General features: G+C 33.0%; 26 protein-coding genes (1 of these 26 cut by a window edge). 2 read left to right on the top strand and 24 right to left on the bottom strand.

Going from position 1 to position 57,671, the window contains the following annotated elements; genetic code table 11:
• Positions 1–753, bottom strand: the start of a protein-coding gene (locus tag BUE22_RS21165) for an alpha-L-fucosidase (RefSeq protein ID WP_073397983.1). 894 nt of this gene lie to the left of the window's left edge; only the first 753 of its 1,647 coding nucleotides appear in the window; it begins with the start codon at positions 751–753; its stop codon lies off the left edge, out of view.
• Positions 754–984: 231 nt separating this feature from the next.
• On the opposite strand from BUE22_RS21165, the gene BUE22_RS21160 reads away from it, so the two are divergent.
• Complete coding sequence (locus BUE22_RS21160) at positions 985–1,866, top strand: helix-turn-helix domain-containing protein (protein ID WP_073397982.1); 882 nt, start codon at positions 985–987, stop codon at positions 1,864–1,866.
• A gap of 566 nt (positions 1,867–2,432) precedes the next feature.
• On the opposite strand, the gene BUE22_RS21155 is transcribed toward BUE22_RS21160, so the two are convergent.
• The 9 genes from BUE22_RS21155 to BUE22_RS21115 form a co-directional block, all read right to left on the bottom strand.
• The gene (locus BUE22_RS21155) at positions 2,433–2,624 is read right to left on the bottom strand and encodes a cold-shock protein (protein WP_042562756.1); all 192 of its coding nucleotides are present in this window, start codon (positions 2,622–2,624) and stop codon (positions 2,433–2,435) included.
• Positions 2,625–2,976: 352 nt separating this feature from the next.
• Positions 2,977–5,793: a M16 family metallopeptidase gene (locus BUE22_RS21150; RefSeq protein ID WP_073397981.1), complete on the bottom strand. Its 2,817-nt coding sequence runs from the start codon at positions 5,791–5,793 to the stop codon at positions 2,977–2,979.
• A gap of 148 nt (positions 5,794–5,941) precedes the next feature.
• Entirely contained in the window at positions 5,942–8,539 is a 2,598-nt protein-coding gene (locus tag BUE22_RS21145) for an alpha/beta hydrolase family protein (protein WP_073397980.1), read from the bottom strand.
• A 24-nt stretch (positions 8,540–8,563) separates the two neighbouring features.
• The gene (locus tag BUE22_RS21140) at positions 8,564–10,543 is read right to left on the bottom strand and encodes a TlpA family protein disulfide reductase (protein WP_073397979.1); all 1,980 of its coding nucleotides are present in this window, start codon (positions 10,541–10,543) and stop codon (positions 8,564–8,566) included.
• 11 nt (positions 10,544–10,554) lie between these two features.
• A complete protein-coding gene (locus BUE22_RS21135) occupies positions 10,555–11,910 on the bottom strand; it encodes a RagB/SusD family nutrient uptake outer membrane protein (RefSeq protein WP_073397978.1) in 1,356 nt (451 codons plus the stop codon).
• An 18-nt stretch (positions 11,911–11,928) separates the two neighbouring features.
• On the bottom strand, positions 11,929–15,492 hold the full coding sequence (locus BUE22_RS21130; protein WP_073397977.1) for a SusC/RagA family TonB-linked outer membrane protein: 3,564 nt from the start codon (positions 15,490–15,492) through the stop codon (positions 11,929–11,931).
• Between the two features lie 161 nt (positions 15,493–15,653).
• On the bottom strand, positions 15,654–16,712 hold the full coding sequence (locus BUE22_RS21125) for a FecR family protein (RefSeq protein ID WP_073397976.1): 1,059 nt from the start codon (positions 16,710–16,712) through the stop codon (positions 15,654–15,656).
• An 88-nt stretch (positions 16,713–16,800) separates the two neighbouring features.
• Positions 16,801–17,343, bottom strand: coding sequence for an RNA polymerase sigma factor (locus BUE22_RS21120; protein ID WP_073397975.1), 543 nt, complete (start codon positions 17,341–17,343; stop codon positions 16,801–16,803).
• Between the two features lie 267 nt (positions 17,344–17,610).
• Positions 17,611–19,542: an RICIN domain-containing protein gene (locus BUE22_RS21115; RefSeq protein ID WP_073397974.1), complete on the bottom strand. Its 1,932-nt coding sequence runs from the start codon at positions 19,540–19,542 to the stop codon at positions 17,611–17,613.
• 296 nt (positions 19,543–19,838) lie between these two features.
• Here BUE22_RS21115 and BUE22_RS21110 point away from each other — a divergent pair, with 296 nt between their 5' ends.
• Positions 19,839–20,297, top strand: a complete 459-nt coding sequence (locus BUE22_RS21110) for a hypothetical protein (protein WP_073397973.1) — start codon at positions 19,839–19,841, stop codon at positions 20,295–20,297.
• Between the two features lie 207 nt (positions 20,298–20,504).
• Here BUE22_RS21110 and BUE22_RS21105 read toward each other — a convergent pair whose 3' ends face one another.
• The 14 genes from BUE22_RS21105 to BUE22_RS21040 form a co-directional block, all read right to left on the bottom strand.
• A complete protein-coding gene (locus BUE22_RS21105; RefSeq protein WP_073397972.1) occupies positions 20,505–21,878 on the bottom strand; it encodes a hypothetical protein in 1,374 nt (457 codons plus the stop codon).
• 142 nt (positions 21,879–22,020) lie between these two features.
• Positions 22,021–22,992: a glycosyltransferase family 2 protein gene (locus tag BUE22_RS21100; RefSeq protein ID WP_073397971.1), complete on the bottom strand. Its 972-nt coding sequence runs from the start codon at positions 22,990–22,992 to the stop codon at positions 22,021–22,023.
• A gap of 147 nt (positions 22,993–23,139) precedes the next feature.
• Positions 23,140–23,829, bottom strand: coding sequence for a thioesterase II family protein (locus BUE22_RS21095; protein WP_084540306.1), 690 nt, complete (start codon positions 23,827–23,829; stop codon positions 23,140–23,142).
• 15 nt (positions 23,830–23,844) lie between these two features.
• A complete protein-coding gene (locus BUE22_RS21090; RefSeq protein ID WP_073397969.1) occupies positions 23,845–24,678 on the bottom strand; it encodes a carboxylesterase family protein in 834 nt (277 codons plus the stop codon).
• Positions 24,679–24,680: 2 nt separating this feature from the next.
• Positions 24,681–28,661, bottom strand: coding sequence for a non-ribosomal peptide synthetase (locus BUE22_RS21085; RefSeq protein ID WP_073397968.1), 3,981 nt, complete (start codon positions 28,659–28,661; stop codon positions 24,681–24,683).
• Positions 28,662–28,664: 3 nt separating this feature from the next.
• Positions 28,665–33,020, bottom strand: coding sequence for a type I polyketide synthase (locus BUE22_RS21080; RefSeq protein ID WP_073397967.1), 4,356 nt, complete (start codon positions 33,018–33,020; stop codon positions 28,665–28,667).
• 1 nt (position 33,021) lies between these two features.
• Positions 33,022–35,715, bottom strand: coding sequence for an AMP-binding protein (locus tag BUE22_RS21075; protein ID WP_073397966.1), 2,694 nt, complete (start codon positions 35,713–35,715; stop codon positions 33,022–33,024).
• 14 nt (positions 35,716–35,729) lie between these two features.
• On the bottom strand, positions 35,730–40,136 hold the full coding sequence (locus BUE22_RS21070; RefSeq protein WP_073397965.1) for a non-ribosomal peptide synthetase: 4,407 nt from the start codon (positions 40,134–40,136) through the stop codon (positions 35,730–35,732).
• Positions 40,133–41,998 (bottom strand): class II aldolase/adducin family protein, encoded by a 1,866-nt coding sequence (locus BUE22_RS21065; protein ID WP_073397964.1) that lies wholly within the window; start codon positions 41,996–41,998, stop codon positions 40,133–40,135. The genes BUE22_RS21070 and BUE22_RS21065 overlap by 4 nt, the downstream gene beginning before the upstream one ends.
• A 99-nt stretch (positions 41,999–42,097) precedes the next feature.
• Entirely contained in the window at positions 42,098–43,075 is a 978-nt protein-coding gene (locus BUE22_RS21060; RefSeq protein WP_073397963.1) for an aminoglycoside 6-adenylyltransferase, read from the bottom strand.
• A 6-nt stretch (positions 43,076–43,081) separates the two neighbouring features.
• A complete protein-coding gene (locus tag BUE22_RS21055; RefSeq protein ID WP_073397962.1) occupies positions 43,082–45,469 on the bottom strand; it encodes an outer membrane beta-barrel family protein in 2,388 nt (795 codons plus the stop codon).
• Between the two features lie 17 nt (positions 45,470–45,486).
• Positions 45,487–49,935 carry a non-ribosomal peptide synthetase gene (locus BUE22_RS21050; RefSeq protein ID WP_073397961.1) on the bottom strand — a complete coding sequence of 1,483 codons (4,449 nt, stop codon included), beginning with the start codon at positions 49,933–49,935 and terminating at the stop codon, positions 45,487–45,489.
• Positions 49,923–51,542 (bottom strand): cyclic peptide export ABC transporter, encoded by a 1,620-nt coding sequence (locus tag BUE22_RS21045; RefSeq protein WP_073397960.1) that lies wholly within the window; start codon positions 51,540–51,542, stop codon positions 49,923–49,925. Before BUE22_RS21045 ends, BUE22_RS21050 begins: the two co-directional genes overlap by 13 nt.
• Before the next feature lie 158 nt (positions 51,543–51,700).
• Positions 51,701–57,655 (bottom strand): non-ribosomal peptide synthetase, encoded by a 5,955-nt coding sequence (locus tag BUE22_RS21040; RefSeq protein ID WP_262489615.1) that lies wholly within the window; start codon positions 57,653–57,655, stop codon positions 51,701–51,703.
• Positions 57,656–57,671 lie beyond the last annotated feature (16 nt).

Raw genomic sequence — 57,671 nt, 5'->3', positions numbered from 1 at the left:
GCCGTGTATCGCACCATTATCGGAGCTTCTTTCGCTTAATGGATGATTTTGAGCATATAATTCCTGAGGATCTAAACCTTCCCACCAAGTTCCTTTTCCATCGGCTTTAGTCAATTTTCCATCATACGGCACTCCTGCTAAAGATCCGTTTTTATCAGAACGCTGAGCAGTTTCAAACCAACTCCAGGCATGTGCTGCGTGAACACTAACAGCAAAAGGAAGGCCTGCTTTGCGAGCGGCTTTTTCCCATCCTGCTATTATATCTTTTTTTGGACCTACTTTTGTCGAATTCCAATTCGGTTGATATTTACTATCATACAAATCCAAATTATCATGGTGATTCGCCATTGCCATAAAATATTTGGCACCCGAATCCTTATATAAATTAACCAGCTCTTCTGGATTCCAGTTATCTGCTTTCCAGACATTGATCACATCTTTAAAACCAAATTTTGAAGGATGACCGTATTTTTCAACATGATATTTATATTGCCAGGAATCTTCCTGATACATTCCTCTTGCGTACCAATCACCTGCTTCTGGCTCACATTGAGGGCCCCAATGCGCCCACATTCCAAATTTAGCATCACGAAACCAATCAGGCACTTGGTATTTTTCAAGCGAATCCCAAGTAGGTTCGAAAGGTCCTTTGAATGCAGAATTGTTAAAAATATTAATTTGTCCTAATAAAGGTGACAGGTAGAGTCCAGCCAGGGCTGTTGTGCCCAATTTTAAAGCATTTCGTCTGTTCATATTTTTATGATTTTATAATATTTTATATATTTCCGACTTCACCAATCATTAAAACAAGCTCATAATTTAATATTATGACATATATTTAATATATAAATTTTATTATTAGTTTTTTTTATTATTAATTTTAAAACAATTAACAACAAATATATTAATCTATTTATATATAAATTTTATTCAAAAACGACCTTTTATTATTCAAAAGCGGTATTTTTTAATTATAATGTTATTATGTCCAACAATACTTTTAAATATTCTTTTTCATTATTACATATTGATTATGTAAAACTTAATCATAATTGGAATTATAATAGTGTGATTAGTCCCTATTATCGAATTTATTATATAGATGAAGGAAATGGATTTATTTCTGACAGTTCAACCCGTTGGGCTTTAGAGCCAGGTTACCTGTATCTTGTTCCCAGTTTTACAATTTGTAATCTGAGCTGTGATGTCTTTTTGAGTCAGTATTTTATTCAGTTTTTCGAAGAATCTCCTGATGGAATTTCTTTGTTCAACAATAATAGAAAAGTAATAAAATTAGCTAGTACAGAACTTGATGTAGCACTCATAAAAAAAATGCTGCATAATAATCCTGGAAGAGGAATCAATAGATCAGACAATCCTAAAATATATGAAAAAGAAGCTTTTTATAAAGAATACCGCTCGCTAAATGATACAATGAAAACACATCTAAAGTTTGAAAACCATGGTATTCTTCTTCAATTAATTTCCAGATTTTTAAGCACAAAAGACTTTAGAACATTCAAACCCCAGATTACATCTCCTAAAATATTAGATACGATGAGTTATGTACAGCTTAACATAAGCGAAAATATTACGGTTTCTCAGTTAGCCCGAAGAGTAAATCAGAATCAGGATTATTTTTCCAAACAATTTCTGACTCATACAGGACAAAGACCCATGAAATATATCCATGAAAAAAAAATTGAAAGAGCGCAATACCTCATCGCAACCAGTGATAAAACATTTTTGGAAATCGCTTTAGACACCGGATTCTCGAACTTGCCTCACTTTTCAAAAATATTCAAACAAATAGTGAGCCTGACTCCGGGAGAATATCGCCATCAGAATAATAAACCTTCTATGTAATTCTCTCCATATACATTCTATAAGGTCTTTTTTATTTTGTAAGTTGCTATTCTAGCAAAAAGATATTATTCACAATTAGACGAATCACATTATTTTAGTGATTGCCACAGTGGTATTTTAAAAAACAAAAAAGCTAGTATTAATAAAAACCGTCGAATTTAGATTTGAATATCTCTTTGATGTGGGAAACAGTTCCAGCATCAAACGTGTCTTATTTTATTTGTATTTGATAGAAATGTTTAAGATTCCGACGACTGATTTATTGGAAAAAAAACAGTAAAACCAAATCCGGCTCCTTTTACGGATTTAGCAAGGATGGTTCCCAAATGTTTTTCAACAATTCTTTTGCAAAAAGCCATACCAATACTAATCTTATTAAACTGTTCTGACCTTTGCAGGATCTGAAATACCCTGAAGGAATCAGTAAGAAAACCTTCTCCATTATCCAGATAGGTTATTCAATTTTAGAAACGCGAAAAAAACGTATCATGCAGCTTTGCATCTATGTTTATAAAAAAAAAGCATCTGCTTAATACAGATGCTTCTTTTATACATTTTGCAGGATATTAAAGCACAACTACATTTACTGCGTTAGGCCCTTTTTTTCCTTCTGTTACTTCGTAACGCACTTCATCGTTTTCACGAATACTTTCTGAAAGACCTGAAGCGTGAACAAAAATTTCACTTCCGCCATTTTTTGGTGTTATAAATCCAAAACCTTTTTCTTCATTGAAGAATTTTACTGTACCTTCTTGCATATTAAATTATTTATAAAAGGATAAATCTAAGCATTTTAATTGTGTACAACTAAAAAGATACCAGATAATATTTAAGATATTGAAATTATATAATAATTTCAATAAATTATGTAAATTGCAAATCAAACAAAATATAATTCTGGTTCAGGACTTAAAGTCCTAATCCTGTTCAATCTTACTAAAAACGGAAGAAAAAAATTACTCACTCATAATACAAAAGAGCCGTCCGGCAAGACAGCTCTTTTTAGTCTACAAATTCTATAACTAATTCAAATTTAAAGAAACATAAGATTTTCTTTTAGAGACTATTAAAATCAAAGTGAAGAATTGCCGTTCTTATAGTGCTAAAATGCTATTTTGAAGCATTCTGATCTGTTTTAGGCTGCATAACGACTTCGACTTTATCGGCATTTGGCAATACTTCAGCTGCGTATTTTTTAATGTCTTTTATCGAAATAGATTTGATCAATTTCTCATATTCATTACTGCTTACGAATTTATCATTGGTTTTTAACTGATCAACGATCGTGTTCATCCAATAAGAATTTGACTTAATATTCTGCTGATTGCTTTTTATCAAATCTTCTTTTATGTCTGATAAATCTTTATCCGAAACGTCATTTTTTGTAATAACATCCAGTTCGTCATATACAATTTGAAGCAGTTTGCTGTCTTTTTCAGGATTACAGTCAAAGCTTACGCGAAGTAAAAAAACCGGAGATGGATTTTTAGATAATGAACTCTGCGTTTGTACACCATAACTTCCGCCCTCGTCTTCTCTAATTTTATCTAAATAACGTTTGTCTAACAATTGAGAAAGCATGTAAGCCATAATTTGGTTTTTCTCTGAAAATGCTGCATTCCTATTTTCCAGATGTACATAAATACTCGTTTTAGGAACGCTCATTTCTCTGATCAGTTTTTCTTTTACAAACCCTTTTGCTGTTCCAATTTTATGATCTATAAATTTTTCCTGAGTGTGATTTCCTGCTACATTTCCTAAATATTTATTGATTACTTCAAGGTCTTTTTCAGCTATATTTCCAACAAAAACAAAAGTAAAATCAGAAGCATTTGAAATACGCTCTTTATAAATTTTAGAAGCCTCATCAAATTTCAGTTCTCCAAGATTTTCTTTGCTTAAAAGAAATGTTCGTTTGCTGCGATTAGTGTCTAACAAAGCAATCGTATCACCAAATATTTTACTATTGTTTTCCGTTACATTTTCAAGTGCATCGCCATAATAATCAATGATTCGTTTGTATGCCGTAGTTTCAAATCTTGGATTTTTAAAGTATAAATAAGTCAGTTCTAAAAGTGTTTCCAGATCTTTTTTAACGGCGCTTCCGCTGAATCCTTCGTAATGTTCACCAATAAACGGACTCACTTTAACTGTTTTTCCTGAAAGCTGTTTTTGTAAATCAGTCACTTTAAAATCACCCAAGCCAGAGTTTTTGGCTAAAACCGTCGCAATCTGTGAAGACGGCAAATCTTTTTCGGGCAATAAAGAAATTCCACCGGGACTAAAAGCTGAAAAAAGAATCTGATCCTGCGCCAAAGTTGTTGGGTAAATAATTACTTTGGCTCCATTATCTAAAATATATCCTTTTGCTTCTTTGATTCCTTTAATTTCAAATCTCTTAGCGATTGGTTTATCTGTAAGTTTATCCGTTACCAAAGCAGCATTTGCAACTGTTTCGGTATAAGGTTCTAACTTTTGCCCTTTTACTTTTTTAATTACCGTAGTATAATCTGTTTCTGTTGGATAGGTAACATTTTCTTTTTCTGGTCCTGAAACGGTTAAAACCTGATTTTTTTCTGTTGGAAGTGCACGAAACACTTTATTGATTTCATTTACGTCTACATTAGCCAAAGTCGTTTTTACAAACGCTGCTTCGTCTTCTAAACTCATTACAGGCGAAGCTTCTAAAAAATAATTCTGCAATTGCGAAGCCCAGTTTTCATTACTGATTTTATCTTTGTTTTTAAGCTGATTTTCATAACCCGTGCGCATATTTTCTTTTACACGATCCAGTTCTTCTTTTGTAAAACCATTTTGAATGGCTCGCTCATATTCTGTATAAGCCTGTTGGAAAGCTTCTAATAATCTTCCGTTTTTAGGATTTACCGTTAAAGTAAAAAAAGACGTTAAGCGTGTCAAACCAGAATAGCTCAAACCTGCCCCCAACAAAGCCGTTTCATTATTTACGGTATATTCTTTAAGACGATTATTCATCATTTGCAAAGCCAATTGTTCTGCAATACTATTTTCAAATGCTGCAAGATCCTGGACAAGCGGTTTATTCTTTTTAAAGTTTAATGAAATAGATGTTTTCTGCGCTTCTTTGTCTACAGCTAGTTTATACAACAATTTATCATTGTCGGGAATAGTCTCATAAGTTCGCTCTGCAGCATTTGAAGGCATCGGAATTGAACCCATTATTTTCTTCACCTTCTCTTCTATTTTTGCAGGATCAATATCTCCCACAATAATTACGGCCTGATGGTTTGGCAGATACCATTTTTTATAATAATCTCTCAGTTGTTTGTATTTGAAATGCTCGATAAGATCCATATCGCCCAAAACATCTCTTTTTCCGTATTTTGAACCGTTGTAAATGATAGGTTCAAGCTGCGAACCAATTCTTAAATCGGCATTTCTTCTTGTACGCCATTCTTCGTGAATTACACCTCTTTCAGCATCGATCTCGGCATCTTTTAAAGATAAAAAACCAGACCAATCGTGTAAAACATATAAACACGAATCTAATAACGCCGGATTTTTAACCGGTACATTACTTAGATTATAAACCGTTTCATCATGCGCAGTATAAGCATTAATGTCACGCCCAAACGTTACACCGTGTTTTGCGAGCATATTGATAATGCCTTTCCCTTTAAAATGCTCCGTTCCGTTAAAAGCCATATGTTCTAAAAAGTGAGCCAGACCATTTTGATTGTCATCTTCTAAAATGGCACCCACATTCTGAACAAAATAAAAATCGGCTCTGTCTTTTGGCCATTCGTTATGCAGAATAAAATATTGCATTCCGTTGCTTAAAGTGCCATGTACCACATCTTTCCGCAGTGGAATTGTAGTTTTAAACTGCGCTGAAACCTGAGTTAAACCCAGTATTATAAAATGCGCCAGAAATAATTTTGCTTTCATTTTGGTTGATATTTTTGTTCTTCTTTGATTGATTTATTCTTGAATTGTAATTTGAAAATGGTATAAGAAATTCCTGCTGTTAATTTGAAGATTCCTGTTGAAACCTTCAAATAACAGTCTTTGGATTATAATAACATACAGGCTTGTACTACATCCAGTCTGGTTTTGCTGCATCTTTTAGATAATAATCAAAATACTGTTGCATTTTGATCGTCCAGTCTTTTTTGTTTGCGGCATCTTCAAGCGTATGTCCTTCTTTTTTGTAGTTCACCAATAAAGCATTTTTCCCTAAACGACGAAGTGCAAAAAATAAGGATTGTCCTTCCTGATAAGGCACCGCGCGGTCATTATCATTATGGAAAATAAGTACAGGAGTTTTTATATTCTTAGCAGAAAAAATCGTGGAGTTTTTAATATATCCGTCCAGATTATCGTATAAAGAACTTCCCATACGGTATTGATCGGCCTCGTATTTAAACATAGTCGAAATACCATTTGATCGCATAACAGGATAATTGGCCGTAAAATTACTTACTCCGGAACCTACAATTGCACAGCTGAAAATATCTGATTTTGTTAATAAAAATGATGTTTCGTAACCGCCAAAACTATGTCCCTGAATACCAATTTTTCCTTTTTCGGTAATGCCTTTTTCAATTAAATATTCAACACCGCTGATTACGTCATTGTAAACACTGTTTCCAGGATCTCCGTATGTGTAATGTACATCTGGCTGAAAAACAATATATCCCTGGCTCACTAAAGTTGGAATATTAATGTTTGATGTACTAACCTCAGGAGCTTGATAGACATTAAAATCTTCCGTATGTTTTTCGTAAAAATGAACGATAACCGGATATGTTTTTTTACTGTCGTAATTGTCCGGAAGGTAAAGATTACCTTGATTTTCTTTTCCGCTGAAGCTTTTCCAGGTCAATACTTTTGAAGTTCCCCAAGCATATTCTTTTTGCTGCGGATTGATATCTGTAATTTTTTGCTGAGATCCAAAACTAGCCGTTCCCCACCATAAATCCGGAAAAATAGTATAACTTTCTTTCGCAAAAAGTATGCTTGAATCATCTCCTGAAACAGTTTCAATTTTTACATTATAATCAGGATTTGCAAATACCTTTGTTATAGAATTGTTATTGGTTAATTTGTAAACTCCTTTAGATTTATGCACGATATCAAAACCTATTAGAGTAATTGACTTTCTATTGTCTAAATCGCCAATAAAACCATTTTCGTTGTAACGAAGTTTTATATTGTTTTTTCTTCCATATCCCTGCGTTATAGAATAAGCCTTTTTTTGATTCGTAAGATCAACTGCCCATAAATCAAACTCATCATAGAGAACAACTGTATTTCCGTTGTTTAACCAGCCTGCGATACCAAATGCAGTATTACTGGATTTCATATCTACATCATCATCAGAAACAGGATAAGGAATTTGCGAACTTATGTTTTTAAATTGTTTTGAAGCGCTGTCAAAAACAGTCCAGACTTTTTCTTTTTCATCATAAAAAACAGCAAAACTTCCCTGCGGATTCCAGGATATAGCGCCAAAAACTCCTGTCAGCACTTTAGTAGATTTTCCAGTTGAAACATCAATCCAATAAATATCATTGCGTTCGTTAAAAGTCCAGTCTACTTCTATTGTGTATGGTTTTTTATCAATTGCAAAAATGTCTTTAAAATTACCCGATTCTGGAATAATTACCTGATCAAATTCGCCAGTTGAAGCTACTTTAATAGCTTTATTGTTTTTTATATCATAAATAAACTTTGGTTCGCTTGGAAGTGTTTTTGAATTTCGCAGCATTTCTTGTCTGCGTTCCATACTTCCCTGATTGGATCTCCAAATTTCAATATTTGATCTGGCAATCTGAGTATTTTCCTGACGTTTATTAGAATTCACTAACAATGCAATGAAATTACTATCTTCATTTAATCCGTAAGCTGTTTTTGAAATTGAAAAGTCAGGATCGTTTAACACAACATCATCATAATTGAACACTGGCTTTGTTGAATTATTAGTCAGATTAAAATAATATACCATATTAAAATCGGTGCTGTTACTGCCTTTTAGCGTAAAAGTACCGCCGTCTTGTTTTTCATTTAATTGAAAATCACCAAAATCAGCTGCTTTTCCGGTGAAAACAGTTTCTTGTTTATCGCCTGGAATTCCGTGTTTTAAATAGGCTTTGTCTTTTTCAATTTGTACATATACAATCGCCTGGTTTTTTAAAAAGCGAGATGATTTTATGTTGTTTATAGAAATACTGTCGTTACTTTCTAAATTGTAAAAAACCACACGCTGTAGAAAAAAATCTCCTTTAACAGCTTCCGGACGTGAATAGTACAAGAAATCTGTTCCGTCAAGAGCATTGGTATAATGCTTGCTTTTCCAAAGTTTTTTTACACCTGTTTTTAGATTTTGCAAAAGCGTGCTGTCATTTTTGCTGTACTGAATCCAGTCTTTTTTTCCAATGAATTTTAAATCACTGATATCATTCAGCATCAAGCGTTTTCCTTTTGGAGCTTCCTGAATTATGGTTTGTTTTTTATTTTCCTTTTCTTCATCCTGAAAAACGGTGTTGTAAGAAATCCATTTACCATTGTATGACAAAGATTTATTGTTTATTCTTTGCCATGATTGATAAGCCGATTCGTCGACCGTTTTTTTCTGTGCAGATAAACTATGTACACTCAGTGCGAGTGTACATAGTAAAAGTATATTTTTCATATTTTTTTGATTTTCAAAAAGAAATTACTCTTTCTTTAAAGCATTAATCACTTCTGTAAGTTCATCAACAAGCTGACCCGGATTTCCTGAATATCCTTCGGATGTAAAACGAATCTGCCCGTTTTTGATCACCACTTTTCTTGGAATTCCGCTTGATTTAAAGATCGCTGCGTATTTAGAAAACGATTCGTTATTAGTTCCGCCGCCTTTTTTAATTAAATCAAAATAAGTATCCAGTTTTAATCCTTTTTCTTTTAAGTAAGCCAATGCTTCTTTTTTGTATCCTTCTTTGGTTTCCTGCGTACTGATAAAATAAACCTCAACTTGTTTGTCTTCTTTGAAGTTGTTTACCAATTGCTGCATTGCCGGAAATGCTTTTTTACAAGGTCCGCACCAAGTCGCCCAAAAATCAATTACGATAATTTTTCCACTGTCCAAAGCCAACTGTTTTGCTTTTCCGTCTGCTGTCTGCACTTTAATTGCAGGCGCAGGAACGGGATTCATCCAAACAATTTTTTCTTCAGACTTGTTTTCTTTTTTCAACTGCTCTAAATAAGCAGGAAAATCAGCTTCTTTTTTTCCTTCTTTTAAATATGCTTCTTTTAATTTAGCAGTTAACGCTTCTGATAAAGTATTGTTTTTTGCTGCATTTTTTAAAACTTCGATAGTCGGTTTGTTTAAGGCTTCTAAGGCTCTTACATGAATGTCGTTTATACTTGCTTTTTCGTAACGTTTTGTAAATGGCAACAATTCAAAAGTTTCTAAAACTTCTTTGTATTTTTTCAGCATGTCGTACATACGAATCTGAATCACTAATTCGTCGTTAAGTCTATCTTTAGCATTTTCATTTGCCTGATTTGGAGACCAGTAAATTCCCTGCATGTATGATAAATCATTTACTTTTTGCTGCATCAGTTTAATCATAGGCACGGCCATTGTTTCTATAACAGCAGGATCTACCACTTTTAAATACAAGGCTTTAGATATATTCTGATGATAAGCATCGTTTAGATTAGCAAAATTCATAGTTGGAATTAAAGCTAAAATACTTTTGTAATCTTTGGTTTCAAAATAATATCCAAATTGCGTTTTTACAATATTATCATAGAAGTACTTTTGAGAATCAGGCACATCAGAAGTGTATGGAAAATCAGTTAAGAACTGCGTTATAACTTTGTTTTTCTCTGCTGCATCTGCAATTGGCATAATTTTTTGATACGCTTTAAATCTTTGAAACGCGCCTTTCGGAAATTGTTTTTGGATTACGGTTTCAAGAGAATCTGATTTTGCCTGATCTTTTAGCTCAAATTTGTATAAATTGTAAACTTTTAGAAAAACTTCTTCGGGCTGGCCGTTCATTTTCTTTGTGAAATCTCCTAAAAAATGATGTCCTAATGCATCAAATTTTTCTGGTTTCTGAACCTTTAGTACTTTAATATACGTATCAATAAATTTCGGGAAATTGTTACCCTGATCTGCTACTTCTTTTTTTAACCAATATTCCGTAGCATCTCCGTCTATCGTAAAGTCTTTAAAATAACCGCCAAATTCAGAATTAAAATCCTTGTTTCTAAAAGTTGCCCAGGCTAGATCTGCTCCCGGCATTTTTACTTTTGGCTCCTTAAAAACAACCAAAAGATAACCAGTATCTTGTCCTGTATCTGTAACTAAACCGTTATCTGTATTTCCATAAAATTTGAAAGCCATAAAGCCGCAGTTTTTTGGAACGGTGTATTCTACATTCCAGACAGCGCCATTTTTCTTCATTTTAAGATCTTCGATTTCCCATCTGTAATCATTAAAAACGTAGGCATAACCATTGATTTCTTTGATGTTTTCCAAAGGTCCGCCTTTTGCATCGTAAGTCATATTTAAAGCCATTCCGGGAATCGGTACATCTACCATTCCTTGTAATCTGGATTTAACTTCCTGAGCAGAAATCTGTATGGTAAAGACGCAGAACGCCAATACCAATAATTTGATATTCATTATTTTTTTTAACATTGTTGCTGTTTTTAGTTCCCCAACTCTGGGTTTAAATCAATATAATTTTGATTGATTGGAAATACATATCCGTCGCTATTAGGTTCCAAATTATAAGTCTGTCCCTTAAAAACTCTGGTATATGTTTTTTGATAAAGGGGATCCAGATTTAATCTTCGCTGATCAAACCAACGGAAACCTCTGCCTATAAATTCTTTTTGTCTTTCAATCAGTGCCAGGTCCAGAGCCTCTTTACTTGTTCCGGCAGAAACCTGATAAACTGTACCCGATTTGTAACGTTTTGCTCTTACGATATTCAAGTTATCAATTGCTTCTTGTGTTTGTCCTAATCGGGCGTAACACTCGGCAGAAATTAAATACATTTCCGGCACCGATACTCCAACGTTAATTCCGTTAGTATAACTATATCTGGTCATACCAAATCCTCTACCTGTGTAAGTAGGAAAAAAATTGCTTCCTGCTATTGTATAATAATTGTAACGCAAATCGTTGCTGTCAAAACTATTTAATAAATCATTTGATAAAGGAGATCCGTCATAAGTAGTCAACAAGGTTTTTGAGAATATAACTTCGGGATTCTGAACCAAAACGGGATAGCTGTATGCTGTAGCTAATTCTTTAAAATCTATCAAACCGTTTTGCAAAGCCAAAGCTTTTTGTGCATTATCCAGACTTAATTGGTAAGAGCCCATATAAAGATAAGTTCTTGCCAATAAAGCATAAACCGCTCTTTTTGACGGCAGGACATTAAATGGTGCTGCATCCTGAATATCATTATCCAAAGCACTTTTTAAATCTGAAATAATCTGATCGTAAACCTGACCCACGGTACTTCTGTCTAATTTTGAAAATAATTCGGGTTTTAGTAACAATGGAACTGCTTTTCCAGAATTATCTGAAGCCGGATCAAATTGCGGACCATAGGTATTGACCAGTTGTAAATAGGCAAACGCTCTGTGAACAAAGGCTTCGGCATAGATTTCTTTTTTCTCTGCGTCACTTCCGCCCTGACTTCCCATTACTCCGTCAATAATTACGTTGCTGTAATAAATAGCCTTATATAAACCGTTCCAGTCTGAGTCACCCTGAGACGGATCGTATATTTTGTCCTGCCAGGTATAAGCATTAGACCAAATAGTCGAAACGCTATTTTGGTAGGTTGTTGGAAATTCTGCATCGGCGCTCGCAAGCAGATAAATTCCTCCTGCAACAGTCATGCTTTCATAATTGTTAGCCAAACCTCTGTAATCAGATGTATATTTTAAGATTCTGTTGTTCCCAACGGGTTCTACTTCGACATAATCTCTACAAGAGTTTAATAAAAGTACCGGCAGGAAAATATATAGTGTGAATTTTAGCAATTTCATAAAATCTATTTTTTAAAATTAAAAACTACAATTAAACTGTAAAGTATAATTACGCTGTGGTGCAAGTGTATTATAGTTATTATTTGATAAATATTGAGGATCAATACCCTGGTCATTTTTAACCCATAATAAACCTAAATTCCTTGCTGCAAAATTGAAGCTTAACGACTTTATAAAAGTTTTTGCCAGCCATTCTGAAGGAACATTATACCCTAATGATATTTGCTGTAATCGAATATTATCTGCAGGCAGCACATTGATATCGGCCATTTGATAACGATTTAAACTATTAAAACTAATATTAGTTAATCCCGGAACATTGGTAACAGCTTCGTCTCCGGCTTGTCTCCAACGATCTGCAATAAGTTCGTCTTTTGCGACAGCACCATATTGAGCACCAGAATAAGTAGGATAGTTTTGTAAAACTGTGTTTCTAAACACATGCCCCATGAAATACGTAACCTGAACACCCAATGTGAAATTATGATACGAGAAATCATTCATTAACCCACCAAAATACGGCGCAACGGTAGTTCCCATATATTTCAGGTCATCCGGAGAAACATTCGCGATACCTTGGGAAGCATTTATAATTGTACCATCTTTTTTAGAAACGGTAGATTGTCCTGTTTCATCCAGACCAGCCCAATTATAAGCATACATATATCCTATTGTTTTACCTAATATCGGACTTGAACCAAAATACTGGTTTGTAGATGTAGCCTTAAAACGAGAATCTGTTACTTCGTTGGTATTATAGGCAAAATTGAAATTACTGTTCCATTTAAAAGCCTTATTGATTATAAGTCCTCCAATATTTACATCAACTCCGTGTCCTTCAAGTGTTCCTGTATTGTAATTTAAATAAGACCAGCCATAGGTTGGATTATAAGGTATATTGGTTAAAATATCTTTTGATTTTTTGTAATAAAGATCAACACTTCCGCGTAAGCGATTATTAAAAACGCCATAATCTAAACCAAAATTAAGAGTCGATGTTGTTTCCCATTTAATTTCAGGATTTTCCGGTAATGAAATAGAAGCTGTTGGCAATTGTGTATTAAAATCAATAGATCCAACCGAAATGATAGCACTTTGACTTCCGAATCCGCCGCCGGGTGCACTTCCCGATTTACCATACGTAACTCTTGCCGATAAATTGTCTAGCCAGCTTATGTCTCTTAAGAAAAATTCTTTATTAATATCCCATTTACTTCCCACAGACCATAATGGTAATGCTCTGTTTTTTCTGGAAGCTCCAAGTAAATTATAATCATCAAAACGTACACTTCCAGATATGTGGTATCTGTTCATAAAATCATAAGACCCTAATCCGTAATATGATAAATAACGGTCTCTGTATTTACTGATGCTATTATCTGAAGTTCCAATGTAAGTCTGCCAACCATAAATCGTAGTATAATATGTTGTCGGGTTTACAGATTGTGATGAATTTGTATCGGTATTATAGCCATAATATCTTTGGCTTGATCCTTCCCTACGCTCTTCTCTGATTTCTGAACCGGCTAAAAAGTGTAATCCATTATTTTCATTGAAATTCTTATTGATATTCATTTGAAAACGCATGCTTTGAGATTCATTAGATGTAGTCATATTATACAAATATGCTCCAACTGGTATACCATAAACCAATTTGCCGGCAGTATCTACTGAGGTCGCTTCATTGATCATATTTCGAACATAATAACTGTCCTGCTCGCTCAAAGATTTGGTTTTGTTGCCAATTGAAGTGTACATTCCAGATGCTTCAAAATTCAGCCAATTGTTTACTGTAGCTGTTAAACTGGCATTCAATCTTATGTTGGCTCCTTTTGTAATTACATTGGAATAATTTAATTCATCCAAATAATTATAAGACCATGGCAGATATCCTTGGCTTTCAAATCCTTTTGCAACTTCTGGTCTGAAAAGAATATAACGGTCAACACCATTTCCATTTTCATCGGCAATCATATCATAAGGACGCAATGCGGTTGATGAAACATTGGATAAGGCTTCATTGGCAACGGTATTGGCCTGAAAACTGGAAGAAACGTAATTTATTCCTGTGTTTAATTTTAAAAAGCTTTTCAGCTGAAAGGAATTATTTAAGGTTACATTATATGATTTCGATTGATTACCTCTCATGGCTGCCTCATCTTTATTATAACCCAAAGACAAGTAATAGGTACTTTTTTCACTTCCGCCGCTTACAGACAAATCATATTGCGTGGTTAATGAGTTTCTTAATAAATATCTGCCAATCTGATCCAGATTATCATTTTGCGAAAGCTTATTTAGCAATTGATCTCTCTCTGATATTGAAATTGTTCCTCTTTTTTGCTGAAACATAATTTCCTGAGCAGCGCTGGGATTTTTACCTTGCCAATTGCTGATATCGTCTGCTGCAAATCCGCCATCAACCAAATCTTTTTCATAGTCAATATACTGAGCTGTATTCATGACACGCAATTTGCTCAAATCGATTTTATCACCTACTGTAGTTGTTGTGCTGAAATTAATTGTAGGCTCTGCTTTTTTACCTTTTTTTGTTACTACAACAATTACACCATTGGCAGCACGAGAACCCCAGATAGAAGCTGCGGCGGCGTCTTTTAAAACGGTAATACTCTCAACATCATCCGGATTAATGTAACTTAAAATTGATTGTCCGGGAACTCCTCTTTTACTTAAATAGAAATCACTTATAGGTTGAGGAAAACCATCGATAACGATAAGTGGAGAATTTGCTCCATAACTATTTGTTCCTCTAATGGCTATATTACCTGTTCTTGGATCTACACTTACCCCTGCCATTTTTCCTTCCAGTCTCGATGCAATATCTACTGTAGGGACTTGTGCAAGTTCTTTTGCACCAATAACTTCAAAAGCTCCTGTTACTCTTTCTTTAGGAATATCTGTATAACCATTTGAGGCTACTACTTCAACTCCTGTTAACTCGGTAACATCAAGACTTAAAATAACTTTTATATTTCTTTGATTGTTAATTGCAATTGTTCTCGGTTTATAACCTAAATATTCAAAACGAAGTGAATCATTGGCCGCTAAAGTTACTCGGAAATCACCTTTTTCGCGGGTAATATCCCAGGCTTGTTTTCCTACTACTATAACATTAACGCCAACTAACGGATTTCCTATTTTATCGGTAACAATTCCTGTAACTTCATATTCTTCTTGTACTTGTTGCTGCGTTTTTTTATTTTTCTTTATAACAATTTGTTTGTCAATAATAGTATAAGTTAACCCTGTATTATACAAAGCCGTGTCTAAAATTTCAGGAACGGTAGCGTATTGATTAATACTTACTTTTTTAACAGAAGATAATAAATCATCATTGTAAAAAAATACGTAATCGCTTTTTTGCTGAATCGCTGTAAAAAGTATTTGCAAAGAAGCTCCCTGAACCTTTACTGAGATTTCATTTTGTGCTTTGGCAACGTTGGCGTAGATACTGGTTAATCCTAAATACAGAACTAAAATGAATACTCTCATAAATAAAATAAAAGTAAGGTTGATGATTTTTTTAGGCAATAGAGAGCCTATATCATGATTTTTATTCATAATTTTGTTTTAGTTTATCGATAATTGCAAGTGCAATTAAAATTTTACATAAGCCAAGAGATGTTCGAGCATCTTTTGGTTTTTTTTTGGTCTGGTTAGATTATTTTATTCTCAGGTTTTATCTTACATCATAGGCACTCACAATTTATAGTCATTAATAATTAGTTAATAGTTATTTCCCTGGTCTCAGCATTATAAACGAACTCAAAACCCGTTGTGGCTTCTAATGTTTTGACCACTTTATCTAAATCATCATTAAGTTTGAAAGCTCCGGAATAGGTTTCGGTATGGCTTACTTTTTTATTCATGACAAAATCAACATTATAATAGCGTGTTAGTTTGTCTAATACTAATGGAAGTTTTTCCTGCGAAAATTCATAATATCCTTTTCTCCATGAAAATAAAGGCTCTACATTCTGAACAGTGGTTTTAATCGTTTGCTGTTTTTTATCTAAAGCCGCAATCATTCCCGGTTTAAGAATGCCTTGAAGTGTATCATTATTAAAAAAGCCTTTTTTAGCATAAACCACCTGCACTTTTCCTCTTAATAATGCAGTTGTAACTTTTGCGTCTTTGGCATAACAGCTTACGTTAAACAATGTTCCTAATACACGTACACTATAATTGTTCGCTGCTTTTACAAAAAATGGTTTTGCTGCATTGTGCGCCACGTCAAAAATTCCTTCTCCTTCCAGAAATACCTCTCTTGTATCTTTATCAAAAGAAGTAGGATAAATCAATTTAGAACCAGAATTCAGCCACACCAAAGTTCCGTCGGCCAGACTAAGCTGCGCTCTTTTTCCGTAAGGAACCAAAACCGTATTGTATTGGGCTTCGAGAGATTTTGTTTGTTTTATCTGCTTATTATTGACCTTAACTTTATTTCCTGATGCATCATAAGCAATCGTTGAGCTGTCACCGACTGTTACAGATTCCTGATTGGATAATACCAGTTTGATTTCATCACTTTTTTCAAAAGCAGTTCGGTCAGTCTTATTGCTGTTTGCAAATTGTTCAATCGGACTTATTTCATTTTGTTCTTGTCTAGATACAACTGTAATAAGTCCAAGACCTACAAAAACTACTGCAGCAACGCTCCACGAAAGTATACGAAGTTTTTTTCTTCTGGTTTGCTGTTTTTCAAACGCAATGCTCTCCGCAATTCTGGCTTTTAAATCAGCTTTATCTTTTTTTGGTAAAATTTTGAAATTTGGGTACAAAATATTTTTCTTTTAGATTCTCTATATTGCTATAAGAATCAAAAGGCAAAAACATAGACAAAAAAAATAACGTTTTTTTAAAGTTTTTTTAAAGCTTAGTCCGAATCTCTTTCAACGACCTGTAAATCAATGTTCTACAAGATTCTAAGCTAATTTCTAAAGTAGAAGAAATTTCCTCATAAGATAAATCTTCACTAAATCTAAGGTGAAGGGCGTAACGCTGTTTTTTGGTCAGAGAAGATAAGGCCAATGCTAAACTGGCATTCTTATTTAAGGCAGTTTCGCTAAAGATCAATTCATCTTCTGCTGAATCTGTTCTGTAAGCATCTTCTGAAACAATATCAAGACGCAAGGTTTTGGATTGCGATTTTAGTTTTTTGAAAATATCGTTTTGAAGTATTTTGAAAAGATAGGATTTAACCACTACATCTGCTGCAATTGTAGTGCGGTAACGATGAAGATCAACAAAAATATCATGTATGGCATCTTGCACTAAAGCCTGGTCATTAGTGTATTGCATTCCAAATGTAAAGAGTGCATTTATATACCGATCATATAATTGATGATAAGCATGAACATCTCCCTTTTTTATTTGGTGCCATAAATCAATATCTCTTTTTTCATTCTCCATTGAGATTTTCCTGCCTTTAAGGGTTCTTTTCAGCACAAAACTAAAGAATTTAAAAAATTATCAATAGAAATTTCATTTTTATTTCAACCTTTGCAACTTTTTCCGAAATAAGAAAAAATAATACTACATTTTAACACTCTAACCCATAATCTGAAAATTTATAATTTTGTTTATTTTAGTTCTTTTAAGACAATATTAAAACAAAAAAAGATGAGCATTACTGCTCATCTTTAAATTATTCTTTGTTAGTATTTATTATAGAATAGGCTATTCAATTAATATCTTTTTGGTTGTTGTAGTTGAATTTTGAGAAATCGTAGCCAAATATAAACCTCTGGCAAGTTTAGTTCTAATAACTTGATTAGTATTAGATTTTAGATTTTTTGTTTCGTATAATAACTTACCTTCTGTTGAGTATATAGCCAGAGAATAATTTTCATCTGATTGTGAAGTGAAATAAATATTAAACTCTCCGCCCTTTGATGGATTAGGATATACCTGGACATCAGTATCTATTTTAATATTATTTATTAAAATATTTTTCTCATCTACACTTTTTGAAGTATTTCCTATTTTATTAAATTTAAATAATTGACATGCAGTCCCGTAATATTCCCAAAGCTGAAGATTTGCTGTGCCATCCATATTACAATTAGAAATGTCCCAACTTTTTGATGTATTTATGGCTGATTTTATACTATAATAACCATTACCAACATCGGTTACTAACCATTTTTGAGCATCATTACTATAATTATCCCAAAGTCTTATCGCTTTTCCATTTGTTGGATCTGCACTGTCAAGGTCTATTACACGTCCTGTAGAACTTGCATTTGATTTAAAACGCCAATAGCCATTTCCGGCATCAATAGCAATCCATTGTTGTGCTGTTGCCCCAGATCTATCCCAAGGACGAATTACAGTGCCATTTGCATTAGTCCCATACTTAAGATCTATTACTTTATTTGAATTTGTTTTAAATTCAATTTCATAAACACCATTGTTTACTAGTGACGTACTGCTACTACAGTTTTGCGATGGTATATTGTTATTTGCATATACAGAGAACCACTGCTTAGTTGGTGCAGCACAAGACTCCCAATCGTTGTTGAAAGCAGTTGTAACATTATATGGATCTGCCTTAGTTATCAACCCTTCTGGTGCAAGTAAATTCCAACTACAATTTCCAGTAGCATCAATTCTACCTTTCAGATTAAGACCAAAACCACTTGTTGTACCAGTACCCCATGTTTCGTCCCCACTAGGCGACCAATCTGTTTCTGTTATCATAATAGGTGCTACATTTGCAATCGGTTGCACGTTAGCATTCCAGGCATTATTAAAACTAGTGGTGTTTTCTGCATTAGCTCCCCAATATCCTGGATAAACATGAACAGCATAACCTATATTGCCTCCTGTTATTAAATGGTTTGGATATCCTTGGTAATGAGACTGATATCCAGTTCCTGGTATCCAACAAACATTATTTGCACCATTAGCCTTAATTCTATTTACTAAATCCTGAAAGTAATTATGGAGAGCGGCAAAATGCTCATCACCTGTTGCGCCCCAGTTTCCATTTGTTCCAAGTATTTCTATAGGTTCATTGGCTATTTCAAACATAACATTATCTACATTCTTTAAACTTGGATGGCTCGATAGAAATTGCCATACAGTTCTTAAATAATTATGGTAATTGTCCCCATAAGCAATTCTATTAGGACATACTCCGGGAGGACGAAGGACAACATAAAGCCCTCTGCTTCTGGCATGATTAATTAAAGGGATTATAACTTGATTTACGTAAGTTACTAATCTATTGTAATCAAAACATGCGATATCATTTTCTCCTGCAGAACAACCGGGTTTATTGGTCCAGTAAGGATCAATATGAAGTCTTATGTAATTTAATTTCCATCCGTTATTTGTGTCTGTGAGTGCATCCATAACTGCATTGTTATAATTTAGACAACCCTGAACATTATAGTTATCCCAACGACATTGATTATAAGAGCAACCATTAAACCAAGGACTTGGTGTTATGGCAACACCATGTAGTAAAACGTTTTTTCCGCAAGGATCCTTTAAATTTTTGCCTTCAATATGCAGAGGTGGCAGTGGCATTCCCGGCCATGCAAATAATTGTATTAGGGGAATAAGCAGTAAAAATAGAAAAAGTAATTTTTGAAATCTTTTCATAATATAAATGGTTTAGTTAATAAAATATACTTCTCACTTTGAGTAAGTTTTTTACTGCTAATTTAACAATAAACATTTTAAAAACAACCGATTGTGTAATTTATTCTTTTGATTTTTTATAAATCATAATTTGATGAAATTTCCCGATACCTTAATTTATATTTCGGCTAAAAAACCAGAACAGGAAATATTCGGGAAAATAATATGTGGCTAAAAACAAAATCACTAAATTAGATTGAATCATCATTTGTTGACATTATAAAAGAAAGTTGTTAAACAATCACCATTTTAAAAAAATGAAAACAATTATAATAAAACGAGATAAAAGACTTAGAAAACAGAACGCGGTAATATCGTTGCTGGCATTACTGATTTTTTTATCGACTGCTATAGTTGTTATTAACTTGTCTGTTTTTCTGGCTGCATTTTTGGGCCTGATAGGACTCTTGTATCTTTTTTCTTTTATAAAGGATAAGCGCATTATCGAGGAGCCCGCTGAAATTATTTTTAGCGATAGATGCGTTTTTTTTAATTCAATAGGTACTTTTGATTGGGATGATATAAATGCTCTTGAAGTAAGGAACAGTCTCAGCTATAATGAATATAGTGAGAGGAGCGCCTCTGTTTATTTACATGTTTTGCTGAAAAACAGGGAATCGTTTTATTTTCCGATAACCTTTCTGGAAAAAAATGAAAATGAAATTATGGATCTTTTTATGAAGTATAAACCAATACTTCTAAAATCTCATTTTTAATAAAAACCTGCCTGCTCTAAACGCTCGCTTTTTTTGTCTTTCTTCTTGGAGTGTAAAAATGGTAGTTTCACAATAATTACAACAGCTAACAGAGATTTATATCAAAGGATGCAGTGCCACAAAACTGAACCTTACAAAACCAAAAAATCCTTAATTGTATGAACTCTATTGTCGCTTCAACAGTGTATACATTAATACGCAGGTTATTTATTGACTTATTATCTTTAACAAAATATCAAATATCAAAACCTTCATCTCTTTATTGTAAACATTGATATCCTCGTCAGGAATACTCCCGTGGTAAATTATATTTCTAACCCTTATAATATCTGTTAGATCGACTTCATATTTATTAGGATTTAAATCTAAATACAAAATAAAACTCTCAAACCGATTTACCAATCCCGTTTTTTTTACAGGATCTACCTTTAGATTTACTTTTAAATCAAGCTCTACTCTATCTGACTCCCATATTACTTCTCCAATTTCTTTAAAGCCATTTGTTTTTTTTGTTATGCTTGTAAAATCAAATCCTTCCCTAATAGTAAAAGAAGTTTCTTCTAAAGGATTTGATAAAAAAAAGTTTCTAAATTTTTCAATAGTAATATATAGAATCATAAATGTAGAGATAGCATCTAAATTTTTAATTCTTTTTAAACACGAAACTGCCTGCTCAACAAGTGACTTATAAGTTTGGTATTTTTCAAAATTCACTGATTCAGTAAAATCATAAAATGTTGGATATGTATCTTTTAAAAAATATGTTTCAGAATAATCCAAATCTTCATTACTAAATTTGAAAACTTCTCTCGTTTTATAATTATCGATATCATTGATTCGAAGAGAAGCACTAAAAAAATCAATGTTTTTTTCCCAGTAAAATGACATCAGTAGGCATAAATCCTCTCCCAATTGCAGTAATTCAGCGTCTTTTAAAACTTTACTTTTATCGGTCAAGGTCAGGTACGCATCTCTGGTAATCAAAAAATCTTTAACTGAAGAACTTGATTTATAGGAATGCTTAAAATGGAGAATAAAACTAACTGGACCAAAATCTGTTCTTCGATTATCATTGCGTTCAATAAACTTATTATCCTCTTCATAATTTCCCGGCATACCGTATTTTATATAATGGTCAAGATGAAGAAAAATGTTTTCTGTTATTTTAAATCGCGCATCGCCAGCATTTCCGCTACTTAGAATAAGTTCTAGATTATCCAGAATAAGTATCAAAGTTTTTTTATCGTGGTCCAAATAATTCGTATCCTTAATTTCAATCAAAGAGCTCCTTGAAAAATCAAGGATATCAGGATGTTCCCATGAATTTTTAGAAATCACCGGGTTTATTAATTTCAGAATATTAACTCCTGAAGTTTTTAAAAAATTTAATTTTTGATATAAGAAATCTGTCGACTTGTAATAGATTATTAACTGCAGTTCTTCAGGCTTTCTCTCATTGTAGATTAACCTTGTGTCATATTGGATATTCTCTGTATTTCCAGCAATTATTTCACGTAATAGTTCTTGATGTTTTGACAATTGCAGACTTATTTGAATGTCCCTCTGAAAATATTCTTTCATTATTTTTTTATAACATTGTGAATCATAGACTTAAATAGTTGATAATGGTATTATTACCAGACAAAGTAATCTAAAGCCTTTATAGTTGGCTCAACCTTGCTTTCTCACTATCGATCTTTTGCAATATATATTCTAACATTTTCTAAACCTTCTCATTTATTTTTAAGTGATTTTTTAAACTGGAAGGAAACATATATATATTCACTTTGGCTTTTTCAAAGAAGCTAATTTCTTTTCTGATTAGATTCACAGAGTCTATAAAACTTTTTTCCTGAGGAGACAATAAAGCCTTACTTTTAAGTTTAAGCTGTCCTTTATATAGAAATAAATATTTCAAAACATTTGGGTAGCTATTTCTATCAAGAAAATCCAAAGAATTAAGCTTATGAACTTTCTTTTGAAAATAAGTATCATTTTGAGTATTAGTCCCATGTTTACGATACGGAACAAAAAATAAGGGATAGTATTTAATCTTTTTAGCAGTAGTAAAAACATTAAACCTGAAATGATTATCCTCTCCGTATATGATTGAATTATCAAATGCATAATTATTGAAGACTTCTCTTTTAATCAATATTGAATGCATTACTGAATATCTTAAATGGATCATCATGCTTCTGAAATGTTTATAAAAAAGAAGATGCCCCATTACATACATCCAAAAATTTCTTAATAGCTTAAAGAAAACCTCAGAGAAAGACATTTTCGATATGAGTTCTTCACAAGAACCGTTTTTCGAAAAAACACTTACGAAATTGGATATTATTATTTCTGCGTTTGTTGAAACGGCTCTTTTATAGAACCATGAAAGTGTGTCTCTGCTTATACAGTCATCATCATCGATAAACATCACATATTTTGAATTTTCATCCAGATACTTTCCCCTAAAAGATTCGTTTCTGCAATAGGCAATTGTCTTTTCTTCCGGCAAAAATATTTTTTTTACATTAAATTTATCAGAAGTAATACTTTTTACATAGTTAACTGTTTCTTCATTTGAATAATTATCGATAATGATAACTTCAAAATCATTAAATGTTTGCTCTTCCAACGATTTCAAAAGGTGTCTTAGTAAATGATGCCTATTTTTTGATATTATAATAACTGAAATCATTCTATTTTTTAGTTGTTTTTATTAATTTGATTTTTATTTCTCTTACTGACGTTTTTCAATAGAAAATGCCGAATTCAGTTTTTTACATCTTTATTTTCAGTAGAAAACCCAATACTTTTATTACGTTAGACATTCAATATTAAAAAATTAGAAGTTTCTAAAATATTTTTGAAAAAAATCCAAATTATTAAAAATAAAGAAATGATCACCTTCAAGTTCTGATATCTGAACAGGAGCTTCACTTTCTCTTTTCCAGCCTTCCATTATAAGATCTCCGTCTGTATGTTCTTCTGAACCGTAAAACACATCAATAGGAATTTTTAGTTTGCCTTTATTTTCTTGATAAGTATAAGATTCATAAATAGAAAAGTCAGCTCTTAAAATAGGTATTACAAAGCTCTTGAAATCCTCATTATCTCTGAAGTCTTTTGGTATTCCTCCTAAATTACAGACCTCTTTCCAAAACATGTCATCCGATTGATGGGTATACTTCACCGTACGAACCCTAGAAGGAGGTGTTCTTCCTGTTATTACTAGTTTTTCAGGCATTTTATGATGCATTTCCTGAATTTTCATCGATATTTCATATGCCAGTAATCCTCCCATGCTGTGCCCATAAAGGATATATTTTTCGTTATTATCCAGCATACTTCCAATCTGGCGCATACAATCTTCTATCAATTCTTCAAATGTTCCTGCAAATTCCTCCTTCATTCTGGTTCCTCTGCCGGGATATTCTATCACCTTAATCTTATCTTTGTTTTCAATGTTTTCAATGAGATTTTGGTAAGAAAACTTGTGCCCTCCGGCAAAAGGGAAAAAAATTATATTCATCATTTAATAGTAAACTTTTTATTTTGAGTTAAACAACCATTCCGGGATCATGTCCGTGTCATATAAATCCGGATATATGGTATGTTCCAAGCCGGAAATCTCCCAGAAGGTATAGTTTTTATTATTCATTTTTTTGAGGTATTTCACCAACATTCTGTCCGGTTCTATAGGATTCTCGGTATCCGTATTTCCATGAATGATCCATATTGGTGACTTTGCCACTTTTTCACTGAAGTCTTTATCTGGAATTCCGGAAATACTTACAGAGGCTTTTAATACATCGGGATTTCTAGCCAGCAAATTATAAATTGTGGAGGCTCCCATTGAAAAACCTATTCCATAAACGCGCTTTGCATCAACCTTAAGCTGCATAGTGAGGCTTTTTATAAGTTCTGAGGTGGCCTCCAGACAATAATCATCCGGTACGGAATACATACGTTTGGACTCATCAAAAAGGTAATTGGAAGAACGTACAGGATATTGTATTGCTACTACATAGGCAGGATATTTATTACGGACTTTTTCCTGAAGCCAATATTTGGGAAGGGTCGTCATCTGGTTCCTGTTGTCATTCCCCACTCCGCCTGAGTGAGGAAATATAATAACCAACGGATACTTTTTTCCTTCCTTTGCTAGAACCGGCTTCAGAATCCTGTAATTAAGTACGGAGTCTTTATAACTAAATTTTTCATACTTATATAATGAATCGTTTAACTTCATTACTTCTGCTCTTTTTTCCTTTATCGCATCCTGGGAAAACTTATTTTCCGTTAACGAATAGGCAGCATGCTGCATTTTACACCCGATAAGGAGCAATATTCCTGTAAAAAAAACCAAGCCTTTTTTTATCATGATTATTTAACTTTCAGATTTAAATTCGAAAATATAAGATTAGCAACCACTTTTGCAGGACCTGTAGCCATTGTCATATGATTTCCAGGAGTGAAGCTTATTTTAATTTCGCCTTCACAATATTCACGGAAACCATTGTAAGGAGTATCATGGTTTCTTTCAAACTCTGAAGTCAGTTCAGGTTTAATAAGGGCAATATCACCTTTATATATTGAAGCGGGCCTGTAGTTTTTAATGACATAATTAGAATGATATGCCTGCTCAATAAATTTGTGCATACCTATCGAATCCGGATCTATATTTTCCTGGATAAGTAAAGCTCTGATTATTTTTTCGTAGTCTTCTCTCTGCTTATTATCACTATCAAATTCCGGTCTGTACATATTAGGATCCAATAATACAAGAGAGCTTACTTCTACTCCCAACGCCTGAAGCTGCAATGCTATTTCAAAAGCTGTACTTCCTCCAAAAGACCATCCGCCCATATGTATTCTTTTACCTTTATACATTTGTAGGATAGAGTTCTTGTAAAAACCAGCCAATGTTTCCAGGTCTTTTGCCAGTTGTGGGTATTCTTCAACAGCAATAGTTTCGAAAACATAGAAATCTATATCTTCCTGCATAAATGGCCTTAATGTATTAAAAAGTGATGTTCCCGTAAGTGGTGGTATCAGGAAGAAAATATCTTCGTTATCATCATTCTGATTCAGGGTATGATATATCTCTTCTCTTTTAAAGTTTTTATTGGCTATCATCGTATCTATAAATACCGCCAGTTTCTCGATAGTATCATGCTGAAACAGCTCTGCTCCTTTTAGGCTTATATTAAACTCTGTACTTAATTTATAGGCGGCTTTCATTGTCAAAATAGAATTTACGCCCATTTCAAAAAACTCTTCATCTATATAAATCACAGAGCTTGGCATGATATCAGTAAAAATGTCCTTTATTCTCTGTTCTGTCATGCTATTTGTTTCGGTTCTGTTTTTATCCGTTACATTTATCTGTCTTTTCAGAGATTGTATATCTATTTTACCGGTACTGGTTCTTGGAAATTCATCCAGAAACAATATTTTATTCGGGATCATATAGTTCGGCAGCATATCCTTCAAAAAGTGTTTAAGGTTGATATCAGTGAACTCATCAACTTTTTTTACATGACAGAATGCTACGAGCCTTGCCATCGTAGGATCTTCGACGTCTACAGGAACTATTTTTGCTTTCATTATGCCCTCAAACTTTTCCATTGCAAGTTCTATTTCTTCGGGCTCAATACGGTATCCTCTTAGTTTCAGCATTGAATCTTTTCTTCCAATAAACTGTAAAATGCCTTCCTGATCTATATATCCTAAATCGCCTGTTTTTAATCCAGAAATTTGACCATCTTTATAGATAAAGTTATTATTTGTAGTTCCAATATAGCCTTGAGCCACGCTTTTACTTTCTACATATATTTCTCCTATAATTCCTGATGGCAGAACATTGCTGCTATCATCAATAATTTTAAACACGGTATTATGTATTGGTTTACCCAAAGCAAAATATCTTGACGATGTGTTAAGATTACTTTCAAGTGCTTCATTATAAGCGGTAGAAGATGCTTCTGTAGATCCATATCTGCTAACAATTTTGGTTGCCGGCATGAGTTTTTTGAATAACGTCATGTCTTCCATAGAAATTGCTTCACCACGTACTTCTAAGAAATTAAGCTTATTCAGGAAGCTTTCTTTATCGTTTTCAATAAGAAGCCTGATAAAGCTTGGAGTAAGTGAGAGTCTTGAAATTTCTTTCTGAGATACAGTCTCTACAAACTTGTCTATATTATGGTACAAATATTCCGGAAGGATAACGATTTTATTTCCCTGGATAATTGCTTCCAATATATTCCTTACAGAAGGGCTAAAAGAAACTCTTATGTTAAGACAAAAGATGTCCTGAGCATTGGCCGGATAATTTTGCAGAAGGTATAATAGCCCGTTTAAGGTGTTTTCATTAGAAACCTTAACTATCTTAGGAATTCCTGTAGATCCGGATGTGTAATAGATCGATAAGATGTCTTCTGCCAGGCTTTCTCTCTCTTCAATAAGGTTGTCTTCTGACGGAATATGATCTGAAATATGAATTAGGGTACAGTTTTCTTTTACATATGGCAAACGGTCTCCAAAAAGCGTTTTTTCTTCAGAGCTTATAATACATGCCTGCAAATCTGTTTCAAGAGTAATGAGGTTAAGCTGCTCGATCGGGTAACCGTGTTCTAAACTGATCACTGTACATCCTGCTTTTAAGATTCCCAGAATACTTACAACCAGATTGGTAGAATACTTAAGGTGAACACCTACAGCACCTTTAATGTTTTTCGCTATCAGTTGATTCGCGATATGATTACTTTGTGCATCCAGCTCTGCAAATGTGAGCGAATTATCCTCAATGTCCTCTATTGCTGTTTTTTCTTTATACTTGCCTAATGCCTCTGTAAAGAGCTTTTGCAGAGAAACATTTTTCTGATCAAATTTATCTCCGGCAATAACGGATCTTTCAATGTCTTTTTTGTACTCAAAAATATCAAGTTCAGAATACTTCAGTTCAGCAATATTTTCCAGATTGTTATAGAGTCCCATGATAATATCAGTCATATCTTTTATTATATCTTCTGAAAATATATCTGATCTGTAGCTGATGCTAAATGAAATTTTATCTTTTTTTGCAGATGCCAGAATAGACAGAGGGAAATGCGATATACTTTGGCTTTCAGAAACAAGTCTTTCGATACCTACATCGTTAAATGTGTCATTATTATTTTCTGAAACATCCTGAAAACTTACATTGGCACTAAACAGGTTTTTTGCATTGATAGCCTCATAAATTTCAGGGGTAGAGATATAGGAGTATTCACGTGAATCCAAAAGCTGATAATGAAAATCAGAAATAGATTTCATAATGGTTTCCTGTTTCTCAAAATCATTAGCCACCGGTATTGTTGTAATCATAGGGCCTATGATATCTCTAAAGTTATCATGATCCATATATCGATGTGTTATGGTATTACCCCACACAAATTTTTTGTTTCTGAAATATTTAGAGAACACCATTCCAAATAAAAAGTTGATCACCGTATTGCTGGTCAGTTTGTTATTCTTCAGCATTTCCTGAGTAGCAATATTCAGATCGTAGGAAACATTTAGTTCGCCATAAGTTTCCTGAAGGTTTTTCTTAACAGGAACTATTTGTTCTATTGGTGTCGCATCATAATTCTCCAACAGGTTTTTCCAGTAAGACAATCCTTTTTCCTTGTTCTGTTTCAATAGCCATTTCGTATATTCAGAAAAGGGAACTGATTGCAAAGCCTCCGGGGTAACATTATTCTGAAATCTGCTGTAGTAGCCAAATAACTGCTGAAGCATCAGCTGTACCGATACAACATCTGCTATAATATGATGAATTTTTATAATGATAATATGCTTGTCTATCAACGCAAATTTTATAAGAGATTCTTTGGATATATCAAAGCTACCCTGCCTGAAAGACTGCTCATCCTGAGGAAGGATCTGTTCGCAGAAAAATTCGTCTGTATCTATAATTTTCGACTTAAAAACCTGCTCCTGGGAATCATAATCAAATGACGATTTTAAAATCTCATTGCTTGATACCAAAAGTCCACATGCTTTCTTAAAAGCATCAAAATCAATTTCTTTTTCAGATTTAAAAGTAAGATGAATAATATACCTTGAGCTATCCGGATTATTTTTTACAAATCCTGCCAGGCCTTCCTGAAAAGGTGTCATTCTGTAAACAGGAATAAGGCTTTCACTGTTCTTTGTTTCAAGATGTTTTATAAGATGCTCCTTGTTGCTTCTGATAGAGTCTATTAATGTTTTGTTTTCGGCGTCTTTTTTATTTAAGACGATGTTTAAGTTATAAGACTCATTAAGGCTTACATCAATGTTATTCTCCTCAATATATGTTAATAATTCTTTAAGTTCCATTAGTTAAAATGTTAGCGTTATTTTGTTATCAGTTATTGTTTGTATCTCTTGTGAAATTTGGTGCAGGTCTGTCGCATCCATAAGGTTTTTAAGGCTGTATTCTAAACTGAATTCTGATTTTATTTTATTCAGAATCACCATTGCTTTCAGAGAGTCGCCTCCCAGTTCAAACATATTGTCCTTTATTCCTACCTCATCCAGGCACAGTACTTCCTTGATGATATTTACCAGCCTGATTTCAGTTTCGGTTTCAGGAGCTATATATTCTTTATTTGTAAAGACTCTCTCTTTAGAGAAAGTAACGTGGTCAAGATCCTCTTCTTCTGTAACTTCCAGATATCCGGTCTCTACATCCATTCTGCTTCTGGAAGCAATTACAAGATGTTCTCCGGATGCTATGGATTTAAAAAGTATTTGAAGCATCTGAGAAACGGTAATTGATCTGCTCAAAATAGATTTATGCCTGTATTCCGGCACGTTCTTTAATGCTTCGTTGATCATACCTACGCCGGCTACAATAGGCCAGTGCACCGTTACTCCATTATTATTCGATATGCAGTTATCCAGATATGAGTTTGCTGCAATATATCCCAGCTGCCCTATAAACGGTTTTGATACTGCACGTGATGAATATCCTAAGAAAAACTGCAGAGAATTGTTCTTTAATATTTCCACTAAATTTTTAGTACCATATATTTTAGGATTAAATACTGAAGAATCATCTGTTCCTCTTCTTAAAATGATACCATTATAATCTCCTACTCCCGCAGCATGTATTACTCCGGTAACAGTTCCTATTTCCTGTTGTGCAGCTTCAATTTTCTCTTTAAGGAGGTCATAATCTGAAAGGTCTGCCTGCAGGTACATTACTTTAGTACCGTAGTCTTCAAGTATTTTTCTGTTTTCAGAATTTTCTTCTCCTCTTCCTATAATCATCAGGTTAGCCTGTGCATTTTCTGCAATATATTTGGCTACTTCAAAACCAAGTCCTCTCAAACCACCTGTTATCACATAGGTATTTGGGCTGGAAACCTGATAAGGTTCTGACGGCAATTCAATTTCTTCAAATTTTTTGATAAGGAGCTCTTTTTCCCTTACGGCATATTCAAAAAGTGTTTTACCATTCTTTTTAATGTGAGACAATATATCCTGAGATAAACCGCTAAATTCCGGAACATCTGCGCAGGTTGCCGTGATATTCTCAAATTCCACATTCACCATTTTCAGGGCATTATATGCGGTTGCTTTTATGGCGCTTGTTTTTTCACCCGGTTTTACCTTAAAGAATAAATCTCCAATCAGGGTGATATTAAGATTCTTATCAAAGAATACGCTATCAAACCCTCTTACGAAATGATAAATTGAACGATATCCGTACAAAAGTCCTTCTTCTGTTTCCTTATCTCCAAACCATACATAATATACCGTTCTCGGTACAATGCCTTTTTGCTTTAAATCCGAGAACAGCTCAGAAGTCTCTTTCTCGTCTGAAAAATCAGCACATAAAATATTCTCAGATAATTCGGCAGAGCAGCTGTTTTTATCCTGATTACAAATGTAGATGGCCTTTTTACCAAAGAAGGAAAGCTTCTCATATATATTGCTGTCATCAGAGATCACAATAATCTGCTCTTCTTCTATATTGGCTTTATTTTCTGAAATATCTGTTGCCTGAGCTTCCCATTTTTCACGGTAGGTATAATATTCTTTTTCAGGTTCACGAACTTCCTCTTTCTGAAAGACAGGGTTCGTTATAATTTCATCTATAAACTCAACTTTGTCAAAAGGATATACCGGTGCTGATATGATATTGGCCTCCGGGAAGATTTTTTCCCAGTTTATCTCATATCCTTTCTCCGACAATAGTACGATAACGTTAAGCATCTGGCTGTATTCAGATTCTTCTTTATGATAGGTATCGTAAGTCTGGATGCTAATATCTACATTTTTCAATATTTTGGATACTGTAGTTCCGGGACCAATGTTTACAATGGTAATATCATCTTTGTTTGGAAGAATCGTACTGATACATTTATCAAACAAAACTGGCATCGCCATATGATCAAGCCAATATTCTGATTTTATGACAGAATTCTCATTTACCGTATTTCCTGTAGCACAGGAAGTAAAAGGAATTTGAGGGGTTTTGAATGTATAGCCATCCAGAAACGACTTAAATTCATCTTTTATAATCCCTGTAAAAGGAGTATGGTAGGGCCCGTCTGCCTGCAGTTCAGTAAAGTATATATCCTGCTCTTTCAACTTTTCCGCAAACAGGATCATATCGTCCTTCAGCCCGGAAATAGTATAACTATCCTGCGAATTGTATGCAGATATAAATATATTGTCACTTTCTTTGAGCATATCTTCAAGCTGTGATAACGGAATACGAATGCTTATCATTCTGCCTTCCGGCAAGCCAGCAAGCAATTTTGCTCTCTTATATATAATGCTTAGAGCTTCTTCATAAGAAATAACCCCGCTTAAACATGCACATACGTACTCTCCGAGACTATGACCCATCATGTATGATGGTTTCAGCCCCATTTCTATTAATAATTGTGCGTACGAATACTGGAAAGCAAAAATTATAGGGTTTGTATGATCTATTTTTCTTTGATCTATTTCTTCTCCATTGAGGAATATTTTTCTGTAATCTATATCCGAAAGCTTTTCCAATGTAGAAAAACACAGGTCCATAGTATTTCTGAACACTTCAGAATCAAGATACATCTGTACGCCCATCTTAATATAACTGGAACCCTGGCCGGAGAATGTGAAAACCAAGGGTTTATTATTAGGAGATATTGCCTCTACGCGCGAATTTCCTTTATAAAAACCTCTCAGTTTTGAAATCAGATCTTGTCTGGATTCGAATATAAAACTTTTTCTGATGTCAAAATTCGATCTTGATTTTCGATAAGTATATGCCAGATCATGAATATTTACATCCTCATTTTCTATAAATTCTGAAACATTTAAAGCTATTTTTCTAAGTGCTTTTTCAGATTTTGCAGAAATTGAAAAAATGTCAGGAAAGTTGTTTTCTATCCTGTTTTTTTCTACAAGCGGAGCCTGTTCCAGAATAATATGAGCATTGGTACCTCCTATTCCCAATGAAGTTACAGCTACCCTTAAAGGTGAATTCTTTTTCTCTATGTCTATAATTTTGTTATTTACATAAAATGGGCTTTGTGCAAAGTTGATGTTAGGATTTGGAGATTCATAATTAATGCTTGGAGGAATTTGTTTATTTTCTAAGCATAATACAGCTTTTATAAAGCTTAATATCCCTGCTGCATAACTCGTATGTCCGATATTACTTTTCAGAGAGCCAATCGGAATTTTATTTTCTCTTCCCAATCCATAGGCTTGCGTAAGGGCTTCCACCTCAATAGGATCTCCCAAAGATGTTCCTGTACCGTGAGTTTCTACATAAGATATGGTTTCCGGTAAAACCCTGCTGAATTTCAGTGCTTTTTCAATACATTCTTTCTGCCCGATTACACTTGGTGCGGCATATCCTATTCTTCTGTTGGAATCATTATTACATGCGCTCCCTTTTATAACACTGTAAATATGATCTTTATCTCTTATAGCATCTTTTAATTTTTTCAGCACCACAACTCCTATGCCTTCTCCCCAGGATGTTCCCGATGAATCTGCATCAAAAGCCCTGCAGTGTCCATCTTTAGATTCTACTCCTTCTTTGTAGATGTAGCCTTTTTCTTTACTGTTAAAAAAATTGACTCCCGCTACTATAGAATATTTGGATTCTCCCAGTAAAAGACTTTTGCACCCTTCATGAATCGCAACCAATGAACTTGAGCATGCACTCATAATAGGCAGCGGCAATCCTGTAAATCCAAATTTATAAGATAAAAGTGCCGGAGTAAAATGATGGGCCGATAAAAAATTAAAGGAATAAAAATCTATGGGTAATTTATCCCTTAGCGATCTTACATGCATCTGCCATGTAAAGTCTTCTATAATACTTACAAATAAACTGCTGCTCTCTAATTTTTTAATATCACTTCCCGAATCTTCCACTGCTTCCCATATAGACTGATGCAACATTCTGGTTTGCGGGGAAAGTAGTTGGGCTTCATTCTTATTATATCCAAAAAAAGAATAGTCGAAATTTTTTTTGTTTTTCAACCGTCTGCTTTTGCGAACGTAATCTTTATTCTCAGCCATTTCTCTTGGTACACCAGATGCAACTATTTCATCAATAGTAAGTTCATCAATAGGTTCAAATCCTTTTTTAAGCTGATCCCAGAAAATATTATGATTCTCTGCAGTGGGCACTTTGCATGATATCCCTACCACTGCAATTTCTAAACCTGTATATTCGCTCATGTTATTCTGTTGAAAAATTATTTAATATGCTAAGAGTTTCATCTATGGTACTCAAAGACTCTTCAATACTTTTGTTGTAGTCAGAAGTGGCTGTTTCCCCTTTAAGATAAGCCGCCAGTTTTGAAATCTGAGGGAACTCGAAAATATTAACAGGGGTTACTTCTTTTTTTATTTCCGGCAACTGGTTAATTTCTTTTACCAACTGTAAAAGCTTTAATGAGGTACCTCCTATTTCAAAAAAATTGGCATTTGTGCTTATCTGGGATTCTTCAAGGTTCAGAAGATTTGACCAAATTCTTCGGATTTTAATTTCAAAATCACCTTTTGCCTCAATATATTCCGTCTGTATGGTATCTTTAAATGATACTTCCGGCAAAGCTTTTCTGTCAATTTTCCCGTTTGGAGTCAGCGGAAATTCTTCTAATGAAATGTAATAGGTAGGAACCATATAGTCCGGCAAATATTTCATCAGATATTTTTTCAGCTCTGCATTGTTAATTGGCATATCCGAGCAATAATATACTGCTATGTACTGTTCTGAATTATAAGAAACAATATTGGCCAAAACGGTTCTGACATGGCTGGAATAGCTACTTGCAGCAAATTCTATTTCCTGCAGTTCCACCCTGTTTCCTCTCAGCTTTACCTGGAAATCATTCCTTCCTAAGAATTCAATATTATAGTCTTCCATCAGCCTTCCCAAATCCCCGGTTCTGTATAACCTTCCGTATTTAGGATGTTCATAGAAACGAATATCTGTTTCCTGAGGATTGTTTACATATCCCAGGCCTACACCTATTCCTCCTACAACAATTTCTCCTTTGAGACCTAAAGGAAGAACATTATAGTTATGATCCATAATGTATACTTTTACCTTTGGGATAGCTTTACCAATAGGGAAATTCTTTGTACTTTCTTCATTTATCTCATAAAATGAAGAGACATCACTTGCTTCACTTGGTCCGTAAGAGTTATATATTTTGATATCACTTACCAGATTCCTCAGATTTTTAATGATTACAGGATCTATTTTTTCTCCGCCAAATATAACTTTACGCAAAGAGTTTAATACTTTATACTCTGCATCTGTAAAAGAGCTAAATATAGCCGGAGCTGCATTTGCTACCGTTATTTTATTTTTGTGGATGAAGGAAGGAATATCATACAATCCTGTATTTTCCAAATAAATTGTAGCCCCGGCTAAAAGCGGTGCAAAATAGTTTTTTTGAGTAAGGTCAAAACTGATATTACTGATAATACCTACTTTATCATTCTCGTGAATTCCTATATCGTTTTTATACCATTCCAACAGATTCAGAAAACCTTTGTGGGTATTAATGGCCACTTTAGGTTTTCCTGTAGATCCCGACGTACACATTAAATACACAGGATCATCCTGACTAACATGCTTTATCTGCTCTACAGGAGCAATTTCTTCTATCTTATCTAAAAAATCCTGAAGCTGCAATTCATCGAAGATCAATTTACAGTTTATATCTTCCAGCAATGATTTTTTCCTTTCTTCAGGAATGAAGGGATCAATTACAACATATGCATTTCCTGATTTTATGACTCCGAGCAATACGGGGATAAAATATTCCGATTTATTGATACAGATTCCAACATGGCCTTTTCCGTTTTCAGTATAACTGCTGATATAGTGAGATACTTTATCTGACAAATATTTTACGTCTCCATAGGACAATGATTTCCCTTCAAAATCAATCGCTGTTTTTGTAGAATATTTATCAAAAGAATCTTCAAGTTTTGCAATAAGACTTTTATTTTGCAATGGTTGTGATTCCGTGGGAGCCAGATATTCAAGGCTCTGATTTTCACTTTCGGACATATAACCGATCTCATGAAGAACTGTATTGAAGCTGACTGGTAAAGCGTTAATTATATTTACCAGATGATCCAACAGCCGTTGAATATGTTCGTGTTTATATGAAGGATGAGAATCTATACTGATATTCAACTGATTCTGATCATCATTAATCAAAATATCAAGGTATGAATTGCCTCTGTCTTCGGATCTCTTGCCATATATCTTTTCTCCGGAATTGTATGAAAAAAACATTCCCGTTTTTACAATTTCTCCAAGCAGTTTATTTTTCTCACCATCTGCCAATAAATCTTTCCACTGATCTTTTTCAGATGCAGCGTGAATTGCTTCATTTTCTTTTCGAATAAGATTCTCTATGGTTTCTTTGTCCTCTATTTTATTCTTTATAAACAGTATTCTGTCTTCATTTGTACTTAAAAGATTAGTACAAAGGATGATGTTTTTCTGTCCGGTATACCGATATAAGAGTATTCTGTAAACTGTCAGGAACAAAGCCTGAGAGGTAATATTATGCTCTTGTGTAAACCTTTTTATTTCATTATACTTTGTATCTGAAATATTTTTGCTTACTACAGAGGATACCGTATTCTGAATGTTTCCGCTATTCCTCAGATCATTCAGATCCAGGCTATCCAGCTCTTCGTGTCCAAAGTAAAGCACATCCCGAAAGAAATAAAACGTATCTTTCCTGATTAGATAATCTATTATTTTTTCTTTATTCTCCTTCAAAAATGTTTTTTCCTCTACAGAAATTTGGGATATATTACCTTTCAGTCTGATCTGTGTGTTTTCAACTTCCAGGCTTACTCCTTTTGTACCGAGTGTTTTTAAAATATGTATAATTTCCATATTTGTTCTATAAATTATATTAAAAATTCTTGGTCCTGATTCATCTCAATTCGTAATGCCTCAACAACATCATTCAAATTATCGCCGGAATTATTTGCCATTTTTTCGATCAGATCTGTATATAACTGCAGTAATTTTGTCATTTTGCTTTCAGAAAAAATGTCTGTATTATATTCCAATCGAATTGTGAGTTCGTCTTTTTTTACCGTAATATCTATTTTGAATTCTATTTTGGAGTGTGTACCTATTTCTTCTACATGTACAAATTCTTCTATCTGTACACCGTCATCAAACAGTACTGTACGGGATACTTCTTCTTCATTATGAAGAATAATTGTTGTATCAAAAAAAGGATTTCTGGATGCATCATTATTCGGCAAGTACTTTTCTACCATCAGGTCAAAAGGATAGTCTTCATTTTCATACACCTGTACAAATCCTTTTGTGTTTTCTTCAAGGAATTCCTGAAAATTCACTCCTGATGAAACCTTGATTTTTAAAGGCAGGTAATTTATAAAAGATCCTATAATCTGTTCTGTATCTACGTGGGTCCTTCCGGAAGAAATTGTTCCGATATAGAATTTATTTTGATTACTATAAGCATGTATTAAGAGCCCATATATCCCAACAAGATAATTGTTCAGAGAAAGAGATTGTTCATTTAAGCTTTGCTTCAGGCCGTTAAAGTTTTCTTTTATCTTTGTGCTTATGGCGGTTCCATTGTAGGAAATCATACCGGGACGCACATAATCTATCGGAAAATCCAGGGAAGGAATGTCTTCTGCAAAAAAGTTTTCCCAGAAATTTTCATGCGTCTTATATTTGCCTTTGTGCCAGTTTACATAATCTTTATATTGTATTGCCAGAGGCTCAATATTGATACGTTTATCTTTAAGATATCTATTGTAATTTTCTTTGATTTCTTTATACAAAATCTCGCGCGACCAACCATCAGAAATAATATGATGAAGGGTTGTTGCAAGGATATATTCTGTCTCTCCTTTTTTGATTAGGTTTAACCTAATAGGCAATTCCTTTGAAAGATCAAAGGATTTATATCTTTCCTGACGTAAAAATTCAACCATTGATGGTGTATCCTGTATGGCTATAAGAGGAATTTCCAGATCAACATTCTCTATTGGTAAGATGTACTGATAAATATCTCCATCTTCATATTTGAATATAGTTCTAAGGGTTTCATGTTTTTGTATAAGCGCCACAAAAGAAGCCTTAATTGCCTCAATATTCAGAGAACCATTGATTGAATAATTCATAGGAACATTAAACAACGCTGCACTTTCTTTTTTAATGGTCGACAGCCACATTCGTTTCTGAGAATTTGAAACTTCATATCTCGACTGAACCGGTACGGGAGAAATCTTCGTATAAGAAGATTCTCCACTCTCATTTACTTTTTCCAACAGGAATTCTGAAAGGCTTTCAAACTCGGGATATTTGTAAATATCTCCCAAAGTTATTTTTACATTAAACGCTTTATATATTTTGTTGAGCATCTGTATTCCCTTTAGACTATGTCCGCCCAAAGAAAAGAAGTTGCTGCTGCCGGTTATATCATCTGTTATTAAGGTTTCTTTCCATATCCTTAATAAATGTTTCTGTAAATCTGAGGTTATAAAAATCTCATTTTCTTTAGAAGAATCATGAATCATTTTATCAGATTTATGTTCTTCATATAAATCTTTAAGAGCCTGCTGATCAACTTTGTTATTTGTCGTTAACGGAATTTTATCAACAAATAAAATTTCGGCCGGAACCATATATTCAGGCAGAGAATTTTTAAGGTATTCTTCCAAATCTGAAGAACTTTCTTTGGTAATCCCGGTTACAAAAGCGCAAAGCCCTGTATCTCCGTTGTTTTCTACAGCCAATACTGCTGAATCGCTTACGCCCGAAAAAGTTCTGATAATGTTTTTAACTTCATCCGGCTCTACTCTGTAGCCTCTGATTTTTACCTGACTGTCTCCTCTTCCCAGAAACATGATTTCGTTTTCCAGAGTGATGAAACCGATGTCACCTGTCGCATATATTCTTCCATAATCGGGATGAACAATGAATTTTTCTGAAGTAAGTTCTTCATTATTCAAATATCCTTTTGCAAGTCCTGCACCTCCAATAAAGACGTTTCCTGTCTCATATTTTGAAACTTCTTTCTTTTTGTCATCTAAAATAACAGCAAAATTATTGGGAATCGGAGATCCTATTACAGGCCTTTCAATGTATTGCTCTATATTATTTATTTTTTTGAAAACAGTTCCAATAGTCGTTTCCGTAGGGCCATAATGATTGATAACTTCTATTGTCCCGAAAGATTTTTTAAAGTCTGCTAAATCTTTTGTCTTTATTTTTTCTCCTCCCAAGATTACTTTTTTAAGATCCGATCCTTCAATCTTAGTAAAGTTTTTTGCATTTAATATGGCGTTAAAATACGACGGAGTCGTTTTAATATAGGTTACTTTTTTATCTGTAATCGTATTGATCACCTCATCCACATCATACAGGGTATCTTTTTTAACCATCTGTAATTTTCCTCCTGAAAGTAAAGTCCCCCATAAGCTTGTATAGCCTAAATCAAAGGCATAAGAAGAAAGAAGTATAGAGGTGTCGCTATGGTTAATACCAAGTGTTCCGTTAAGGAAGTCGACATAGTTTATCAAAGATTTATCCTGAATACAAACTCCTTTGGGAGCTCCGGTTGTTCCTGACGTATATATAATATATGAAGTACTTTCCGGCGTACGAATAGCATTACTGCCCGTGGATATACTGGATGTACCTTCTGTAAAATTCAGTGTATCAATAAGGAGTTTTGGTTCAAATTCCTCTTTCTCATAATTACTTCCCGTGATTAAAAGCTGTGCATTAGAATTGTTAAGTATATGCGTGATTCTCTGTTGGGAATCATTAGGATCTATAGGAACTATACTTCCATTGATCTTTAATGTCGCCAAAAAAGCAACAATCACATTATGGTCCCAATCGCTCATTACACCTATTGTTGGCGATGATGCATCTGCTATTTTATCCAGAATTAACGCAGCCAGTACATTTGATTTGTCATCGATCTGTTTGTAACTATATGCTGCATTTTCATCTTCTATGGCAATATGGTCCGGAAACTGCTTCACGATTCCTGCATATCTTTCCAAAACCGATTCTTTAGTCACGGTATTTTCTGTCTTCAACAGTTTTTGGGCACCTGTTTCGTAAGGCTCGATATCAGCTGTATTTTCAGAATATCTTTCTATGATCTGAATACTATTGTGCTCCCACAGCTGCATAAAGTAGGTAATATCTTCACTTCTGATGCTATTATTATGATGTAAGGCAACAGTAGTTTCTTCTTTTGCAGAATAAATCTGGGCAATAAAACCTGAATAGTCATTTCGACGATCTATAATCTGACTCAAAGGAGTTTTATCTTTAGTAATTATACTTAGATCAATAAATTCAAAAATATACTTGAAGTTTGATTTTATAAAATCTGCATATTCCTGATTATTAAGAATATATTCTTTTCGACTGTTCAGTAATACCACCAGTTTTCCTATGCTGTCACAGTATTCTTCTATTCCTGAAAAACCTTTTGCTGCTTCTGCATTAAAAGGTAAAGTACTGGCATAAAGTCCTATATTTTTATAAAGCTGCTCGAAGCTTCTGCCATGGCTTACATATCCTGCACCAAATACTGTATTTTTATCTGCAGATATCTGACAAAGCGTATAGTGCCATCCTGATAACAATAGTATCTCTTTATCAATTGGCGCATTTTGCAGTAACTGCACAAGCTTGTTGCTCAGCATATGAATCTGTGTTTTCCTTTTTCCCTCCTCAGGAACATTCAATTCAAGGTTTGTTCTGAAAGGCTGAAATTTTTTCATTACATCTTTCCAGAATTCCGAATTTTCTTCATTCCCTTCTTCACCTATAATATGTTCTCTCCATGCAGAATATTGCAGGTAGCTAATATCAGCCGTATCATAAGTTTCTTTGTGATACTTTTCTAAAATACGGTGGTACAGCATTATTATACTCCAATTGTCAAAAAAGTAAAGTCCATATCTGAACGCTATCGACACAGCATTTTCATTATCCTGAATGATGGTGATGCTTAGATTATGTTCTTGGGATACGGAGTTCTCTGCATTTTCTATATCTTGTTTATGCACAAGTTTTACATCGAAATTTCTTTCCTGCTCAATACTTAAAAAGGCTTCTTTTCCCGGGGAAGTAATATTCATGTAAAGAGATAATTCATCTTTCAGAACTTCCTTTATATCATCACAAAGCTTTTGTCCCTGAATATTCTCCAGAGAAAAAACCATTACATTATACAAGTCACCTTTACCCGCCGCCAGATACGTGAGGTTTTGCTGTGGTGACAAATTATATCTTTTTATCATATGCTTAAAGAAATTGGATAGTAGTTTTTGATATCCGCGTGTTCTCTTTCGATTCTTCTCGCCAAAGCATCAAATTCAATTTTGAAGCCCATAGGATTGCTGATCCATTCTTTGGAATTTTGCGCTGTTTGAGAATCTATAAGATTGACTTTTTCGTTCATCTGTCTTGCCAGTACGTTAAGTCTAAGTGTACGCTCCAGACTGATCATGTACATCATAGCTGTTTCAATACTTTCTCCACAAGCAATTGCTCCATGATTAGCCAGAATGGCAACGTTTTTATCCCTCAGCTTTTCTGCTAATTTAATGGCTCGGTCTGTTGTATTAACAGGACCGTCGAATTCATTATACAGAACATAATTATCATAGAACATGCAGCTGTTCTGGTCAAGCATCAGTATTTCAGGTTTTTCCAGCGATGAAAAAAGCGTTCCCCACGGAGAGTGTGTATGCACGATACAGTTGGCTTCTCTGCTTGTATTATGTATTTCTGAGTGTATGCAGAATCCTGCTACATTAATAGGATATTCTCCTTCAATGACTTCTCCTTCGTTGTTTACCAATATCAGATTGTCTGGTGTTATTTCATCGAATAGTATCCCGAAAGGATTTACCCAAAACAGATTTTTCTCATTGGGTACTTTCATACTGATATGCCCGCTGATACTTCCTTCATCAAGCTGAAGACTTCTTAGCATTCTGCACGATAAAGCAAGTTTGTATTTAAGCATTGCTTTACTGTCTCCATATTTGGATTCGTTGGTGATAAAGAAAGACGCTGTATTTTTTCTGGCTTCAGTTACTTTTTTTGTGGCTGAGGCTTTTACGTAGTTGCTAATATTATCTTCTTCAGACATAGATACAAAAAGCTGTCTTGCCCCGTCATAAGAATCACGGCCATGAGTGAAATTAATATTATCCATCATCAAAAGATCTCCTTTGTCCCAATCAAACCTGAAAGCCACATCGTCGTAGGCTTGTCTTATCACCTCCAGATCAGCGATGGATATGGCTGTACCATCTCCATAATAACTGTTGCGCGGAAGATTGTCTATTCCGTAGGCATCTATCAAATAATTGTAAACATCACTATCCAGATTACTGTAATGAAAAAGATGCGCCTGATTGAACCATATTTTTTTATTGGTAGCTTTATCAAGAAGTGTTGCCTGTGCAACGTAATCAATTCTAAGTCTGGTCTGATCGATTTGTGTAAGGTTCATATGATGCTCCTTACAGTATTTCTCTACTTCTTTTATGTCTGATGTTCCGAAAAAAGTTTCCCACGGAATATCCATTTCCTGACTAAAATTTCGAACATACATTACGCCTCCTTTATCTTCAAATCTTTTGGAAATATCAGACGGGATTTTATTATACACAGCCGAACTATTACAGATAGGCGTACAACCACCGATCTCTGAGGGACGTTCACAATAAAAAAACAGCTTTTTGGGCCAGGATTTTGAGTAAGAATGCTCGTTATGCTGAGGGATAGACTGTTCTTTAGGATATTCTGTCGAAGTATATATTTTATCTTCCAGTCTCGTTCTTGGAGAAGAAGGTTCTGCATACTCCAAAGCACCGCCTAAGGATAGATTGTCAACAACTGAAGAAAATTCTGTTTTGGAGGTAAAGCTTTTAAATTTTCTGAATAAAATAATTCTGTTTTTTTCATAAATTTCATCTACAAAATTATTGTTTTTTGCGAGCCAACCTTCCAGTTCATTATCTTCAACCGAGGTTATAACTGCTATTTTTGTATATTCATTCCCTATTATTTCAAACTTTATATCTTTAGGAAATTTATCACTTATTTCCTTAGGCTGGATATTGATAAGGCTGTTAAAACTATTTTCCATATTCGTGGTATTTATTTGTTTATATTATTTAAGAAGTTCACATATTTATTTGTTTCTCTGTTCTCTTTTTTTATTGTATAATTGGGTTCAACAAATATTTCAGGTGTTTTCAGATAAGATTTCTTTATTGTTTAATACTTCCGGAATAGCCACATTTTTAATAAAATCAATCACGAAGTTTTCAAATTCTTTATTTAAAGAAAAATTATATTCGTTGGCCACAATGGTTGAAAATTTTTGGTATAATTCAGCTGTTTTAATTAGTGAATTTTGCATGTTATTTATATTATCAGATAATAACGTTCCGTATAAATCATGATAAATTTCTTCTCCGCTCCAATCATATATTTTTAAACCATTATAAAAAACATCTGTTGATTTTTTGTTTAGGGCTGCTTCCCATTCTATCATTCTTACTAATTCTTTTTTTATGTAATTATCATAAGTTAGAATTGTAAAATAAAAATCTTTTCTTATTAGCTTAATCGATGCGGTATAACAGGATTGCCAAAAAAAATTATAATGCTGAAAAAATATTTTTTTGTCTAATTTTTTATCCAAAGTAATAGTCTCAGAAAAAGTAATAGTTCTTTCTAATATTTCTTTCAGATTAATTTTATCGACATGAATTTTATACCCTCTTTTTATAGTATCATAGAATTTTAAAATACTTCCCTCAACACTTTTTTGTAAAAACCCTGGAAGTAACAATTTCAAGCCAATATTTTTTAGTTTTAAATAATAGCTTATAAGCTTGATTTTTTTTATATCAATAATTGTTAAATCATACATTAAACCATCCTCTAGAATCACTTTGTTTTTATCGACTCCTTCCTGCAAGTCTTTAAATACTCTTCTTGATATTATCTTTCCTAAAGGATTAATCCATGAATGATTCTCTTTATCTAAATATTTTTTAGGATTATTAGTAAACAGATACAAGTCTATATCGGAAAATTGATCTATCGAATTTTGAGAAAAACTTCCTATTGAAACCAATGAAATAATATCTTGGTTGTTGGATAATAATAATTCAACGCCTTTATTTATAGTATGTATTCTTTCTGATGTATTCATAATAATTTAGTCTATTCGTTCTTTAATTTCATCTGAACCGGTTTCTCTTTTTCTTTGTTTTTTTAATTGATTATTTCCGAAATTATAGGTAAAAGTTAACCTTATAACACGCGGTTCATAACTATAAAGAACATAAGAGCTGTTCAAATTTTCTGTAGACTCAAAACTATAATCACGTCCAAAAATGTCGCTAAAACTCAATTGGACTCTACTATCCCATTTTGGAATTTTTTTATCTATACTTAAATTTACTCTCTGATAATCATCTATATTGCTTACTCCTGATATCCTTTTTGAATTATAGGAAGCAAATACCTGAATAGAAAAGTCTTTTGGTAATGTGAAGTTTTGGGAAGTTCTTAAAACATAAAATGTATCATCCTCTTTTTGATCATCCATTTTTTGATCTAAATAGGATAATTGAAGGTTATTTTGCATATCCCACCAATCTGCAATCTTAAATGGTAAAGACAGAGAAAAATTTAAAACCTTTAAATAATCTATATTTAAGGAAGTTAAAACTTGTTGGGTTGTGTTATCCGGAAATATGGTTTGTGATCTGGCTATCGCGTTTTTTTCAATTGTGTACTCCAGCGATACTAAATATTTTTTATATTGGTAATTTGTTGAAAATGCGTTACTGATAGATGGTTTAAGCTCAATATTACCAAAATAATATGTGTTTGGATCCAGGAATAAAACAAAGGGAGCCAAATCAAAATAAGTAGGTCTTGCAATTCTTCTTCCATAAGAAAATTGCAAAGTATTGTCCTTATTTAATTTTCTGGATAGAAACAAGGATGGAAAAAGCTCGCTCAATTTAGAATCAAGAACATTTCCTTTGCTTAATAAGTTTAAATCCTGAGTTGAATATTCGTAACGCAAACCAAGTTTAATATCTGTCTTGCCATTTGCTTTCCAATCCATAGAAGAATAGACCGCTGCTATATTTTCAACTAAATCCGACTTTTCGCTAAATTCTTCATTCCTTATATATGCACCATTTATCAGATCTTCTACAAGTACGTTATTATCGAGATTTGAATTGGTATATTTTGATCCTAAATCAAATTTTACATTTTTGTTTATTTCTTTTGAATAATCTACTTTTCCAACCCAAACATTCACGGGAGTCTTTTTTGTTGCCGAAAAAGTTTCATTTTTATATGCAGCTCCGGCAGCATCAAAATAAGTATTTTGGTAATTAGTGGGAGCTCCGTTATAATAGTTCAAATAATCAATATCAAAGTTTAAGGATTGTGAATCATCAATTTTTGTGTTGAAATTAATATTGGTACTAAATAAATCTCTCTGGCTGTCTTCATCATTAAATAAAACTATTGACGAATTAGTACCAGCTGATTCACTCTGTGCAGTATTCCCAAATACTTCTTGTTTAAATCTACTTGTATTGCCATTAACAAGCAATCCAAGTGTGGTTTTATCATTTATATAATAGTCCAGTCCTAACCTTCCGGAATAGCCGTTTATTACCGGATATCTGTCGCTAACCGTTTTATTATAAAAGGCATTGTTATCTGATTGTATGGTAGAAGAATTGGTAAATTGTCGGGGATTGTTATTTCTGTCAAAATTTAAATCTCCAAAAAAATTAATGTCCTTTTTTCTGGTATTCCAGTTTATTCCCGCTTTTTCCTTATCTTTTTTTCCATAACCCAATCCTAAAAGAACACCGCCATTTGTTCCTTCAGTATTTTTTTTAATCTGTTTGATATTGATTAATCCACCGGTAAATTCTGCATCATATTTAGATGGTGGATTTGATATTAATTCAATTTTTTCAATGTCTTTTGCATTGGTGCTGCTTAACATTTGCAAAAGAGATGCAATAGGAACTCTAACCAACTTGTCATTGATCATTATACCTACTTCTGTTTTACCATTTAGCGTTATTGCATTTCCGTTTGAGCCAATATCTACTCCGGGCATTCTTTGCAATACTTCTAAAGCACTCCCGGAAATCCCTATTGGAGTTCCTTCAACGTTAACAACCAAACGATCGGTTTTTTGAACCATTTGCTGTTTTTTTGTTGATATCACAACTTCCTTCAAAACATTATCCGTTACCAATATAATGGGACTAATATCCAGATCTTTGTTTTCTATAACGATATCTGTTTTATATTCCTGAAAAGACAAAGCAGAAACAATTAAAATATAATTGCCGTTTTTTATGTTTTTTATATTAAATGTGCCATCAATTCCCGATTGGACAGGGCGAATTTTTACGGTATCATTTACTGCAATAATTTCAATTTTTGCCAATGACACACCACTTTCCTTACTATCTTTTATACTACCCGATATATTATATTGCGCGATACAATTTGTGGAAATAATAAATAAAAAAATAATCGATAGTATACGTTTCATATGTTTGATATTCTGATTTAAAAGTTAAAATTGATTTCGATGTTTTGCTTGATTTCTTTTTCTGTTTGCAATAGAATGTCATAATCTGCCAATTTATCGTCAGGACTTTTTATGATTTCTTTTATAATTTTTTTAAATTTTTCAATAATTATAGTAATATTATTAAGTGAATAATAATCTGAATTGTACTCTAAGGCACAACATAATTTATCATCATCATGATAAAAATTAAACGTTAAAGGAAATCTGCTGACTTTATGTTTATATTGAAATGGCTTAGTTTCCAATGCATTAAATCCAGAAATATCAGTTAATGAAAAATCCGGATTTTGATATGCAATCATTACATCGAATAATTGTGAATTTTTAGTTTGTAATGTTGCAAAAGGGAAATTTGAATACTGAAATGAATCAATAATTTTTTGATTAATAGTATATGACACTTCTTTAAAAGTATCTTCATCCTCAATCATAAATCGTAATGGAACTGTATTTACAAACATTCCTATGCATGGGAATAATTCTGTAGAATTTCGACCAGAATTTACAGTGCCAATACAAATATCTTTATGCTTTGAATACTTATGTATAAAAGAACCTGTTAATGAAATTAATATGGAGTATAAGGTTAAATTAAAAGTGTCTGCTAATTTAACCAGCTCTGCTTTTTCATTGGCATCAATTAAAAAATGTACCTGATTGCCATTAAATGAAACCTTATCATGCTTTAGGTCTTTTAAAAATGAATCTTTGGCTTGATAACCTTTCAATTCTTTCACCCAATATGCATTAGCATTTTCATCTAGAGGCTGGTTATTTATCCATTCTGAATAATCTCTGAACTGAAATGGTAATGGGTTGATTTTATATTCAATTCCTTCAAACAATTGATTATAAATAACCATTAATTCTTTTATAAATATTTCAACAGACCATCCATCCATAATAATGTGGTGTGTTGAAAATAACAAATAGTGTTTATATTCATCTACCACAACATGGTATAATCTTAGTAATAAATCTTTTTCTAATTCAAATTCTTTATATAAAATTGAAGCGGCTATTGCATCAAATTGTTCACTTTTTACTTCAATAGTTTTTAATTGAAAATTTACTTCACCAGAAGATTTAATTTTTTGTTTGGGAATTCCTTCTAATGCAAAAAAGTTAGTTCTTAAACTCTCCTGTTTATTGATAACCTGCGATAGCGCCTGATTTAGTATAGAAATATTAAGACTCCCCTGAATTTCATAAATAGCATTCATATTATATGCTATTGATGCTTCAGTACGCTGAGATGCTATCCATATGTTTTTTTGAACATGGGTAAGATCATAAAACTCTTTCTCCGGAGCATTTGAAATTGGATTGGATATACTTCCCTTAGATGTATTTTCGATTAATGCACCTATAGATTTAATAGTCGGATTAATAAAAATATCTTTTTGAGACAAATTACAGGCAAATAAAGCATTTATCTCATATATTATTCGAACTGCATTTAAGGAATGTCCGCCTAATTTAAAAAAGTTATCTGTGATACTTATCTGATTTACAGGCAGATTTTTTAACCATATTTCAAGCAGCTTTTCTTCTGTTTGGGTTTGTGGCATCTCTACATCCTGCAGACTATAGCTTATATTTTGGTTTGCCAGTGCTTTTCTGTCGATTTTGTTGTTAGGGGTTAATGGAAAGTTTTCTAATCTTACAATGATTTTAGGCACCATATACTCCGGTAATTCTTTTTGCAGAATTTCGGTAACCAAATCTTCCTGAAACAGATCATTTGTTTTTACAAAAGCAACCAGAAAAGCCTCGTCATTTATTTTTTTAGTAATTACGATGGCCTGGTCAATAGTAGGTATTTTAACCAATTTTTCTTCAATCTCACCTAACTCAATACGATAGCCTCTTATTTTAACCTGGAAATCATTTCTTCCTAAAAATTCGATTTCGCCTTTATCATTCCATTTACCTAAATCTCCTGTGTTATATAATCTTTCATTATAAGCAGTTATATAAGGAAATCTTTCATTTGTTAATTCAGTATTGAGGTAATATCCTTTGGCCTGACCGTGACCACCAATATAAATATCTCCAATTGCACCAATCGAAACCGGATTAAGCCATTGATCTAAAATATAAAAAGAGGTGTTGTCTATTGGCTTACCAATGTTTTTGGCATCACGGGGCTGCACTAATTTTTTAGTACTCGACCAGATTGTAGTTTCCGTTGGACCATACATATTCCAAACTTCTTTACAAGTATTAATAAGTTTGCCGGCTAATGATTCACTCAGTAAATCTCCTCCACAAAGTATTTTTAAGGATTTATTTCCTTTCCATCCGGCATGAAACAACATTTGAAAAAAACTTGGAGTTGCCTGTATAATGGTTGGTTTTGTATGCTCTAAATCTGAAATAACTTTTGTTAAATCAGAAAGCACATTGCTCTTAACAACACGCAAAGCCGAACCTGAAATTATAGGCAGGAATAACTCAAGAATTGAAATATCAAATGAATACGTAGTAACTGCATAAAAAATATCATCAGCAGTGATACCTGGCTCTTTTTGCATACTCCATAAAAAATTGATTAAGGATTTGTGCCCAATTTCAACCCCTTTAGGATTTCCGGTTGAACCGGATGTATAAATTATATAGGCCGTATCGTCAAAAGTTGGCAATGCCGTGATATAATTTTCAGCTCGAAAATCTTGTATCTTTTCTAATATGAATTCTTTAGTATTTTTAAAATCAAAACTAACAGAAAGATCTTCGCTTATAATGATACTTTCACATTTGCTGTTTTCTATAATATATTCCAATCGTTCCTTAGGGAAATTAGGATCAAGAGGAATATAGGGTCTTCCAGATTTAATAACTCCCAATAATACACATACTAAATTAGCCGATCTGTTTAATAAAACTGCTATTGGCTTTTTTTCCTGCGAATCGATATTTTGAAGAATATAAGTCGCTACTTTATTGGATTCAAAATCTAATTGCGAATAACTTAATTCTTCGTCACCATCACTAACGGCTATTTTATCCGGAAATAATTTTACATTTTTCAGAAAAATATCCACGAAGGTTTCAGAAGGATATGAAACAGTTGTGTTATTAAATTCTTTTATAATTTTTTCTCTTTCCTGTACAGAAAGGTAATTTATATTTTTAATTTTTTGAGATGGGTCAATTAATACCTCATGCAGTATATTTTCAAAATGAATGGCAAATTCATCAATATTAGATTCGCTTAAATAACTTACATTATAATCAAAATCAATTTTTACATCTTCCTGCTCATCAAATTCTCTGATATAAACGGCCAATGCAACTCTTTCAGATTCATGGCTTAAAGGGATAACGGTTGTTTTTGTCCCGTTAAAATGACTGGAATAGTTTTGTTTTTCGTAAGATAATGTAATGTTAAACAGTCGCTCTGTCTCTTCAAATATATTTAATGACTGAATGAGTTTACCCAAAGGAAACCTTTGATGTCTGTATTCCTGACGTAGTTTATTTTTAATTTGTAAAATTAATTCCTGAAAAGAATTGTCACAATCTAATGCCAGACGTAAAGGCGCAATACCCATAAATAGTCCAACAGTTTTTTTGAAACTTGATTTTCCTCTGTTTAATACCGGGATACCTATAGATAAATCATCCGTTCTGTAATATCTGCCGAAGTAGACATACAATACCCCTAAAATGATATGAAAAGTAGAAGCATTATGCTTACCAGCCAGTTCGTTGATTTGATTGTATATTTCTCTCTTGATGTATATTTCTTTTCTTTTGCTTTCATTCTTTTTTTCAGAAATCAAAGGAATTAGTGCGTCCGGTAAATTTGAAAATTCTTTGGTCCAAAATTTTTTGTCTTCCAAAAAAGCATCAGAACCTTGATAATTAATATCATCATGAGCAAAATCAATATAATTAAATGGATAATCAGATAGTATTTTTCCGTGTTCCACTATCTCATTATAATTTTGAACCAAACGCTGAAACATTAAAGATGTACCCCAGCCATCTGTAATAATATGGTGGTATTTAGAGAATAAATAATATAAATCGTCTTGTACTTTAATTAAAATAAATTTATGCAACAGCTCTTTTTTATTCAAATAAAATGGCGTCTGGAAATTTTTACGCATAAATTCCAGAGAAATTCTCTCAGCATCAGATTCGTTAGAATAATCAATATATTCTAATTCAGAATTATGGTTATCAAGTATATAAAAATAAGGGATGTCATTATTGGAATCTATAATAATTCGGTACGCATCATGTTGGTTTATTAAATGAATATAAGCATCCTTAAAAGCATCTACATTGATACTTCCTCTAATTTCGATTTTTGCACCAATATTGTATATAGGATCGTTTGGGTAGAGGATTTGCTCAAAATAAATATCTTGCTGTGGGAGTGTGAGAGAGAAATTATTGATTAATTGTTCCATAAAATAGCTTGACTAAATTCATTTTTTTCTATGCTTATATCTTTTATTATTTTTCCGTATTCGAATTTTAAAATCCGGTCTGCGTGTTGAAAATAAGCGTCATCATGAGTAACTGCAATAATTGTTTTGCCTTGTTGTTTGAACATTGGTATTAATTTCTCGTAAAAATACTTTCTGAAATAAGGGTCCTGATCTGCTGCCCATTCGTCTAAAATTAGTATCGGGCTTTTTTCAAGCATCGCAAATATCATAGACATTCTTTTACTCTGACCTTTAGAAAATTTTCTTCTTGCAGATGATTCTTCATCGTCAGGAAGAACCTTATCCAGCTCCATTAGTTTTAATAAAGAGATATACTCGTTATTATTCTTAAGAGAATAATTATCATAATTTTGAGAGAAAATATAGTTATCAGTAAATATTACAGATAGTAAATTTTGATAATTAGGAGTATTGGATTGAACCGGAGTATTATTTAATAAAATTTCACCTGATGAAGGGCTATATAAACCGGTTAGCAGATTTATAAAAGTACTTTTACCGCTTCCATTTCCTCCAATTATAAAAATGGTTTCACCTTTATTTATAGAAAGATTTATCGGACCTAATCCGAAAGAAGGATTATGCTCGAATTTACAGTCTTTAAATTGTAAATTTTCAAAATCAATTACTTGCGATTGTTCCTTTTTCTCTTCAATTTCGTTTGCGTTAATTTCTTTAAAAAACGATTTTACTCTTTTTATAGCAATACTTGTCCTTGTGTACATGTTTTGCATTGTAATTAACTTATTTAAAGGCCCTGACATAAATAACAATACGGTTACAAAAGAGACCATTTCTTTTGCCTGAATTATGCCAAATGCGGGAAGTAAAAAAAGAATAACACCAAAAACTACATAGAGTCCGTATTGGCTTAATATATTGATAGCGTTAAAATTATTGGCTAAAAACTTGTCTAAATCTTTAGCGTCTGTTCTATTGACAGATACATTATTGTATAAGTTATTTTTTCTTGTTTCACTTATCTTTAATTCCTTGAATCCCTGAATAATATCATGAATGTATTTATTAAAAAAATCATTCTGACTTCTTAAAACACTCAACTTTTTTGATAATTTTTTTCCAACAAGAAAGTACACATAGGCTATCATAGCAATCAATACAACGATCACTAATGTACTTTTATAGGATAGTATAAATAAATAACCAATACATAACAAAATCATTAATAAAGAATTGAGCGTATTTGTCATAATCCCCGGTAGAAATATAAAAACTCTCATTTCTTCTATAATTCCATATATTCTTTCAGTTCCTAAAGTCTCTAATTGCTTTAAGGAGGAATTTTGAAGCTTTTTAGCCAGGAATAATTCATTATCGTACACAAAATTGTATGTGTAATCAATTATTTTTTTCTGAAAAAACAGGTTTAACAGATAAGAATAAACAATAAAAGAAAAGAATGTAATTACAAGATAATTCTTAGATTTAAAATTTTCATCTGTTATTGCGATATTTAGTATATATATAATTCCAAGCGTTAATAAGGTATTTACTAACGAATAGAATATTAACAGCAAAATTTTATTTAGATTAATTTTAATCATTTAGTATTTCAATTTAATTACTTTTTCTTTAAACTTTTTTATTACAATTTTGAAATAATAAACACTATCAAAATTATGGTATGGTCAATTTGCCATTGTCTTAAATCGGCCATTGTCAATAAAATATTTCGACGTTGACAATCCTTTTTCAGTATGTTTTATTTATTCATGTAATTAAGGAAGCTATCAAATACTTGTTTATTTTTTTGTTGGGTTTTAGTCTCCATATACGCTGTATACATTCCTTCAAAAGAATTTAATGAATGTATTTTTTCTGTTTGATTTTGGCTTATTCGGGTTAGAATATGTTTGTAACTTTCTGTAATCAAATCCATGTATTGGGCATCAAACAATTCTTTTTTATAGTCCAGAGATCCTAAAAGCCTGTTTTTTCTAATTCTCATCACAAGACTAAAATCGAATTTTGCAGTAAACTCCTTTGGTGTAAAAATTTCAAGTTTATTTACCTGAATTTTCTCGGCAACATTATTTAAATCATATAATTCTTCATTAAACACAAATCTGCCCTGGAATAATGCATTCGAATCATTTTTCCCTCTCAAATTCAGTTTTACCAACTCTTCCAAAGAAAGATTTTGATGATCAATATCCTGCATGATGTCAGCATTGGCTCTGATGAGCAGGTCAATGAATGTTTCGTCTGGATTGATTGTTGTTTTTATCGGTAATGTATTCACAAAAAAGCCTATAATAGATTCAAATTCTTTTCTGTTTCTTCCGGTAATAGAGGTTCCCAGCACTATATTTTTTTGATCTGAAATATGATGCAGTAAAACACTGAAACTTGTCAGTAAAATTGAAAACAGCGAAATATTTTGCTCAATTGAGATTCTTTTCAGCAGGGCAAAAACTTCATCTTCAATATAAAAGTCAGCAACATCACCTTCACTTTTACTATCGTTTTTAACAGGATGCTGGTTTTTAATCAGGTTTAATTTCTCTATTCCGCCTTCCAGCCTGTTTTTCCAATATTGAACATTTTCATTATGTTCGTCATTTTCTTTTATAGTGTCTTGCCATGAAACAAAGTCCAGATAAGTATAATCAACTTCCGGCAAAGTGTTTTTGCTGTTCGTTACGAGTGCATTGTATATTTCGACCCATTCGTTTATTAAAATATTCAAAGACCATCCATCACTTATAATATGATGCATGACGATAATGACAAAGTAAGTATCATTGGGTAATTTAAGTATCTTTAATTTTGATAAAGGAGCAGCACTTAAATCAAAACTTATCAGGTTTTCTTTATTTAAAATCTTTACTAATTCTTCATTTTCAGGTAAATAATCAAAATCTTCAATTTCAATTATTGGCGCTGCCTCTTCTTGTATAAATTGAATAGGATTTTCTCCGTCAAATTCAAATCTTGTTCTAAAACTATCGTGTCTTTTAATAAGCTCATCGTATGAATTTATAAAATCTTTGACACTAAAAGTGCCTTCAATCAGCAATGCTGTCGAAATATTGTAAGCGCTGGATTCTGTTTCATCCTGACTTAAAATCCATAATCTCCTTTGATTGCTGGATAATAATGATGCCGTTTTTTGGGATTTTTCTATTACAAGGTTCGAATTATGTTTCAAATCCAGCCCGTTAATAAATTTACTCAGACTTCTGACAGTTGGTTTGCTAAAAATATCTTTTAGCTTTAAATCCAGAATAAGTTTTTTATTTATTGAATTTATATATTGAATGGCCAATAAACTATTCCCGCCCAATTCAAAAAAGTTATCGGTAATGCAGATAGCATCTTTTTTGAAGAGTTCCATTAAAATAATAACAAGCGTTTGCTGTACTTCATTTTCCGGAAGGATAATTTCGGCATTTTCTTTTATGCTTTCTATTTTTGGCAATCTTGTTTTATCAATTTTACCATTAGAAGTCATTGGCAATGATTCCATTATCACTAGTACGGCAGGAATCATATAAACAGGCATTTTTTGAGTCAGATATTCTTTAAATTCATCCTCATCATATCCTTCTTTAGTTACCAAATAGGCTATTAGTATATTTTCTGAATTTGAATTTTTATCGACTTTTACACAGCTTTCTTTTATATATTGATTCCTGGCTATCGTTACTTCGATATCCCCAAGTTCAATCCTGTTTCCTTGTATTTTTACTTGTCCGTCTTTTCTTCCTATGAATTCAATATTTCCTTCGGGTAACCATTTAACTAAATCTCCGGTATTATACATTCTTTCACCAATCACAAAAGGATTATCGATAAATTTAACCTTCGTAAGATCAGGATTGTTTAAATAACCATTAGAAACTCCTGCCCCCGAAATATAGAGATTTCCAATAATCCCTATCGGAAGCGGAACTAAATCTTCTGTCAGAACATAAGCAGATGCGTTCGAAAAAGTACGTCCCAGAGGCGTTCTGTCCTGTAATGGTTTATCATCCACAGGGTAAATAAGCTTTCCTATAGTTGTTTCTGTAGGACCATAATGATTAACAATCTTTAATTCATTATTTACTTCTTTTATCTTTTCAATGATCCCTTTTGACAATTCTTCTCCTCCAAAAACAATCATTTTCTTAGGCAGCAAAGGCTTATTTTCATTCACTAATGCTTTCCAGAAAGTAGGCACTATTTTAATGCAGTCAATGTCATTTTGATCGAAATATTGATGTACATATTCTATATTTCTTAAAGAATCCTTAGACAATAAATGCAATGTTTTACCATAAATTAAGGAACTGTACAAAGTGGTATTTCCTAAATCTGTTGATAAGGAAGACATTAGTAAAAATGTTTTAGCCTGATCGATTTGAATTCTGGAATTCAGTCCATAAAAATAATCCGTTAAATTTTGCTGATTCACCATTACTCCTTTTGGAGCGCCTGTGGTTCCAGAAGTATAGATTAAATACGCTAAATTATCCGGTGTTGTATTATTAATATTTAATCCTTTTTCTTTTAAAAATTGATTGTCACTTTTATTGTTTAATGTGATGATTTGAATATTTTGATTTACAAAAATTCCTGAATCAGCATCATTTGTTATAACAAAGTTGGCTTTGGTATCGTTTATTATATAGGCAGCTCTTTCCTCTGGTATATCAGCATCCAGCGGCACATATACACCTCCGGATTTCATGATGCCCAGTAACCCCACAATTGACATACTCATATGCGAATTGTAACAAAGCAAAACAAAATCTCCTTTTTTAAGTCCATTGCTTAAAAGATAATCCGCCAGTTGATTTGCTTTTTCATTAAGCTCTTTATAAGTGAGTTCTTCATCATCAAAAACAACGGCAATAGCATCAGGAAAATTATTAGCCTGCTCTTCAAATAAGTCTATAATGGTCTTATCCATAGGATAATCTACCGATATATCATTAAATCCAACTAAAAGTTCTTGTCGCTCCTCAACTGTTAGAAAATCAATTTCTTCTATAGGGTTTTCAGGTTGCTCTAATGATTTTATCAGAATGTTTTCAAAATGAGAAAACATTCTTTTAATTAACGATTGATCATAAATATCTGAATCATAATTTATTAACAAGGTTAAAACATCTGACTCAGAAAAAGTAAAAGTGATATCAAACTTAGAATTTCTGCTTTCAAATTCGTAATTTTCTATTTGTAAACCTGTTAATTGTTCTTCATTAACAAGGCTTTTTACCTGTCTTTGGTTTTGTAATACCACTAAAACATCAAATAGAGCAGAACGACTCGTGTCTCTCTTTAAATTCAATTCGGCCAACAACGCATCAAATGGATAATTTTGATGTTCGTAAGCTTCCAGCAGGATATTTTTTTCTTTATTTAATAAATCAAGGAAACTGTTTTTTTCCTCGAATTGGGTTCGTATCGCTAGAGTATTTAAAAATAATCCCATTTGGTTTTCCAAATCCGGATGCTCTCTTCCGGCCACCGGAGTTCCAATTATGATATCATTTTGTCCCGTATATCGGTGCAATAAAGCATTGATTCCGGCCATTAAGGTCATAAACAAGGTTGCATCATGCTCTTTTGAAAAGGTTTTCAGTTTATTTAGAAATTCTTTTGGAAAGATATGTGTATGACTGTTTCCATTATAGGTACGAACCAATGGGCGTGTTTTAAAACTCGGCAGATCTAATACCGGTAATTCCCCGGCAAACTGCTGTAACCAAAACGCTTTAGATTCCTGGCTTTTTTCCTGTTGCAGTACTTCATTAAGCCATACTGAATAATCTTTATATTGAATGCTTAATTCAGGCAGCTTAGCTTCTATTCCTTGTGTTAACGCATTATAGATTTTTACAATTTCTGATACCAATAACTCTATTGACCATCCATCGCCAATGATATGATGCATCGACAGGAAAAACACAAATTCATCTTCTTTCAATTTAACCAGACTTGCTCTTATCAATGCAGCTTGCTCTAAATCAAAAGCAATTGCGTTGTTTTCCTGTAAATAGGCAAATACTGCACTTTGGTCTTTTTCAGATGTAAAATCTTTTTCTGTTATCTTAAAATTAATTTCTTCTGCCGGTACTATAAACTGATGAACTTGTCCTTCTTTATTCGTTTTAAAATAGGTTCTCAATATTTCATGACGCTGGATTAAAAATGCAAAGGATTCTTCAAATTTAATTGTATCAATGTTTCCCTTTAATTTTACTACTGCAGGCATGTTATAAGCCAAAGAACCTCCTTCTAGTTGGCTCAATATCCATAATCTGTGTTGAGATTTGGTTACAGGATATGATGCTTTCTCCTGAGTTTTAGGAATGAAGGCAAAATCTTGTGCCTGTAATTTTAGACTAATTTCTTCAATTGTCGGACTAGAAAAAAACGCTTTAAAAGTTATACCCTGATGAAGTTCTTTATGTATTCTATTGATAACTTGCCCGATGATTAAACTGTTTCCTCCCAGGTTAAAAAAGTTATCTGTAATACCTACTTTTTCAATTCCTAAAACGTCTTGCCAAATCGCTGCTAATTTATCCTGAGTTTCGTTTTTTGGCGCTACATATTCACCCCTGATAATATCATCTGCGGTAACAGAAGGCAGCGCTTTTCTATCAACCTTACCATTAGAAGTGACAGGAATACTGTCTAACGCGATATAGAAATTCGGAATCATGTATTCAGGAAGTTTTTCCTCTAGATAATGACGGATTTCTATTTTATCGATTTTCGATTCAGAAACATAATAAGCAACAATTACTTTCTCCTGATTTACTTCTTTAATCTCAACAATTACATTTTTTATTGCGTTTGAATATTGAAATAAATGCGTTTCTATTTCACCTAATTCTATTCTAAAACCACGAATTTTTACCTGATGATCTTTTCTGCCAATGTATTCAATGTTTCCATCAGCAAGCCATTTGGCTAAATCCCCTGTATCATACATTTTTGTGCCCTCAATAAAAGGGTTGTTGACAAACTTTTCTTCTGTAAGCGCTGTTTTATTCAAATAGCCCCTGGCAACTCCAACCCCGGCAATGTATAGTTTGCCAACTGAACCAATGGGTTTTAAAGATAATTTTTCGTCAAGAATATATAAACTGATATTATCAATAGGCCTGCCAATTGGAACAGAACTAATGTTATGCTGCTCTGCACAATCATAATAACTTACATCGATACTGGCTTCTGTAGGGCCATAAAGATTCATCAAAGAAATACCTGACAACTCCTTATAAAACAAATCCCTTTGGTGCAATGTTAATGCTTCACCACTTACAAATACCTGTTTTAAGCTTTTTATGCGTTCTTTTTCATTTGGATTTTCCTTAACATATTCTAAAAAAACAGATAACATGGCAGGAACAAAATGTATTACCGTTACCTGATTTTCATCTATGTTTTGTATTAATTGAGCCGGATCTTTTTCTGCTCCCGATTTAGCAACAGAAAGTTTTGCTCCGTAGATAGCCCACCAAACTAATTCCCAAACCGAAACATCAAATGAATAGGTCGTTTTTTGGATAAGGGTTTCACCGCAGCTTAATGGATATGCTTTTTGCATCCAGGTTAATCTGTTTACTAAAGAAGTATGTTCGATCATTACTCCTTTAGGATTTCCTGTTGTTCCAGAAGTATAGATCAGATAGGCCAGATCCCTGGGAGAATTGATTTTAGCTAAATTGAGA

Source organism: Flavobacterium pectinovorum (genome assembly GCF_900142715.1).
In the GTDB taxonomy this organism is placed as follows: Bacteria; Bacteroidota; Bacteroidia; order Flavobacteriales; family Flavobacteriaceae; genus Flavobacterium; species Flavobacterium pectinovorum.
This window is presented reverse-complemented; position numbering and strand designations above follow the sequence as displayed.

Coding starts and splice junctions, on each gene's coding strand:
- BUE22_RS21160 (WP_073397982.1), top strand. CDS start 985: ATGTCCAACAATACTTTTAAATATTCTTTTTCATTATTACATATTGAT.
- BUE22_RS21155 (WP_042562756.1), bottom strand. CDS start 2,624: ATGCAAGAAGGTACAGTAAAATTCTTCAATGAAGAAAAAGGTTTTGGA.
- BUE22_RS21150 (WP_073397981.1), bottom strand. CDS start 5,793: ATGAAAGCAAAATTATTTCTGGCGCATTTTATAATACTGGGTTTAACT.
- BUE22_RS21145 (WP_073397980.1), bottom strand. CDS start 8,539: ATGAAAAATATACTTTTACTATGTACACTCGCACTGAGTGTACATAGT.
- BUE22_RS21140 (WP_073397979.1), bottom strand. CDS start 10,543: ATGTTAAAAAAAATAATGAATATCAAATTATTGGTATTGGCGTTCTGC.
- BUE22_RS21135 (WP_073397978.1), bottom strand. CDS start 11,910: ATGAAATTGCTAAAATTCACACTATATATTTTCCTGCCGGTACTTTTA.
- BUE22_RS21130 (WP_073397977.1), bottom strand. CDS start 15,492: ATGAATAAAAATCATGATATAGGCTCTCTATTGCCTAAAAAAATCATC.
- BUE22_RS21120 (WP_073397975.1), bottom strand. CDS start 17,343: ATGGAGAATGAAAAAAGAGATATTGATTTATGGCACCAAATAAAAAAG.
- BUE22_RS21115 (WP_073397974.1), bottom strand. CDS start 19,542: ATGAAAAGATTTCAAAAATTACTTTTTCTATTTTTACTGCTTATTCCC.
- BUE22_RS21110 (WP_073397973.1), top strand. CDS start 19,839: ATGAAAACAATTATAATAAAACGAGATAAAAGACTTAGAAAACAGAAC.
- BUE22_RS21105 (WP_073397972.1), bottom strand. CDS start 21,878: ATGAAAGAATATTTTCAGAGGGACATTCAAATAAGTCTGCAATTGTCA.
- BUE22_RS21100 (WP_073397971.1), bottom strand. CDS start 22,992: ATGATTTCAGTTATTATAATATCAAAAAATAGGCATCATTTACTAAGA.
- BUE22_RS21095 (WP_084540306.1), bottom strand. CDS start 23,829: ATGATGAATATAATTTTTTTCCCTTTTGCCGGAGGGCACAAGTTTTCT.
- BUE22_RS21090 (WP_073397969.1), bottom strand. CDS start 24,678: ATGATAAAAAAAGGCTTGGTTTTTTTTACAGGAATATTGCTCCTTATC.
- BUE22_RS21085 (WP_073397968.1), bottom strand. CDS start 28,661: ATGGAACTTAAAGAATTATTAACATATATTGAGGAGAATAACATTGAT.
- BUE22_RS21080 (WP_073397967.1), bottom strand. CDS start 33,020: ATGAGCGAATATACAGGTTTAGAAATTGCAGTGGTAGGGATATCATGC.
- BUE22_RS21075 (WP_073397966.1), bottom strand. CDS start 35,715: ATGGAAATTATACATATTTTAAAAACACTCGGTACAAAAGGAGTAAGC.
- BUE22_RS21070 (WP_073397965.1), bottom strand. CDS start 40,136: ATGATAAAAAGATATAATTTGTCACCACAGCAAAACCTCACGTATCTG.
- BUE22_RS21065 (WP_073397964.1), bottom strand. CDS start 41,998: ATGGAAAATAGTTTTAACAGCCTTATCAATATCCAGCCTAAGGAAATA.
- BUE22_RS21060 (WP_073397963.1), bottom strand. CDS start 43,075: ATGAATACATCAGAAAGAATACATACTATAAATAAAGGCGTTGAATTA.
- BUE22_RS21055 (WP_073397962.1), bottom strand. CDS start 45,469: ATGAAACGTATACTATCGATTATTTTTTTATTTATTATTTCCACAAAT.
- BUE22_RS21050 (WP_073397961.1), bottom strand. CDS start 49,935: ATGGAACAATTAATCAATAATTTCTCTCTCACACTCCCACAGCAAGAT.
- BUE22_RS21045 (WP_073397960.1), bottom strand. CDS start 51,542: ATGATTAAAATTAATCTAAATAAAATTTTGCTGTTAATATTCTATTCG.